Genomic DNA, 57671 nt, shown 5'->3' on the forward strand with positions numbered 1-57671 from the left:
TAGTTTGTGACTCTTATAGCTATTTGAGTTTTTTGCGTGACTTATGCTTGAGCAAGTTTGTATTGAGCGACGATATGGATCAACGAATGGCGCTCATGTGCCATTATGACTTTTGGCAAAAAAGTGGTATTGAGTTGGGTTTTTCTTCGCTGCAAGCGAGTCTGAAAGCGCTTGATAATGTGCATTTACGAGCTGAGCTTGTTGATGTATTAACGATTTTAATAAACCGTATTCAGCATCAAGAATTACCTATGTTAGATATGATATCTAATCCGCTAATGTCACATGCTCGCTACACTCGGGAGCAAATTTTGGTCGGCTTTGGCGCGTCAACATTTGAAAAACGTTCGCCTGCTCGTGAAGGTGTGTTAGAAATCAAAGAAGACAATGTAGAGATTTTATTTGTCACACTGAATAAAAGTGAAAAGCAATTTTCTCCTACTACCATGTATCACGACTACGCAATTAACGAGCACTTATTTCATTGGCAGTCGCAAAACAGTGCGCGACCAGATAAAGGAAAAGGACTTGGCTATGTCGAACAGAATGAAAATAGCAAGCGTGTTTTCTTATTTGTACGTGAACAAAGCAAAGATGAAAATGGCCGTACAATGAGTTTCGTGAATTTTGGCGAAGTGAATTATATTGCTCATACGGGTTCTCAACCAATGAGTATCACATGGCGATTACAGCAAGCCATACCAAACTTTATGTGGAAACAAGCGGCTAAACTGGCTGTGGGGTAGAAAGTGTTTTTGAAACGCAATGTAAGAGAGTGAAAAGCCATGATCACCAAATTAATCCGCAATAGCACGGCTGAGTTTTTGATTTTTACTGGTCAATCTGGTGAGCAGAGCATTGAGGCCCGTTATGAAGAAGACACTATTTGGCTTTCCCAAAAGCTGATTGCTGAGCTGTTCGATGTTGATGTCCGAACGGTCAGTGAGCATTTCAAAAATATTTTTCAATCAGCCGAACTCAATGAAGAAGCAGTTATCCGGAAATTCCGGATAACTGCTTCTGACGGTAAAAATTATAATACGCAGCATTACAATCTAGACGCCATTATCTCTGTCGGTTATCGCGTGAATTCTGTGCGAGCGACTCAGTTCCGTCAGTGGGCGACTCAGGTGTTGCGAGATTTTTCTATCAAGGGTTATGTGATCGATAAAGAGCGCATGGAGAACGGAAGCTTTCTGGGTGAAGATTACTTTGAGCGCTTGCTGGAAGAAATTCGTGAAATTCGCCTTTCTGAACGACGTTTTTATCAGAAGATCACCGATATTTACGCAACCAGTGTTGATTACAATAAAAATGCGCCAACCACTCAATCCTTTTTTGCGACAGTGCAAAACAAACTGCATTTTGCGATTCATGGACAGACTGCCGCCGAGTTGATCAAAGCGAGAGCCGATAGCAGTAAGCCAAATATGGGGCTGACTCATTGGGCGAAAGGGCCAGAAGGAAAGGTGTTAAAAACCGATGTGGGCGTAGCTAAAAACTATCTCAGTCAGGATGAGCTCCAGTCGTTAGGGCTGATCGTCAACACGTATCTTGATTTAGCGGAAAGTCGTGCAAGACGCAATATTCCCATGACGATGGAAGATTGGTCGAAGCGGTTGGATATGTTCTTAGAGTTTGACGATAGAGATATTTTGACTAATGCCGGATCAATCAGCGCAAAAATCGCCAAAGACTTTGCGGAATCAGAATTTGAGAAGTATCGAGTCGTACAGGATCGTTTATTTGAAAGTGACTTCGATAAGATGATCAAAAAAGTTGTGAGTGAAGGATCGGGGGATAAGTAAAACATGACGCCTAAGCCTAGATGTGAAAAAACCGGCTAAAGCCGGTTTTTTCACCTTAACGGCCAGCGTAACTTAATCGCTGCGTACAAGGCTGAGTCGTAAGACTTATAATAGTGATCATTTTGGTAACTTTGAATTCGATATAAGCTATTAATTTTATAAAATTTATAATCTTAGACTATATAAAGGCGAGTTATTCTATTTTTGCCAGAGTGCTAGAGAAAACGTGGTGTAGGCTTAAGCAAATTATCGGTCTATAAATGATTTATATATTAGTCTTATGGAGCTTTTTATGAATATTCAAACTGTGTCATACCTAAAAGCAAACGCGAATAATCTCTCTTTAGATGATCCTTTGCACGTCTCTCAGAACGGCAAAGAGGTGTATGTTGTGCAGGCCTCGCAGGCTTACTATGAGCCGCAAGAAACCATTGCTTTACTTAAGCTGATCAACCTTTCTGAGCGTAGTTTGAACCAAAAGGGCGAGCTGTCCTTGGACGAAGCATTTGACGCCTAAGCCTTTTCAAGTTGTCGTTACGCCAATGTTTAAAACGACAATGAAATCTTATTCGATGAAGAAGCGAACAAGGTTGTGCTGATTGCTGTGATGGACAGTCGACAAAGCATTGAGCAGCTGCTTTATGAAACCATGCTGGTGCTGTAGATGATGAAAAAGCCCGCTTCTACTATTATGCGTAGAAGCGGGCTTTTCAATTTGGGACTTTACTTAAAAGAACGACTTATTCAGTGGCGTCATGAATCGTTTCTTTTGTGCTTTCGTAGGCTTTTGAGGAATCTTCTTTCACACCTTCCCAAGTATTGGAGCAGCCAGCTAGTACCAGTGTTACCGCAATTGCTAATAATGGAAGCTTCATGTTTAAACCTCTCTTTAATATGAGTCATTACAGATTAGCAAAAAGTTTTGTAAAGAATGGTCCACTATTTTGATTTAACTTAGAACATATGTTTTTTTACAGACTGTTTTCTATTCCCTGCTTACTGTAAACCTTATAGGAAAAATTATTGACATCAAAATAGATTGATCTTATTGGGCTCTAGCATAGAATGACGTCAATTTAGCCCTATTTGGGGATGATTTAGTATTGAGGTAATAGATGCCCAGTTCAACAGCGGTTGTAACGAATTCCATGCGTCAGCGTTTAAAGACGTTTATTGAGAACTCGACAATACAACGTATTTTATTGGCGTTGATTTTAATCAATGCCGTTATTCTAGGATTAGAAACCTCGCCTGATGTGATGACAACAGCGGGCTCGTTTTTGATGGCATTGGATAAAGCCATATTGGCGGTGTTTGTTATTGAGCTCACTATTCGTTTGCTTGTGCACCGTTTTGCTTTTTTCAAAGACGGTTGGAATGTATTTGATTTTATTGTCGTGGGCATCGCATTAGTCCCAGCCAGCGGTCCTTTTGCTGTGTTGCGTGCGCTCAGAGTATTACGTGTATTACGCGTACTTACTTTCGTGCCATCAATGAGAAAAATTGTCGGTGCTTTAATCAAATCCCTGAATGGCATGTTGTCCATCGCTATGGTGTTGGGACTTGTGTATTACGTGGCTGCGGTGATGGTAACCAAGCTATTTGGTGAGGCTTTTCCAGAGTGGTTTGGCAGCTTAGGCGCTTCACTGTATACACTGTTCCAAGTCATGACCCTAGAAAGCTGGTCCATGGGCATCGCACGACCAGTGATGGAAGCCTTCCCTTACGCTTGGGCGTTCTTCATTCCTTTTATACTTATTGCCACTTTTACCATGCTCAACCTTTTCATCGCCGTCATCGTTAATGCCGTACAAACCATGCACGATGACGAACACAAAGACGAGCTAGATGCTGAAAAAGCGACACAGCAGCAGTTATTGGAGCAAATGCAACAACTCCAACTCGAATTAAAGGCATTACGTCGAGACATTAATAAACCGCAGGAATAAGAAGGCGAGCCAAATTAAACCTATAGGCTATTACTACTTATTGGATGTTTGATGTAAGGCCGCTTTTCTCAACGTGTTGGGGCTCTAAACTTTATATACTAGAGATTGATTTCGGCCGTTTTCTTTAGCTTGATAAAGGGCTTTGTCAGCTTGGTTTATGCTGTTTTTTAGAATGGGGTTTTCTAAATCTATAGCTGCAATACCCGCGCTAATGGTGAAGTTAACGGATTGAGTGTTATTTAGTATTACAGTTGCTTTTGCTAGTTCTTGTCGTATCTGTTCAACCAAGTTGAATGCTTCACCTATTGATGTATTGGTCATTAAGATAATAAATTCTTCGCCGCCATAACGCGCTAAGACATCCTGTCCCCGACATTCCGCCATTAAGGTATTGGCCACTTGAATAATGACCTTGTCACCAAAGCTGTGCCCATGTGTGTCATTGACTTTCTTAAAGTGGTCAATATCAAGCATCGCTATGGCTGCGGGTTGCTGGAGCTGTTTGGCTTGCTGCAATAGATATTCTGCTTCTGTATTGAAGTGACGTCGATTAAATAGTTGAGTGAGTGAATCTGTCGACGCTAATAATTTCAGCTCATCTTGCGCGGCCTTCATGGTTTCCAATGAACGAATGCGATACGCAATGATGAGAGATAATACCAGCGCCTCAAGCATGATACCGATGCCAACGCCGTGGCTATTGATATAAGTAAATTCGGCTTTGCCTTTGTAAAATAACACGGCCATGGTGCTAAATATGGCGAATAGTCCGTGACCCAGCAAAAAGAAAGGTGCGATAGGATGCTTTCGGATCAGCATAGAAATAGTCACAGAAATACTGACGACCATCATGATAGCTGCCAAAGTACTGGAATAGTTAAGGGCCGTTATCATATCAAACAGGCCATAAACAAAGTCACAGATTAGTAAGGTAAGAATTGAAAGCAGTGCCCAATGCTCTATGGGGTATTTCTTCTTAGTTTCAAAAATATTGATCATGAAAAGCAGTAAGAATATAGGCATAGCCACTAGCGATAAATGCCATTTTAAGGTGATCGAGCCATACACATTAAAAAGGTCAGCGAGTAATCCATAAGAGAGCGCAACCCAAAAACCACCAGCAACTAGATAGCAGGCGTAAAAGAAGTGCTCTCTTAAACGCGAAGAAAAAAATAGCAGGAAGTTGTAGATTATCAGTGCCAATAACATACCGGCAAGCAAGGCGATGTCTGTGTATAAACCCAATAAGGCTCTTTTTGACTGGTCTTCATCATATAGATTAAGAGTGAACCATTGATGCGAAAAAGACTGGCTTTTGACAAACAATATTTTGCGCTGGTTCGGCTCTAATGTGATATCAAATACAGCGCTACCACGATACATCCACTGTTGTGTTTCTTTGCGGTCCATATCAAGCACGCGTTCACGGGTTAGCGTGCCGTTTACTACTTCATAAAGTTCTACTTTGTGATTGTGATACGCATAAGGATGGTGAAGATACACTTTAATTGGCGTCGTATTTGCGTTCTCAATTTCGATTTTCGCCCACGTCATCCTTGATGTTGTGCCTAATGACACGCCATTTGGAGATAACTGGAACTCTTGTTTTTGTACATCCGAGAAAAGCATTTTCTCTGTTTTATCAACAAAGTATCCCATCTGAAATTGCTCTAATTTTACAGATGAACCTTGAATGACTTGCGTGGGAATATCAGCCAGAGCCACAGCAGAGACCAAAACGCACCACAGCATTATAAATAAACGAGTAAAAAGTAGTGGGCGATTAAACATCATGAATCATCTTCCGTAACGAGAGCTGTGTTTTGCATTTTTCGTTGAGGAATGCATTCTAACCGATTGATCAAAAAAAGATCGTGTGTGAATTGTTTGGATTTGTAGCGCTGTTATTAAGAAGGGTATGGGGAATATCTGCATTTCAGATGATATTCCCCATAGCATGATTATTCGATATTTTGTATCTGAATGCAGTAAAAATTACAAGTTACTGATTTAAATATATTAAATTTAAGGTTTAATAGTTTTGTCATCACTTATGTCACCGTTTTGATGTGATTGGATTGTACATAAAGTTTCCATTGCTATAAAGTAAGTGAGCCATTCCTATACAAAGGGTGTCTGTTGTAGCGAAGCTCGTACAGCTGCCTAAAACTATAGATCGTTGAATAAATTAACGTTAGGCCACTTTTTAAGCCATTCTTGGGCGAGCTTTATTCGCTTTCTTAATGTCGCAGTAGACATATCATCTAGAGAGTGCTGGACTAAGAGATCGAGAAAATCTTCTTGAGAAATTTTTTTAATCATTACGTTATGCCAGAGATAGCAAACTCCAATTAGTACGTTCTCGAGATACCTGCTTTCTAGTTTCTGATTATCCTTCAAAGTTTGTAATGTATACTGGCCTGTTACTAATAAGCTAGCTAGATAAAGTCGCTCTTCTAACTGTAAGTTCGAGGGGCCATAAAATTTACATGGATTACCAAGTTGAAGGGTGATGGATTTCTTAAACAGCTGAGAAGTATCAATTTTAAGGCTGCGTGGAATCATTAGTGCGACAATGTCTAATCTAGTGTTCCTATACCGTTGATTTAGTTCTGTAAGCTGTTCATTGCTTAGCTGGCTGCTGTTTACGTAGTGGCCCATTAATTCCAAAGGGTCGGGAAGCTCGCCACTTAACCACCACAAAGGATGCAGGCCTACAGGGTTTGATTGAAATAGCAGCTGTATATCTGTCAGCGGACAAGGACTTGAGGTGCTTATTCTTTGGAGGTTTATATGCTCATCCCATTTTTGTAGAAGATCGGTTGAATAGAGCTTTTGTAATGTCTCTATGCATCCACGAACCTTAATTGACCAAGATGGATGTTTGAGCATCGTTAGATAAAGCATTATCAAATGGCGCAAAATCATGTGCTTGATCAGCTTTGGGTCACCGTCATCAAAGGTGTTCTGCTGAATTTTGGGGTAAAAGCCAGAACTAGGTTTTAATAATTGCCATAATGCCTTTGATCGTTGTTGAAACTTTTTCAACTGATTTGCGATAAGGTTCGGCTCGCGGAGAGTATTGTGGTAGTTGCGTGGCACTATATCAAGATGCTTATTGCAAAAGATAGTAGGGGATATTCCTTCATAGTAGCAACATAGTGCGTGAAGCGTTGATGCCCACTTGCTGGGTTTATTACAGTTAAGCAGAGGAAATTTAACTTTATCTAATGGATTATTCCCAATCTCAAGCTCGCGAGCAACCTCAATAATATGACGGTGCTCATGACCAAATTGATCTAAATTCCTGTCATTTCTTGGGGCGTCAAACATACCATGGGAGTGTATAACAAATGCAGTTTCACCATTATCCAGCGGCCTTTCATCAATAGCTACTAAGCTTGAGGTAAGCTTCTTTTTTATAACTAGCTCGTAGAGAGTAAGTAGTGTTGGGTCCGTAATAGTAATTTCACTATTATGTTGTCGGCTCTTATCTAGTGCCTCCCTTACAGAATAATAAGCTTTTAAAATATTTTGAGGCTCTAAGAGAGATCGCTTAGGGTTGGTTAATAACTCAAACGGTAAATGAGGGAAGTTTTTTGCTACGCAATGTAAGTAACCAATAAGGCTCATGGGACAATTTAGCTCGGCTAGATGAGCCATGATGAATTCTAATTGCATTCGAGGTCTGAATGCTTTACTCAGCAGTGTATACACTTGTGGACGATGAAATAGATGTATGTGCTTGATAGCATCTTCAAAATTATTTAATTCTTTCTTGTCTCGCTCATCAAATGTCCCTAACAATAAGTTGTAAGAAATCCCTGCCTCAAAACACTTCCTTAAGAGGTCGTTAGCGCTGGCAGTCTTTAATGTTAATTTTCCCATAACATCCTACAAGAAAAAATACAATAACAAGGTTGAAAAAAAGTTTTCTATGAAAACAGACGACACGACAAGTAATTCTCTTTAAATTCCCTGTGTGGGTGAACACATGTGCACTCAATTCATGTAGAAAGCGTATAGAGCGTTCTACATAACCTGTTTCAATATTTATAATAGTGAGGGCATAGTATGCTTGACGATATTTTTGCAAACAACGAAAAACGCTTAAGAGCTCTACGTAAGGAGTATAGTGCAGACAGTGTCGCATCATTGGTCAATGACCGACTTAAAGAGAAAAGCGTAAATGATAGGGTGAGTGGTCCAGAAATAGATGCTTTTCTAAAAGTAACTGGTTTGGGTAAAAATAGAGCCTTAGTTTCCCATAAGGGATTTAAGGAAGCTATGGCTTTCGCTAAAGATTCTAGTTCTGATGGAGCTATGGTCTGTTAATTTATAGAAAACATTAATGAGAGAGCCATGTTTATCGCTGATCTGTAAAAATAGCTCTCTCTTAATACTCTCTTTTCTATTCCTAAGGAATGAATGATTAGGCTTATATTATTGATTTAAATGGGAAAATTTTTATGAATGCTTTTGACGGGGTGTTTTAATTGATCTATTTATTCTGAAGAAGGAGCTGCGCTCTAGTAATAGTGTGTTGTCGATTTCTCTAGTGAGCCCCTAAGCTTTTCAAGAACAAAGCTCAGGTTAGGTGAGGTAAGCTTACAACTACCTGACTTGGTTAGCTCTCCTTTTACTGTCATTCCTTCAAATTCAGCTTCAAACTTAATGCTATCGGTCAGGTAACGTTTATCAGAAACTAGTTCAGCAAAAGCCTCTCGGACATCAGTTTTACCTGAAACTACTATTTTTGCCGTCGAGTTTAAGGAAGCCCGTATACCATAAGCAGATATCTGGAGAATTTTTACCTTTTCAGCTTCCTCTTCAATAAGGCCCAGCCAGCGCTCGGGGGCAACATTTAACTCAGACAAAACCAATCCAAGTCCAGTCAGGCTATGAAGCTTATTAGAAAACTTCCTTAGCGAGCGTGGAGGCTCAGAAATATACATAAAGCTTGATTCAGAGTTCCAGTTGAACTGACATGTATAGTAGTTAATTGATTCTACCTCGAAAATTTCACCAAAGGGATCTTCTACTACGTTTTTTAGGATTACTTTCTCAATGTATTTGCCAACAAGCTTTGTGGGTGTTGAAGTCGAAAGCAAAAAGCCAGAGCCAGAGTTCTCTGAGTATTGATGCTTTTTCATTAATTGTGAAAGCTCACCAAGAGAAATTGGGAGCTTTGAATATAACCACTTTGCTTTCATCATTCGTTATTCGCCGTATGTCTGGAGTGCTTTCTGTAATGCCTTTTCTGATGCGTCCCTAAGTTTTAGATTATATCTGTCGTTATCAAATGATGACGCACCCTTCCTAGTAACATTGTGCTCAGAGATATTGCTGTTGTACGGGTATAAACCTCTAATCGTATACATGAAATCAGTACATGATTTTGGCTGCCCAAATTGAGCTTCAAATTCTACTTTAGGCCCTTCAAATGATTTATCTATAGCCGTCCAAATTATTCTATATATGTAAAACCCACTAGTGTGCAGCTGATTAAACTCAGTGGACTCAAGAACTCCCTCCCCAGCTAAAGCCGCTTTGTTTATGTATGATGCGAGCCTTGCTTCAGTTCCTTCATCCTCAAGCTCGTCTCGCAATTCTTGCTCAAAATGATAAACGTCTACACTAGATACATTGTCGAATTCGAAGCCATCAACATTTCTAATCAAGTAATCAAAAAACTGGCTCCTTACTTTAGCATCTGGCAGAGTTTCAAGAGAAATAGAAAACTCTTCGATCTCCTTACCACTCTCTTGAGTTACTTGTGCTTTTAGGATTGTTTTGAGCCGCTCAGAAACTTCTTTTGCCTTTTTTGTTGATGGTAGTTTCATAACAACTCCATCTGCACTACTTTCAATCTGTATCTCACAGGTTTTAATCGTGCGTTGCCTGAGCTCCGTTTTGGTGAAGTCTTGATCAAGGTAGGTCACAGTTAAGGTCGTCTTATTTCCCGACTTGGTCACTTTTACAGAATCCTCGCTATCAACAGAAAAATTCGCCTTTAATGTAGAGCAAGCCGTCATTATCTGCCTTGTTTCAATATCCCCTTTTAGATTGGTATGAGTTGTTTTGTCTTTTCTGTTAGGGTTTTCTAAAAGCCTTCCAATCCACTTGAAGTCAGCATAGCTAAATGTCAAAGAGCAAATTTTCTCAATAAGCTCTTGTTTTGGCGCATGTAAAGAAACGAGTTTCCCTCTCTTACGGAGGAAAGTTACAAGCTCACTTTGGGTGACTTTCTTATGTTTAAGAGCATCATAAATGTTCTTGTCAGTTGGAATATAAATCGACGGGCCAGCATTAACTTTAGACATTTTCTCGCATTCCTATTTCCATTGGATTGAAGCTTTTAGTGAAGTTAGTTATACGCTGCACTTCCAAGTGATCCATTTGCTTCTTCCTGCCATCATCGTTCCCCCACATTTTCAAATACTCGTACTTGGCTTTTTCAAAGTTTGTATTTGCATTAGAGGATGCAGCAGTGAATCGAATTCGTATGGAATAGTCACTGCTAAACATCTGGTAATGAGACATTGCATCTATCAGATAGATGAATTCATCAATTGTTTCACCGCTTTCATGGTAGTAGATGATGAAACCACCGTTGAATTGGCTGCTACCACGATGTTTAATAATTAACCAAGGGGATGTGAGAGCTTCAATTGTGGCAGGTTTGCCCCATTCATCTCCGCACCGCCGAGCACGAATGAGGTCAGGATAAAAGAACGTGTACTCGTCATGGCTAGGGAATAAGTCATCGGCTTTCAACATTTTTATGTCATTAACAACATCACATAGCCTTCGAATCAGATCAGGCCCTACAACTATTAACTCATTCTCATCTGCAACAGGAATATCTTTGAATTCGACTTTTTCAAGTTCATCTTGAAAGTTCTTATCGTAATCACCGTCATGATTGTAGATAAAAAGTATCCCCGATACTTCACCAAAGCCAACATCATTCAAGAGAAATTTGTTTTGCCAACTATCGCTGATGTTGGCACATTCAACAGACATTGCGAGTGTCTTTAATGCTCGAGTGATGCTACTTTTGCTAATGCTTCCTGCTGCGTAGCTTTTCAAATCTGTATTGAGGTACTGAGTTTGTCCTGTGTAAGGGTCTTCATAGTAAAACACTACATCTGATGGGTGAGTGCTTTTGCCATGATGATCTGATTCACAACTCCAGTCTTCGTCTTTGGGCGCGCAAGTTTCCCATTTAAACCACTTGAAGATATCTTTAGATACCAATTTTGCTAGAGTTTCTATGTTTCCCGTTTCTGGCATTATTCTTCCTTAATTGAGATGGGGTATGAGCTAATATTACAAATACATTTTTTTAATATTAAGTCAAGTATATGAAAGAGGTGAAACTGTGTTCAATTTATTTAGCGATCCTGTTTTCCTCTGATTAGTGCTGCCTAGGTGCATGCCTTATCTCTACTTTCATAAATTCAATGATTAAGGGCTACATAATTATTTTAATTTATTTCTGTGATGACTGATCTTGCCACTTTTCCTACTAGTCTAATCGACTTATTAAAGTCTTCCCGCTTCAATGTCTCATCATCAAATTTGTCTGAATCACAGCATACTTTTATCTCTGTCCCTGCCAGATTTGGCTTTAGCCTTTTTATAGTGATGCCCATATTTGTTTCAATAACGAACACGCCAGTAGATATAGCTGTCTTGTTAGCCACTCTGGAAACTAGAACTACTTCGCCTACGTTTATTGTAGGTTGCATTGTGTTGTCTGGTGCTTCTAAAGCGAAAAGGTTGCTAAGCTCTTGCTCAGATAAGGATTTAGGCAAATAACGCTTAGGTAGCATCATGTGAGTTTCTGGCTTGGCTTTGCTCCAAGTCTTAGCTTTTGCTGAGTAGATTTGAATAGTAACCATATCTGAATCGTTATTTTCAGCTTGTCTTGGCTTCTTAACACCTTCTAAACCAAGCGCTTCTTGTGTTTCTTGGGGTAGGCTGCTCGCGTGATATTCAAAATTCACGCCTCGTAATCCCGTGATTTGCCTATATTCCCAATTTTGACTTTTAGCCTTGCGCGTCACGTTTGTAGCATGTGCGGGCATGCCTTTTTGTCCTGCCAGTTCGGCAGCAGTAAACCATTCTTTTTTCATTATTACACCATGTTTATAGGGGTAAAAAATGATTTTGAATAATTTGTAAAATCTTTTTGTGGGATCTTTATTGATCTGAAAGGATTTCACATATATGATTTCACAACACTGACCAAGTGCAATTCAAAATCTCACTCTTTTAACTCTATAAGGTAACTAGAATGTTCTCTTTGCATAACCCTGCTAAGGTAGGCTGGGGCGGATTTTTGCGCCTAAAATTTAACAAAAATAGCAAAACTACTCATTTAATCGATTTTAAGCGATGGTTTCAGGTAGTTTTGGTTACTTTTTCTTTATCCCATTTAAGTATAGTTCATGCTGATAGTGGTCTTGTCCGTGCTGGTGACAATCTACAAATTGGGATTCCACTGGCGTCTGGAGTGATCTCATTAATGAAGGGGGATTTCGCTGGTACGGGGGAGTGGGCAGAGGGCGCTTTATGGACATCTGTTGCAACACACACATTGAAATTTGCAGTAAACGAAGAGCGCCCAAATGGAAATGATAATAACTCCTTTCCTTCTGGGCATACTTCTGCGGCCTTCCAGGGCGCAGCCTTCCTACAAATGCGCTACGGTTGGGAATACGGTTTACCTGCTTATGCTGCGGCGTCATTCGTTGGTTATTCACGTGTGAAAGGAAAATATCATTATTGGCATGATGTCGCGGCAGGGGCTGCGCTGGCAATAGGTGTGCAATATGCTATTACGGGGATGGGGATTAGTGCTAGCAATCTGGTTGTAGCACCCATTGTTTCAGATAAACAGTATGGATTGTATGCGTCTATGAGTTACTAACATTAAGCCCCCTAAAAAAATTCATCGCTTGCTATGAACCTTTTTAGGGGGGAATATTTATATTTCCAATTCTGCTACATGGAGCTGTTGCGATTCTCTCTCTTGTTGCGCTTCTTTCTTGGTTAGATGTTCAATTGCTAGCGAATGATAATTGTCTCGTCTAGTAAGTTCGGCTAGCTGCGCTTCTCTCATTTCTTGAGTCGGTTCAACGCTTATATCTTTTGTTCTACATCTCTCATTCATTTCAGCGCTGTTTATGTACAGATGTGACTCGTCTTTGTGTCTACTGAGCGCTACGTAAGTATTTGCTCTGTTCATACTGCCGTTGTAGAGTGTGAAAGTGTTGCCGTTTATTGTTGTGCCTTGAGAGCTAAAAATTGTGAGAGCGTACGCATGACAAAGGTGAGCGCCTAGTTCATCACTGTATGACGATGCTAGAAACGAAATGGTTCTTTTGTCATCTACTTCTATAGTGAATTGAACATCATTTTCTAATTGTTGAATGCCTTTTATCGTGCCCAGAGTGCCGTTTGAAACCCTTAATGATCGATATTCATTTCTACAGAATTTGACTCTATCACCAACTGAATATTTATATTCAAATGACTTTTCTGCAACGCTGCATTTTAGAGGAATATGCTCTGCTCCCACTCGGCCTTCTGCAATATGAATGTTTCTAATGGCTTCACTGAGTGCTTTCACATCTTTCCATTGCTGAGCAAGCACGAGAGATTTTTTATTAGGGTTCTCATATTGGTAGCGGTGCCAGTCTTGGATTAGCGCTTCTTTCGCCTTGTCGTTGCTCTCAGACCAGTGAAGACAATTATTTTCTTTTAACGAGTGTAAGGCTCTTGCTGAATGTCCATCTCGTAGATCTGTTACGACTTGCTTTGCCCAGTCTTGCCTTTGACGTCGAATGGTTTCAATACGCTGTGCGCCTAGGATTTCTGGGCGAGATAGATAGCGTAGAACTCCGCCCCTATTGATTGCATCTAATTGTTTATCTTCACCCGTCAGTATGATTTTACAGTTTGATACTTTTGCTTCGAAAAGTAATATCTGCAAATCGGTACTAGGGAGTAATCCCGCCTCATCAACTACAAGGATATCTACGTTTTTTAAGGGATGTTTGTTGTCATTGATGGCATGAACTAGAGATGCAACCGTATGAGATTGAATTCCAGTTTCTTGCATTAAATTATCAGCGGCTTTTTTGGCAATACAAGCACCTTGTATTCTTCGTCCTTGCTGTTCACATGCAATCTTAGCAGCAAGCATGAGGGTCGTTTTACCTGCGCCAGCGCTGCCTTGTGTAATAGATAGGTCGCCAGAGCATAATGTGTATTGAATTGCGGCTTTTTGTTCTTCATCGAAAGAGAAGTGAAGTTGCTTTTCAGCTAGTGAAATTGCTTCATTCACTTGTTGTTTGTTCATCGTTTTTGTGTGGCTTTGAGCCAGAAATTGCGCGTCTTGTACCATTAAACGCTCACTTGTAATAACGTCTTCAGTTGTAAATTGCTGCACAAAACCATTCTCAGAATTCAGAGAAATGACCTCTTCATTCTCTAGCGTCAGAAGCGCAAACTCTTCAGCTTGTATAGCGCTCATTCCGCAATGTGAAGCTCTAATTGCAGTCTCTTTGAATAAGTCTTGCTTAGTGAAAATAGCTTTTCTCTCTGTTAGTTCACTCAATATTACAGATTGGTCTAGTTCTTGAGGTTGAGTGATTTTTTCAGATAAAGTTAGAGAGTCGATAAAGGATTCAGTTAAACCATACTTTTCTAATTCAATTTTCCACTTTTGAAAAAGAGTGTCCTTATCTACTGTTTTTTTAGCCTTTCTAGTTATTGTTTTAATACGAGCTCCTTCCTTACTTGAGCTGCTTTTTATGCCCGCTTTTTTTAGTTCCTTATTAATTTCTTTTGCTCGGCTTGAATAAGCATCGCACGCCTTTTTTGATACTCCTTTAAGGTGAAAAGAATCACCATCGAGTTCAATTTCGAAGCCCAATTTTTGCATTTGAAATGCAAGTTCAGCGCGATAAATTGCCCCCGTAGCCATTTTCCAGCGGTAGATAGAGTTTGACTCTACTGCGCCCCACGTTCCGTCTTCACGAAATAAACTGTTAATTATCAATAGGTGATCGTGAAGCTGGGGTTCGGGAAGGTTCTCATTTCTATTTGTGCAATGGGAGAAGGCTGCAATTACAAAACCAGATGCTTTCTCATGTTTTAAAGAGTTTTTGCCGCGTCGTGTTGTAGCAACTTGACGCTCCATGAATCTGATAGTTTTGTGAACCGCTTGGCTCTTCGCGGCCTCAATTTTCTTTTTTAATTGAGGGGAGGCGCTAGCCCACACGATACTGACGCTTTTAGGGGCGCTGAGGGTACAGTCCCACGCTGCTCGTCTGTTATCTTTTCCTGCATTTTGAACGAGAGGTTCCCCTGATGGAGAAAACCCCGCCATTAGCTGTTGATAGTCTTTGTCGTCAATGGTTTTACCGTGTAGCCCCAGAATTCTAGCTCCAATGCCAAACCAGCTACCTTTAGGCTCTCCATGACCTGAGTAGTAATCTTCTTTTGCTAGGTTCATATAGTAAGCAACATTATTAACAGGGCTAATTGACATCATTGTTTATTCTCTTTTTGTTTAATCTGTTTGCTGGTTGCTTAACTTTTGGCTGTGTATTGCGTTGCGATACTGAATTAGTTAGCCATTGCGCAGGTATTACCTTTTCGGCATTGCCTGTCGGTTTAAATAGTGGCCATCTCAACTTATAAGCAGAGTGCCAACTAGGAATTTGCATATACCCTTCAACACCCTTTCTCGTTGGTTGGCTAAGATGAACAAGGTCTGACGTTTTTACTAATGGCTCAGAAGATCTTTTTCCAGAATTATCAGGATTCTCGTAGTTAGGTTCTTCAGCGTCATACAGCCCATATATTTTTGCAGTGTCTTCTGCGTCACTTCCTGCTGCCCCCATCCGAAATGTAATAACGTTAGATAGCAGGCTTAACATTGAATGAGTTTCTTTTTCTCCATATATATTATGGATTTGTGAAATAGATTGAGTACACAGCACTGACCTTGCGCCTCGAGCTCGTCCGAGCGCTAACCATTTCAATATGCTTGGGTTACGGGGGAGGTTTGCGAACTCATCAATAAACAACCATGTTTTTCGCTTAGTTGAGTTATTGGGATCTAAAAAATGTTTAGTCATAAATGATATGACCGCATTACATAGAGGTTCACCTATGCTCTCGAATTGGCTATTTGCTTGAATTATGACAACGTGTTTTTCGTTATCTTCTGTGATCCACTTTTTTAGACTAAATGTTTTGTTATTTTGTTGGTTGGGCCACGCTTTTGCTAAATCTTGAACCCAGCTTAATTTTGTCATGATGTGAACATAGAAACTTGTTGTAGTTTTTGAGTTTGGCGTCAGTAATGAATCTGCCAAAGGGTGGTGCTTAACGAATATTGAGCGCGCCTGATCAGGAGAGAACGTTAGTTGTTTATAGATATCCTCCCAACCCCACGCTTTTTTCTTTGTATTAATTAACGTCATTATCATACTGATAAGAATAATTCGGGCACCGCTATCCCATAAAGGATCCGGACTTTTTGAATCCGGTATGAGGCATTTTGCCAAAAGCTCCGCATCTTCCTTTGTTTCAATATCGTCAGAAATATCCCAATACGCAGCTCTCTTATCCCATGGCGCTAGCAATATAGAAGTGTCAGCGTTATAGAAGGCCTCGGTTAATGCGCCAGCCTCGTCATAAATCACAGCATAGTCACCACGTTCAATAGCCTGCTGAACGAGTGGCTTAAACGCCGTAGATTTACCTGCTCCTGTTGTTCCGAGAATAAGAAAATTATTTTCTTCTCTCAGATTGGTGATTTGTATTTTTGGATGTATTTTTATTCCAGATGAGGTTAAGTTGTTATCTATTAAGTCTTTTTTATGCATACTTTGAGCATGCCTGATCGCAGCTTTACCTTTGTATAACTTTGGGCCACTAATGTGTATTAACTCTTTTGGTTTCTCCCTAGATTTAAAGCAGATTGTGACAAAAGCCATAGAGGGTAAAAATGTTATGAAAATAATAATTGGAATGATTTTGTTCTGTATTAATTGATTTATAAAAACTTCAAAGCCAAAGTTTTTAAATATATAGAAGTAGTTTGAAAGCGTTTTTATTATATTTAACTCATTATTGTTATATAAAATATTAAAATATAAGCTAATCAATACAAGAGATACTGGGATTGACAGCAGTATGCTGGCCAAAATAAAAGCTATAGATTTAAATGCTTTATTCAATGAAAACATTATTTATTTCCTTTTTTGATTTTTGATAAATATGTGTGTTTAGCTTTTAAGTATTCCTGTTCGTTTAGCTCCGCTACTGCTGAAACAATTTCAAATATTCGCCTTTCTAATCGTTTTTCTAGTCGATTTATTTCTATCATTAGCGATTTCCTTTCATTGTATGATTCCCACAGATAACGATAAAATTCAGAATTATTCATTTTTAATTCTTCCGCTTCATTTATTATTTGTGTATATTGATTACGTGAAACTCGTACTGTAATCGAAGCTATAGATGTCTTTTTTGAATTTGTATTAAGATTTTTCTTCAGCATGGTTTTTCTCTCTTAATGTATTCAATGTAAACACTATGAATTCATTATATTTTTTTGTAGAAAATCTAATGCTTGTATTCATAGTAAAATACACGCTAAATCTTTGTTTTAAATGGATTTAGCGTGTGGTTGTGAATTTAACTGATGCTTAGCTAGAAGCGTTCAGGTCTGAGTCAGTAAAGAAAAGCAGCAGCGTACAGATACTCATCCACTTAATAGTTTCAATTGTCAAAGGAACTGGTTGTTCTGGTTTACCACTAGCTAATATTCGAGCATATCGAGGGTGTTTGCCTTCGACCCGTTTGGCGTATTTGTTGGGTTTTTTTGATTCATCTATCAGTTGCAATACACTATCTGAATCAAAACTCTGTATGAAATTAACAGGAGACTCACCTGTACATTTTCCAATAATTAAAAAAGCCCTATAAATATTTTCTTTTATATCTTTTTCAATTTCAGTATCTTGAAAAATATATTCAATGTTTTCAAGAAGCTCTTTACGGATTCTAATTAAATTTTTCATGTTTATTTCCTTAAATATTATTTAACCAATTATGTATATCACTTGCTCGCCATCCGACAACTCTAGGTCCTAGAGATAATGGCTCTGGTAGTAATCCAGCTTTTCTCCATCGATAAATTGTCGAAGGGCTAATTCCTAAAGCTCCTGATAGCTCGTTAGCCCTTATAAAGAGCTTTGTTCCTGTTTGTATTGGAGTCTGAAACATGTTTTGTTCTCCTTTTATGTCCTAAAAGTTATTGATAGGCTTATTTTTTATTACCGACGGCTTTCAAAAAAGTGGGAAAATAATTAAAATATTTCAATCCATTTTTCATCGTGAGGCTAAGACATTTCTCGTCCTCACTAACCGTTACCGATGGTTTTTAAAAAAGTGGGAAAGATAATTAAAATATTTCAATCCATTTTTCATCGTGAGGCTAAGACATTTCTCGTCCTCACTAACCGTTACCGATGGTTTTTCAAAAAGTGGGAAAGATAATTAAAATATTTCAATCCATTTATCATCGTGAGGCTGAGTCATTTCTCGCCCTCACTAACCGTTACCGATGGTTTTTCAAAAAATGGGATAGAGAATGAAAATTCTCTAATGTACTTTTTCATCGAGGGCCGAGTCATTTCTCCGTCCCCACTAACCGTTACCGTTGGGTTTTCAAAAAGTGGGGTAAGCCGTGAAGTTTTCTAAGTGCGGCTTTTCATTACCGTAAGCAGCTGCTGCCTCTGGTCTTAGGTTGCTAAAGCTACATACATAACTTTGTGGAGTGGATGAAAAAATCTGGTGTGAAAACTGATAGGATGTTATTTATATATTTTATGTAACTATATGAATCGTAAGGATAAGGTTGTTTTGATGTATACGAAGAACTCAACAGATAAAGAGCTAATAGAAGGCGCTATAAAGAAATCTTCTGTGGCATACACTATTCTTACTAGTCGTTATAAGCCTAAGGTTAGCTTTATTTTTAATAAAAGCTTTAAGCCCATCGAAAAATCATTATCTTACTCTGTAGAGCAGTTGTTTGAAGATTTTGAATCGAATGTTTGGATTGATTTGCTTGTTAAACCTTTGGAAAGTTTAAATTTTGATGAGAATGATTCTATCGGCGGTTTAATTGACACTATCGCTAAGGAACGAGCCCATAGTATGTATACGCGTACTGAAAATCATCGCTCAAAAGACAGTACTGAAATGAGAAAACAGAAGCTTCTAGAACCTGAGGAAAAAAAGAAGAAGGCTCTAGAAAAAAAGAAGACTTTAGAAAATGAGCGAGATCAGAAAGAGAAAAATGGCTTCAATACTGAAGTAATAGCTCTCAATGTTGAAATAGAAGGTATCAACACCGAAATAAAAGATCTCAATTTTGAAATAGAAAGCTTGAAGAAGTTCGATTTTGGATTTTTTGAGTTTGAAGAAAGTGAAATAGATGGTGTAAATGCCAGTGACCCAGAAAGAAGTTTTATAGCCAATGATCTCAAGTTGAAGTTTTTCAACAGGCTGTCTCCCGAGCAGCAAATTCTTGTGGAACTCCGTGCTAAAGGGGAGACACAGAAAGAAATCGTTAAAAAAACAGGTTTGACATTAGATCAGGTAAGGGAACGACTTAAGAAAATTGATATGATTGCTAATGAAATAAAAAATAGTTAATGCAAATATTAGCTCTATTTAGTTAATATGAGCCCTTTGTATAGGGCTCAATATATCTGGTCGTTAAAGCCGAAAGTAGGAGTGTGTATTGGGTATAGATATTAGCAGGGAACGCGAAGTCAGTTTAAATACAGATCATGAACTTCGTTTGGTAACGAGCATAGTAAGAAATCCAGTTATATCGAATAAAGAAGAGCTTACTGTAAAGTGCACATATCGTCGTACGAAAGATGGCGATCATGATCGGGATGGTAACCCCTTCATTTATGCATTAAAAAGGAAGAATTCGTATTCAATTACTATGAAAGAGCTTTTCTTATTTAGTTCTAGCTTTAAAGTAATTCTTAAAAAAATGAGTGCTGGGATGGATGTAGATTTCGTAGTCGGAATGCCTTCCTCTCATAGCGTGGTGTCTCACTTTGGCCGAAGAGTTGCTCGTGAATTTGGTGCTCTATATGTAGGTGATTATTTTTCAAAGAAAACAGTAGGGAGTGTATTAGCCGATTTTCAATTGGATGATATACCCGAAAAGCATAAGGTTAAAGTGAAAAAAGTCTTATCTACCTACAGAAAACTATCCCCTACCGAGGAGGTTTCATTAAAAAAAGTTGAAAATAAAATAAGAAAATATTTTGAACCAGTAATCGCTAACCCTAATTATGCAGGTAGTGCATTAACTGGTAATATCTTGTTAGTTGATGACCTTTTATCCACAGGCACTACTTTGCTATCAGCAAGAAAAGCAATTTTGAGTCAGGAAGTGACTCTTGGCGGAGCTTTCTGTCTTTTAAGTGATTTGTAGCCAGCTTCAAAATATCTTGAATGCTGGTTCGTAATAGTATAATATTAAAAATACAGACCAAGCATACGTCCCTTGGTCTTTAAATATGAGGCATGCTTTTAGCGTGTGGACCCGCGCAGCACTTGTTACAGTCAGCTCGTAGGGAGCAAATGGTAACATAAGATGGCAGCGGCTTCTTCAACTTGCAGTTGTAAAATGCTTTGTGGGGACCTTTTAGGTCCCCTTCTTATATGTATTGTCTAAAAATATTTTCTTTGAATTAGTAGATTTTCTTTGTTTAAAAGAGTAAATATTGACTTTGCAATTGAGCTTAAAGCATCTCTGCGCTCTTCTAAGTAATCATATCGATCATAAATCCCTTCAACACCCTTCACTTTATGATTGAGGCAACGTTCCGCTACATGGCTAGGAACGCCATTTTGCGCTAGTAAGCTACGGCAGGTTCTCCGTAAATCGTGTACAACGAAATGTTCAATTCCATGTTCACCTAGGATGTTTGGCAGTGGCTGTTTTTTCGAATCTACCTTTTGTCCAAACATTTTTGCTAGGGCATGGTTTAGCGTGTCATCACTAATGTATTTACGGCGTTTGCTAGCTCTTCGAGAGGGGAATACATGCTCTGATCCGTTTGCTCTTACCATTAGCTCCTGAAAAATAGGTTTTAGAGTATCAGGTAAGGGAATGTTAATTTTCGCCCCTGTTTTGGTTCTTTCTTCAGGAAGAGCCCAGATCATTTCTTGAAAGTTGAATTCACTCCATTTGGCAGCAATGAGTTCTCCTTTTCGCACTCCTAAAACAAGAAGGAGGACGAGAGCTAAGTAGTTTTCTCTTGTCATGATGTCTGTATGACTTTCAAAAACTTCAAATACTGTTTTTATTTCATCTAAAGATAATGCTCTATCTCTCGATTTCTCAGTGCCGCCCGCGTCCTTTTCGGTAAATGGTGCTGCGGGGTTATTCGCTAAAAGATCTAGCTTTAGAGCATGGTTAAACAGCTGTTTACAGTAGTTTAGAGCATCATTTGCAATCGAAGGGCGGCCACTTTTGTTGATCGCGCGAATGATTTGTAAGATATCTCTTGAATTAACCTTATCTACTGCCAGCTCGCCAATATAAGGCGATATATCTTTGCGATATACACGGGCTGGGATTTGAGGATTTTTCAAATGGCGTTCACATTCAGAGAGCCAATCTTTAGCAACATCATTGACGGTGTTAAAGTGAGGGAGTTTATTTCTTTTTTTCTCTGCAATAGGATCAACGCCTTCTTTGATAGAGGCTCTTGTCTGTATTGCTTTTAGCTTGGCTTCACTGAGAGGCAGCCCTTCTGGAGGCTTTCCATAGCGTCCTAAAGTGATTTCTCTACGTTTACCGTTAATTGTGTACCTAAGTATCCAAAAGGCACTTTGTTGTTCTGTGACTCGAAAGTAGAGTCCAGTATCTACTTTGAACTTTCCGACCTTGCCAGCTTTCAGTGTAGCTTTTAGTTGAGCATCATTCATAGTTATAAAATAATTGGTGACAGGAAAGCAGATCCTAGATCATCGGCTTTTATTTGTCACCAATTATGTCACCGTTGTAATGCAATCTTATGGATTGATATGAATGCTTGTGAAAATTAATTTTCTTTTAAAGTGTTGCTTTATAAGGAATTTAACTCCATATGGTATCTTATGGAAATCTATTCTATATTCTGTATCTGTTCTCTCATTTGTTCGATTAGAACTTTCAGTTCCACTGCGCTTTGGGTTGTTTCCACGACGATGGATTTCGACGAAAGCGTGTTGGCTTCACGGTTGAGTTCTTGCATTAAGAAATCGAGGCGGCGGCCAATTGGGCCGTTTTGTTGTAGCTGACGGCGTACTTCTTTGGTGTGTGTCGCTAGGCGATCCAGTTCTTCGGCCACGTCGGCTTTTTGGGCCAGTAGGACGATTTCCGCTTCGACGCGCATTGGGTCTAGGTCGACTTTGGCGGCTTCAAGTTTATCCAGTAAGTTTTGCTTTTGCGCAGCGATGATCTCTGGCAGTTTGGCCTGTACTTCTATGATGATAGCATCGATGGCGTCTAAGCGTTGTTCGATAATTTCTTTCAGCTGCGCACCTTCGCGTAGACGAACTTGGATCATTTCGTCGACAGATTTATTAAAGAGCTCTACGACGGCTTTTTTCATCATTTCAAAGTCGCTGCCTTCGTCACTCAGAATGCCTGGCCATTTGAGAATGTCGAGTGGATTGGCAGGATCTAGATCTTTAAACCAAGTGCTTAGTGTTTCGATGGCGTTTGCCAAGGCTTGGGCATTGCTTGGATTAATGGTTAAGTTGGTAGCCGCTTTGTCTACGCCTTGAAAACGCAGTTGGCATTCCAGTTTGCCGCGGTTTATTTTTTTGCGCAGCACGTCACGAAAAGCAAACTCAAGCTCGCGGAAGTTTTCTGGTAGACGAAAGCTAGGTTCTAGGTAGCGCTGATTCACCGAGCGAACTTCCCAGCTGATGGTTCCCCAATCGTATACGGCTTCTTGGCGAGAGAAGGCTGTCATGCTTGCTGTCATCTTGAGTACCTAAGTAAAAAATAAATAGAGAGAGAAAAACAAAGGCGATATTGTAGCCTAATGAGGCTGTGTTCGACAGGTTTGCTAAATGTCATGTTTTCCCATCGCTGGGGGCGCAATTTTGTGTGGGTTCGTTATAATTGCGCCTTTATGATGGTTTATCGACAGAGAGAGCAAGTATGCGTCCAAGCGGAAGAGAAGCAGATCAATTACGTCCACTTAAAATCACACGTAATTTTACCAAACATGCCGAAGGCTCGGTGCTGATCGAATGTGGCGACACGAAAGTTATTTGTACTGCGACTGTGGTTTCTGGTGTGCCGCGTTTTTTGAAAGGCAAGGGCCAAGGTTGGATCACAGCGGAATACGGTATGTTGCCTCGTTCTACACACAGCCGTATGGATCGTGAAGCGGCTCGCGGTAAGCAAGGTGGCCGTACGGTTGAGATTCAGCGTTTGATTGGTCGTTCTTTGCGTGCGGCGGTGGATCTTAAGAAATTGGGTGAAAACACGATCACGATTGACTGTGACGTGATTCAAGCCGACGGCGGTACACGTACAGCGTCTATCACTGGTGGCTTTGTTGCTTTGGCTGATGCTATGCGTGTATTGGTTGAGAACAAAAAAGTAAAAGAGAATCCAATCGTGTCACAAATTGCTGCGATATCTGTGGGTGTCTACAAAGGCGTTCCAGTATTGGATTTGGATTACCCAGAAGATTCTAATGCCGAAACGGACATGAACGTCATCATGAACGACAAAGGTGGCTTCATTGAGATCCAAGGTACAGCAGAAGGCGAAGCATTCAGCGACGAGCATATGATGGGCATGTTGGCAGTGGCTCGTAAAGGCATTGCGGAAATCATGGAAGCACAGCGCGCGGCATTGTTTGATAAATAATTTTCTAAGTTAGAGATGGTTAATGGAAACCAGATGTCACAATGAGGCGTCTGGTTTTTTTATGACTAAATTTGGCTGTAATCATTTGTATTTACTTGAGGTGCTGTGGTTTTTACATCATATTTAATATGAGTAAATGCTGAGACTGAATATTTTTTAAATCAGTAAGGTTTATTTTATTTACCTGGGTTCCATCGGAGGGGTTATGAGTCGCTATTGCTGCATTGCTTTATGGATTATTGGGACTCTTTTCTGTCGGATGCTTAAAGCTGAGGAGGTGGTTCTTTATACAGTACATTTCCCACCTTATACGATTGACTCTAAAGAAGTACCTTCACCAACACCACTTGAGAATGACGATGGACTGTATGGATTAGATGTGGATTTAATTCGTGCAGCTTATAAAACTCAGGGGATTTCTGTTCAATATAAGATAATGCCTTGGTCTCGTGTTATGCGAGATATTGAGGCAGGCCTGATTTTAGGTGGTATTTCATGTCACCCCATTCCAGAGAGAGAATCTTTCGCCATATTTTCTGATCCAGTTAGTCTTTCCTCCTTAGCTTTAGTTACTCGTCGGGACTTTCTATCTGAAGGAAGCCATTCATTGCAAGAATTAAAGAACTACAAAACCTTAGTGGTGAACGGTTGGGCGCCCATGAATATTTTGGATGCGAATGGAGTGGGTTACAGTCTTGTTAATGAAGATAGACAAGGTTTGACGTTACTTTTACGCCGTAATCACGATGTTTTTATGACGGGTAAAGAAAGTATCGCTTATGATGCGAATTTATTAGGTGTATCTGATCAGTTGAGTTTATACGACATCAAGGATTTGGAATATTCATACTATACAGTGTGCTTTAGTCAGTTTTACAAAAAGGCAAGAATGTGGCGAGATAAACTGAATGTCGGGTTAGAAAGCATTAAAAAATCAGGTGTTTCTAAAGCCATCTACGCTAGTTATGGCATTCCTTATCCTGAAGAAGGATTAGTAAAATAGCATGCTAGTATTACGCAAACGACTTTATTATAAGCAAGCAAAATGGGCTCTTGTGCTTTTATTACTTCTAAGTTTTTTGATGAGTATTTTTCAGATTTTATCGGATTGGAAAGAAGAAAAAGAAACAATCAAAAACCAAGTAATGTCGATCTTGCATATTGTTGAAGACGCTGCGACAGAAGCCGCTTATACGCTTGATAAAGATTTGGCAAAGAAAGTGTTGACGGGTTTAATGCTCTCCAATAGTTTTTATAAAGCGAAAATTGAAGATGATTTGGGTAATGAGTTAGCCAGCAAATATATGCCATTGTCTAAGTTATCATTACGTTGGTTATCTGATGACTTATTTAGCGATCTACAACATACATTTACTTTGCCGTTAATAAGTAACGATACTTACAAAGCTGGCTTGTTAACGGTTTCTATTGACAGTGTTGCCTTGACGAACGGCTTTCTACGCCGAAATATTCGATTAATTACCACATCACTCATATCAGCATTTTTACTCGGTGCTGCCATGCTGATCCTGTTTTATGTACAAATATCTCGCCCACTTTATCGATTAATTGATCAATTAAGTTGGTTAGAAAAAGATGACAACGACCCAATACAGTTGAAATTTAAGCAAACAGCTAGAGAAGACGAATTAGGGATTTTAGCGCGTACTATTACCGCACTCTGGCATAAGCGTAAAAAAGTTGAAGCAGAACTCGCGAAAAGTGAAGCGTATTTTAAAGCGGTTTTGCATCAGTCCAGTGAGTGTATGCTGCTGACGAACTTGAAAGGCCAGATATTAGATTGTAACAGCGAGACGTGCCGTTTATTAGCTTACGATAAGCCCACTTTATTAACGCTAACCATTCAAGATATTGATCCTGAGCAAACACCTAGTTTACTTAGAGAGTGGACGAATAATTCACAGGGCGACCCTAAAATATTCGAAGCGCAGTATCGTCGCAGTAGTGGTGTAAGTTTTCCGGTTGAGGTGTGTGGGAACATCATTACTTTGGACCATGAAGCGCATTTTTTGGCGTCTTTTCGGGATATTACGCAACGTAAATTAGACCAAGAGCAAGTTAAGTTTTTGGCCTATTATGATGCTTTGACCAATTTGCCTAATCGACGATTTTTAAATCAGAACATCGAAAAAGTCATCACCACCGCACAGAATAATGGCCATATTGGTGGTTTGTTGTTTATCGATTTAGATCGCTTTAAAAACATCAATGATTCCATGGGACATCACGTTGGTGATGCGCTTTTGGTGGAAGCCTCAAAACGTATTCTAGCCTGTTTGTCGGAAGCTGATATTGCGGTCCGCATGGGCGGTGATGAATTTGTGTTATTGATTCCTGTATTGGGAGGTAACGCCGAAGAAGCCCAAAGCAGAGTCACTTTACTGGCAGAAACCTTGCTGTCACAGTTGTCTCAGGTGTTTTGCTTGGAGCAAACGGATTTATTTATATCAGCGAGTATTGGTATAAGCTTGTTTCCTTTTGATGGTGCGAACGATGCGCAGGTTTTACGTCAAGCCGATACAGCTATGTATGAAGCAAAAGAAAGCGGCCGTAATGCATACCGTTTTTATCGACAAGAAATGCAGCAGCAAGTTACCGAGCGAGCCACGTTAGAAAAAGCCCTACACAGTGCAATTAGCAACGATGAGTTTTATTTGGTTTACCAGCCTCAAGTGAATGAGCATGGCCAATTGATAGGTTTTGAAGCGCTCATTCGTTGGTTTAATGAGGAGCTTGGTTTGGTATCGCCGAATCGTTTTATTCCCGTGACGGAGGAGATTGGTTTAATTTACGACGTCGGGAATTGGGTTCTAGAAAATGTCTGTCAGCAATTAAAGGCGTGGCAAGATATTGGCCTTCCGCCGACTTTTAAAGGCGTGGCGATAAACATCAGTCCGTATCAGTTTGCTAAGGAGAGCTTTGTTGAAAGCGTCTGCGAGGTGATCGGCCGGACTCAAGTTGATTCAAGCTTGCTCGATTTAGAAATCACCGAAGGTATGTTGGTCGAAAATATTGCTTCTGTTGCTGAGAAAATGTGGCGACTCAAAGAGCATAATATACGTTTTTCTATCGATGACTTTGGAACAGGCTATTCGTCGCTGCGTTATTTACAGCATTTCCCTATCACGCAACTAAAAGTCGACCAGTCGTTTGTTCGAGATCTGACTAGTGATCCACAGAGTCATGTCATCATTAATACGATAGTGTCTATGGCGACGCATATGAACTTGTCAGTACTCGCTGAAGGCGTAGAGCATCAGGTAGAAAAAGACATTCTGGAAAATATGGGCTGCGCTAAATATCAGGGTTATTTCTTCTCTAAACCTGTAAAAGCCGACACAGCAACTCAATATCTCTCAGGCGATATCACTTTTCCATTGCAGTACCAAAACGCTTAACAGCAAGAATGGCGTTAAATGTCAGTCATTGTGCGCGTTTTTGCGCCTTACAATATTGTGCTTCTTTGCCATTATCTATTCACAATAAAAATAAGGAGAAGCAAGGTGAAGAAGCTGATTGGTGTTGGAATCGTTGCCGCTATGGTGTTTAGTTCCGGTGCGCAAGCATCAGGCGATGTTTTAGCAGGTAAGTGGATGTTGCAAGATGCAGATAGCACTCAGGCCAAGTTAGACGTGGCGGTTGAAAACGTGGCGCAAGAGATGAACTTTTTTATTCGTGCTTTGGCGCGACCTGTGTTGAAAAAGCAAACGCAAATTTGTCAGCAATGGTTGTTGGATTGGCAAGCCACACAGTTCCAGTTCCAGTGTGACGATGCTAAAGCCGATACGATACCGCTTACTGCTAATGGCGAAGTGATCAAGAAAGACGAAGAAGGCGTTGAGATCTCTGGCACGTATCAGCAAACTAGCGATGCTGTGGTTGTAGTGCTTGAATCTGAGCGAGGCAAGCGCACTAATACTTGGAAACAGGTTGGCGAGAACGAGTTGCTGTTCACCGTTAAATTAGAATCTGAAAAGCTACCGACGCCTTTGACCTGGTCTTTGACTTATAAAAGATAAGCATTACTGAGAAGTAATATTCACTGCGAATTTTATTCATGAAAAAGCCCCAATAGGTTGATGTCTATTGAGGCTTTTTAGTAGTAGCCAATTACTTGGTTACTTTAGTGAAAAATCAATGGTATTAACGCTTAACGGCACCTGTTGGAGCAAATTTAGCGCCATCAAGTGGTGAGTTCTTCTGAATGTATTCCACTAGAACGTCTGCATCTACATAACCTGAGTTAACGTAGTTTGGATGATCAACGATTTTAGGGTAACCATCACCACCTGAAGCAGAGTAGTTGTTCATCGCGATGCGGTAAGTTTTGCTAACGTCCAGCGCTTTACCGTTGACCATGATGTTAGTCGCTTTGCCATCTTTAAGTGTCAAAGATACACCGCTGAATTGAGCAAATGCACCGGTTCCCGCTTGTTTCGCTGCTGCTGCAGAAAGGTAATCTGTTAGCTCATTGGCAGTGAAATCAACATACGACACCATGTTGCCGAAAGGCTGAACTTTCAAAACGCTTTTATAAGTAACGACACCTTTTTCTAAGTTGTCACGGATACCACCAGAGTTCATAACGCCGATGTCAGCATTCACTTTTTGCTTCATTGCTAGAGCAATCAAGTTACCTAAGTTGGTTTCTTGGGTGCGAACGACATCGCGGTCACCAACGAAGTCTGTGTCAGAGAAGCCAATCTCGATATTAAGCTCTTTCTGACCTTTTTCTTGGAACGGCGTTAACATATCAAGCATGGTTGGATCTTGGGCGATTTCGTCTTCAATGAAAACACGTTCAGACTTGCCATCTGCATTAGTGACTTTTTTCTTCAAGTTAACCGGAATAAGTTTGTATTGAGACCAAACAATCGCGCCATTTTTGTAGACAAAGTCTAGGCGACCAACGTATTTACCCCATTCATGCGCTTGCAGAATAAGCGTACCGTTTTGCTCATCAGGTTGGAAAAGTGGGTTTTGAGAATGGCCACCCACAATTACATCAATCCCAGGAACTGTGCGTGCTAGCGTTACATCGCCAGGTGCATTGCCACCGTAGTTACCATCTTGGTAGTGGCCCATGTGAGTAACCGCAACGACTAAGTCAGCTTTTTTACGCAGTTCAGGGATCAATTTTTTAGCAACAGTAATAGGTGATTCGATCTTGATCCCATCTAGGAACTCAGGGTTGCCCAGTTTCGCTGTATCGTCCGTAGTGAAACCAACGACAGCGATTTTAAGATCATTTACTTGGAAGATTTTATAGGCTTCAAACAAAGGTTTGCCAGTTTTTGCATCTAAAATGTTCGCAGAAAGGAAAGGGAAGCCCGCCCATTCTTGTTGCTTCTTCAGTACAGAAAGCGGATTGTCGAATTCGTGGTTACCCAGCGCCATCGCATCGTACTTCAGCATATTCATACCGCGGAAATCTGGCTCCGCGTCTTGTAGATCTGATTCTGGTACACCTGTGTTGATATCACCACCGGATAGCAATAGGGAATTACCATCGTCTAGCGCTACTTCTTCACGAATGTTGTCGATCAAGGTTTTACGAGCTGCCATGCCGTATTCGCCATTGCCGTTTTGCCAGAAACGACCGTGATGGTCATTAGTGTGCAAAATAGTGACTCGATATTCTTTGTCTTCTTGCCAATCTGGTTTTTGCGGTCCCATCATAGAACACGCAGTCACAGATAATGCGACACCAGTAATGGCCAGTTGCGTGATAAAACGCTTGGTAAAATTCATGGTTTGATTCCTTTACATGATATTAGTCGGCAGTTCTTCGATTCGAGATAACCAAATGCCACTATGGAGTTGCTTTTTTGATTACGGTTCTAAAATGTATCTCAAATTTGTGACAAGTTCGAGGGACTGTGCAGTAATTTTGACCATTTGTGCAAAAACCTGACGTTTTTCCCAAAAAAAAGCCTGCGACAGAGAGATAGACTCTGTGCAGGCTGCTTAAACGGTTACACAATTAGCAATATAAATAATTAGAGATCTAGACGTCGTCCCGTTTCTTTATCAAAAGCAACTGCTTTGGAGGTATCAAACATCATTTTTATGATGGAACCTGCGTCAGCTGGGTACATTGGGTTAGAACGACAGTTGATCTCGGCATCGTTAACACGAGTCAGAATCATTGTGTCGGCACCCATTGGTTCAGTTACTTCGACTTCGACATCTGTCGTTGTCACAAAAGGCTGCCCTTCTTTGTGCGGCTGAGGTTCAGTGATCATTTCAGGACGCAAGCCAAGTAGGATGGTTTTACCTACGTAGTCTTTCAGCGCTTCTGGCTTCGGGAATGGCAATGCAACAGTGGTGCTGGTGGCCAGTTCCAACATAGGCACGCCATCTTGTTCGACGACCTTAGTTGGAATGAAGTTCATTGCTGGTGAACCCATGAAACCTGCAACGAACAAATTTGCTGGGTTGTCGTAGATTTCTTGTGGTGTACCAAGCTGTTGAACTTGTCCATCTTTCATTACGGCGATGCGATCTGCCAAGGTCATGGCTTCTATCTGATCGTGCGTTACATAAACGATGGTTGTGCCCAGCTTTTTATGCAGCTTCTTGATCTCTGTACGCATCTCTACGCGCAATTTGGCGTCAAGGTTAGACAACGGCTCATCAAACAAGTAAAGCTGAGGGCGACGCGCTAAGGCACGCCCCATGGCAACACGTTGACGCTGACCACCAGACAATTGCGCTGGTTTACGGTCAAGTAGATGACTAATTTGTAATAGTTCCGCTACGCGCTGTACTTCAACGTCGCGCTCAGCTTTTGGTACTTTGCGCATTTCCAAACCGAAAGAGATGTTTTGTTCTACGGTCATATTTGGATACAAGGCGTAAGACTGGAACACCATCGCGATATCACGATCTTTTGGACTCGTGTAAGTTACATCTTTGTCAGCGATGAGAATGCGACCTTCGGTTACGTCTTCAAGACCCGCAATCGAGTTCATCAGAGTGGATTTACCACAACCAGATGGTCCAACCAAAATCAGGAATTCACCTGCTTTGATGGAAATATTAATGCCTTTTAAAATTTCAGTCTCGCCGTAGCGTTTTTTAACATTATCAATGACTAGGTTTGCCATGTTATTACTCCGAATTTTTTAGTTCACTCGTGCTGTGTTAGGTAAAAAGGCACGAGTGCATTTTGTCTTTATCGATGTTCGCTAGGTTGCTTAGCAGCGTTGTTAGCCTTTTACAGCGCCAGCTGTTAAGCCACGGACGAAGTATTTTCCTGCAAACACGTAAACCGCCAGTGTTGGTAAAGCTGCGATAATGGCAGCGGCCATATCGACGTTGTATTCCTTACCGCCGAAACTGGTGTTTACCAAGTTGTTCAAGGCAACCGTTACTGGCTGAGTATCAAAACCAGAGAACGCCACACCAAATAAGAAGTCATTCCAAATTTGCGTAAACTGCCAAATCACCGTTACCACGATAATAGGCGTAGAAACGGGCAAAATGATGCGGTAGAAAATCGTAAAGAAGCCAGCGCCATCTAGGCGAGCCGCTTTTACCAATTCGCCAGGAATAGACTGGTAGAAGTTACGGAAGAACAAAGTCGTAAATGCCACACCGTAAACCACGTGCACGAAGACTAAACCTGAAGTGGTATTGGCAATACCTAACCAGCCTAGTGTTTGTGCCATTGGCAACAAGATAACTTGGAACGGAATGAAACAACCTACAAGCATCGCCGCAAAGAAAAAGTCACTGCCACGGAATTTCCATAGGGAAATAACGTAACCGTTAATGGCGCCCACTAAAGTAGAAATCGCCACAGCAGGTAACACGATTTGAAACGAGTTCATGAAATAAGGCGAAATACCACCACAACTACTACCCGTACATGCGCTTGACCAAGCTTTTGACCAAGAGTCGAAATGCAAGGACGCAGGCAAAGAAAGTAGGGTACCAGTACGAATTTCTTCAACGTCTTTTAGCGATGTAATCAACATGACGATAAACGGCATCAGATAAAACGCCGCAACGACGATTAATACCGTGTACAAGGCAACGCGTAATACTTTGTCTAGGCCAGACGTTTTACGGCCAACAGCTGTTTTACTTGTAGAATTAAGGTTACTCATGGCGTTTACCTCGCAATTCAGAGTACAAATAAGGAACCAAAATCGCCAACACACAGCCTAGCATCACCATAGCAGACGCCGAACCTAAGCCGATTTGGCTACGAGTAAAGGTGTAGGTATACATGAAGTTAGCTGGCAAATCAGACGCATAACCCGGTCCGCCATTGGTCAAAGCCGCGACCAAGTCGAAACTCTTAATCGCAATGTGCGAAAGAACAACCAAGGCGCTAAAGAATACTGGCTTCAAAGAAGGCAGAATAATACGACGGTAAGTGGTAAACGTGCTTGCGCCATCAAGGTGTGCCGCTTTGATAAGGTCGCCATCAACGCCACGCAGGCCTGCTAAGAACAGCGCCATAACGAACCCAGATGCTTGCCAAACAGCCGCGATAACCAAACAGTAAATAACCATGTCTGGGTTAATCAACCAGTCGAATTTGAAGTTTACAAAACCAAAGTCGATCATCATCTTTTCTAGACCGTTGGTTGGGTTAAGTAACCATTTCCAAGCGGTACCGGTAACGATGAAGGAGATCGCCATTGGGTAAAGATAAATAGTACGGATCGCGCCTTCAGCACGAATTTTTTGATCCAAGAAAATGGCCAAGGTAACGCCAAGGAACAAACAGATACCAATAAATAAGCCGCCGAAAATACCAAGGTTGGTTAGAGCTACCATCCAGCGGTCGTTATTGAATAGGCGCTCGTATTGTTCGAAGCCGACAAAATTGTACGACGGCAACATGCGAGAACCCGTGAAAGAGAGTACGGCAGTCCATATCATATAGCCGTAGATGCACACCAAGGTAACCAGTACCGTTGGGGCCATGACGATTTTAGGCATCCAATCGGCCAAGCTTAGGCGCGCAGGACGTCCTGACTGAGTCTGTCCTGACCCAGAATTGGCGGCTTTAGTATTCATAGTTGATGCTTCACTATTCGGAGGTATTAAGGCGAGGCTGGCTAGGTGGCCAGCCTCTTATGTTTACTGCAAATTAGGACTTTGCAGATTTAGATCTTACATACTTGCTTTAACAGCACGAGCTAGCTTGTCTACCGCTTCTTTAGACGTCATAGACTCGTCATTGAAGAAGTTAGTCACGACGTCAAAGATAGCGCCTTGAACCATAGAGTTCACAGCCATGCCGTGAGCCATACTTGGTACTAGGTTGCCAGTCGTTGAGCTTGCTAGGAACGCATCCATTGAAGAATGTGCACAAGTATCAAATTTCTCGCGAGGCATATTCAAGCGAACTGGAATAGAGCCTTTATTCAAGTTGAATGTTTCTTGGAATTTAGGTTCAAGAATCAAACGAGCAAGGTCTTTTTGAGCCGCTTGTTTGTCTTTGCCATCCACTTTAAACATTGCTAGAGAATCGATGTTGAAAGTGAAAGAGCCGCTTGTGCCTGGCGCTGGGTAACAAACGTAATCGATGCCTGCTTTTTTGCCTGCAGCTGTAAACTCGCCTTTCGCCCAGTCACCCATGATTTGCATAGCTGCATCACCATTGATAACCATAGACGTTGCGATGTTCCAATCGCGACCAGAGAAACCTGGATCAACGAATTCGCGCATTTGTTTGAAAGTATCAAATACGTCGATCATGTCTTGGCTACGTAGTGTTTTGTCAGACAAGCCGATGAACGCGCTGTTGTAGAATTTAGCGCCTTTAGCCAAAGCGATTGCTTCGAATAGGGTAGCGTCTTGCCAGTTTTGACCACCATGAGCGAGTGGTGTGAAACCAGCTGCTTTGATCTTTTTCGCTTCAACAATGAATTGTTCCCAAGTAGTCGGGATAGACGCGCCTGATTTACGGAATACTTCAGGGTTAGCCCACATCCAGTTTACACGGTGAACGTTTACTGGAGCCGCTACGTAGTGGCCGTCGTACTTCATCACGTTACTAACAACTTGAGGAAGGATAACGTCCCATTCGCCCGCTTTAGCAACATCATCAAGATTTGTTAGGAAGCCAAGGTCACCCCATTCTTGAATGGTTGGGCCTTTGATTTGAGCAGCAGATGGTGGGTTGCCAGAAATGGCACGAGATTTTAGAACGGTCATAGCAGATTCACCACCGCCACCAGCGACTGCGAAGTCTTTCCAGGTGTGGCCAGCGTCTACCATTTCTTCTTTAAGTACATTGATCGCAGCGGCTTCGCCACCTGATGTCCACCAATGTAGAACTTCTACTTCACCAGCGTGAGCCGTAGCCGCGGCTAGAGAAAGTGCAACTGTGGTTAAACCGAAAGCAATTTTTTTCATGATAGGAACCTTTGTTATTGTTATATCATCCAATCAAAGACATTTTATAGACTTTGATGTTGCGTTATTTTTGTATCGACTTCGCTATCTGAAGATCAGCTTAAGCGAACGTTCGAGTTACAGAATTTAGCAAAGGATCTGACAAGGGAGGGTAAAGTAGAGCAACCTATTGTAACGAAGTCTTGCAAAAGGTGTTTTAAAATGACCTTTGTTTGCTTTTTAAGTGACGATTTATTTCATTTTTCAGTGGATAAAAAAAGAGTCTTTTAACCCGCTAAAAATTAATGTCTTGGTAGCCAGAGTTTGGCTTCTAAGCCTTGTTGTATATGGTTGCTCAAGGTGACTTCACCACCATGAGCACGGGCAATATTGCGCGCGATACTCAAGCCTAATCCCATGCCACCAGGATGGCCGGAATGGTCGGGTGTAAGACGAGTGTAAGGCTGAAAAACTTTATCCATTTTATCTATTGGAATACCTGGGCCTTGGTCACAAACACGAATACAGACTTCGTCTTCATCGTCTTCGATGTACACAATAGCAGTTTTTCCATAATACAACGCGTTATCGACAAGGTTGCCAAGGCAGCGTTTTATGGCGAATGGTTTACCAATAAACGGATGTTGTAATTCGCCGACAACAGTCAGTTTCACACCATGTAAGTTGGCCGTAGATTGCATGTCTCTGAGCATTCTTGAAATGTTCACTTCGACACGGTTTTCATGAATATCGGTTTCTTTTACGCTTTGTAGAGCGCCTTTTAGCAACATATCTAGATCTTCTAGATCGCGAATCATGGCGTCACGGATGTCATCTTCGTCTAGCATCTCAGCGCGTAATCGTAAGCGCGTGATAGGCGTTTTTAAATCGTGAGAGATGGAAGCAAAAAGCCTCTCTCGGTCGTTGAGATAACGCTGAATTCGGCGCTGCATATCATTAAAGGCTTTGGCCGTATTACGCACTTCGACACTACCGACTTCTTTTATCGGCTGCCAATCGCCCTGACCAAAACGTTCCGCCGCGCGAGCCAAGGTTGCTAGTGGACGAGTTACGCGTCTCAATATGAGGATGCTCAGCAGTAACACGGTAATCACCGACATTGCCATGGAAAACAAGCGATCGCCGCTGAGCGCCGTGTTGCCATCCAAAAAATACGGATCGGGCATTAAGCTCGCAAGGTAAAGCCAGTCTTTGTCATTGATAGGGATTTGAATCACGATAATCGGTGGTGTAAGAGGTTTCACCAATAAGCTGTGATGTCCCCAGCGCTCGGGCAAATCCACAAGGCGAGTATGGTTGTTGATCACGTGCAAATCGCTTGGGCTGGAAAATGCAATCTTGGCGTTGTGAATGCCTAGCTGTTTGATCAGCGTCGACTGAACCTCGTTTTTGACAATGTCTTTGAGCGGCGAGTCGGGAATATTGTTGATGAGAATTTCTTCTTTATTGAGCGTCACAAAGAAGCGTGTTCCGCCCATGTCTTGTAATTGATCAATGACGATATGGCGATAATTGGTTGGCAAAGAAGTGAAGTAGCTAACTGTGGCGGCAATACGAAACGCCATGTGTTTAGACACTTCACGTACGTTTTCTTCGGTATCGGATTCGAGTTGACGCAACCAAATTGATGAACTGATGAACTGAGCGCTGGCCACGCCCAGTGCCATAATGATCAGAATTTGTCCTGTCAGAGACTGGGACCAGCGTTTGATTCGTGAGCGTTTACTGATCGGTGTATTAACGGGCATCACTAATGGCTTCGACGCTAGCGGTTAATATATAACCTTGACCACGAATGGTTTTGATCAACTGTGGCTGGCGGGCATCTTCGCGCAAACGCTGGCGTAAGCGGCTAACGTGCACATCAATAAAACGATCCAGCGGAGCGCTATCGCGTCCACGCGTATTTTCGGCGATAAGTTCGCGAGTGAGCACAGCGCCAGGATGAGTTAAGAACAACATTAAAAGATTGTAATCTGCGCCGGATAACGACTCTTTTTCGTCTTTAAAGTGCAATTCACGCGACAGCGTATCCAGAGTAAATTGCGCAAAACGATAGAAGCGATGGGCAACCGGTGCAATTTCTATGACTTCTGTGTGTTCCATACGGCGCAAAATAGCTTTGATTCTCGCCAGTAACTCTCGCGGGTTAAAGGGCTTCGCAAGATAATCATCAGCGCCAATTTCCAAACCGATGATACGATCCATTTCGTCAGAGTTGGCCGTTAGCATAATCACCGGAACTTGTGATTGCGTTCGTAGGGAACGACAAACTGCAAAGCCATCTTGTCCCGGAAGCATGATGTCTAAAATCACCAGATCAACTTCTTGCTCTGCTCGGAAATTTGCTAAAAACGCTTCACCTGAATCAGCGGTTAACACTGTGAATTGGTGCTTTTCTAGGTAAGTTTTGAGCAGGGTGCGAATCTCGTCGTCATCGTCTACAACATAGATACATTTTGCGTTGGTCATTATCTTGCTCAGTGGAAGGTTGAGGTCTGTTAGTTATTATAAAAAGTTATTATAAAATTGTTATGTAGGTTTCGAGTCTAGCAAGAAACTTACAGTGAACCAATTGCTCATATAGGCTTGATACGAACAGTCTTTAAATAAATTAAATTGATTTAATGCTTTCTCCCCTGCATAATTTTTCATCTACCCTTATTTAGATCTGCGCAGATTATGTCTGCAAACCAAAAAGAGAACACAATAATGACAACAAAAGTAATGGCGTTCGGCGAAGCCTTGATCGATTTCCTTTCTAATGGAGCAACCAAAGCAGGAGAGCTTGAATCTTTTACTAAGTTCCCTGGCGGTGCGCCAGCAAACGTTGCTGTGGCTGTGGCCCGCTTAGGAGGCAATAGTCATTTTGTCGGCCAAGTAGGTGACGATGCGTTTGGTCATTTTTTGAAAGAGTCTCTTGATGGTTACGGCGTGAATACGAGCAATATGCTGATGACCAAGGAAGCCAAAACAGCCTTGGCGTTTGTAAGCTTGGATCAAACTGGCGAGCGTAGCTTTGAATTTTACCGTAGCCCTTCTGCGGATATTTTGTTCCGCGAAAGTGATTTTGATGCAACCTGGTTTGCTGATAGCCAAGGTGTGTTCCATACCTGTTCAAATACATTGACCGATGCGGATATTACCAAAGCCACCTTGGCCGGTGTGAGCATGGCTCGTAAGGCTAATTGGATCGTTAGTATTGATGTGAACTTGCGTATGAACCTTTGGCCGAATGGGCAAGTGGATACAAAGCGCGTTATTGATTGGATGCAAAGTGGTGATGTAGTGAAAGCCAGTCTAGAAGAATTGGCTGTGTTAGCAGAAGATCCATTTGCTCTTATCGAACAGTCTCTTACTGCGGGCGTGACCTTGTTTGTATTAACTGATGGTGGCAACCCGATTCGTTTTTATACGGCGACTCATGGCGTAAGTGAAGTGATTACACCAAAAGTTGAGGTAAAAGACACTACAGCAGCAGGCGATGCGTTTGTTGGCGGCTTGCTTTATAAATTGGCAGAACAAGGTGGCGATCGCGCAGCGTTAGCGGCTTTATCTCAACAACAGCTAGTGGATATTGTGCGCTTTGCTGCGGCTTGCGGCGCAGATTCTGTGACAAAGTTGGGTGCCTATCCTTCTTTGCCTTCGTTGAGCGAAGCTGAGGCGCAGTTAAGCCAGTTTTAGGCTCTAAGAATATGATTTTACTTTTAGAATATACTTTTGTTAAACGGTTAAGAAAGTATTAAGCCTGTTTGTTAGAATGAAAAGCGTGCTAGATCACGCTTTTTTTATGCCTAAAAAAAGCGGTCTAAATGAGTAAAAATAGAGAACAAAATGAACAATTAATGATTGAAAATTGTTCATTAACTTGCTGAATTTACGATAAAAACCCTATATTGTTGGTTTTTTATACAGATGCGGTGGAATAAATAAGATTCGCATTTTTAGAAGGATCTACTAAATTTAAAAAATAATTAAGTCAATATTAAGGGAGCGAGGTGCTTGAAGCGCGGGTTTTGTTTGTTAATAATCGGATTCCTTCTTAATCCTTATAGAAGACATGTTTACCTTGTTTCGACCTACGATAATAAAAACAAAGGCGTGCTAGGGGTTTCCCAAGCGGGCCTGTAAGGAGCAATGATGAAAAAATCTCTTTTGTCTATGGCAGTCGCCCTGACACTTTCCGCAAATGCTGTTCATGCAGCAGACCTCTTGTTTAAGCCTGGTGAAGATTCTCGTTTTAGTTGGAGCAGCTATGAGGCTCTGAAATCGAATAAGCTATCTGGTGAAACCATCTCTATTTTTGGTCCTTGGACTGGTGATGAAAAAACCAACTTCGAACGAGTTGCTGCTTACTTTGAACAAGCCACTGGCGCTAAAGTGAAATACGCGGGTTCTGATTCTTTTGAACAGCAAATCGTTATTGATACTCAAGCTGGCAGCGCGCCAAATATTTCTGTTTTCCCTCAACCTGGTTTGGCAGCAGATTTAGCCGCTAAGGGCTTTTTAACACCGCTTAGCGATACTGTAAAAGATGGCGTGAAAAAGGATTACGCAGCAGGTCAGTCTTGGGTTGATCTAGCTACGTTTAAAGATCAAAAAGGTCAGAAAGAATTCTACGGTGTTTTTTACCGTGCAGATTTGAAGTCACTAGTTTGGTACTCACCAGAGAACTTTGAAGACGCAGGCTATGAAGTTCCTGAAACTATGGAAGATCTAAAAGCCTTAACCAAGCAAATCGTTGCTGATGGTGGTACGCCTTGGTGTATCGGTTTAGGTTCCGGTGCGGCTACAGGTTGGCCAGCAACTGATTGGGTTGAAGATTTACTACTTCGTACACAGCCAGCAGCGGTTTACGATAAATGGGTAACTAACGAAATTAAGTTTGATGATCCACGCATTGTTGGTGCCATCGAAGAGTTTGGCTGGTTTGCTCGTAATGACAAGTTCGTTGATGGCGGCGCAGGTGCTGTAGCGTCTACCGATTTCCGTGACAGCCCAAAAGGCTTGTTCCAGTCTCCACCTAAATGTTACTTACATCGTCAAGCTTCGTTTATTCCTGCTTTCTTCCCTGAAGGAACGAAGTTGGGTCTAGACGCTGATTTCTTCTACTTCCCATCTTATGCATCTAAAGATTTAGGTAACCCAGTATTGGGTGCTGGAACCTTGATGAGTGTGACGAATGACTCTAAAGGTGCTCGTGCGTTTATTGATTTCATTCGCTCGCCAATCGCTCATGAGTTGTGGATGGCGCAAACTGGCTTTATCTCTGCTCACTTGAAAGCAAACCCTGAAGTTTACTCAAGTGAAGCAGCGAAAAAACAAGGCGAGATCTTACGCTACGCGACAACCTTCCGCTTTGACGGATCTGACTTGATGCCTGGTAAAATCGGCGCCGGTTCTTTCTGGACAGGAATGGTTGACTACACTGGCGGTAAAGATGCCAAAGAAGTTGCTCACGACATCCAAAAAACATGGGATGCCTTGAAGTAATTCTTTGTAAAGCCCTAGAGTGACTGTTCACTCTGGGGCTTTTTGTATTTGTTTTATAAGTAAAGCGGTTGCCGTTTTAATTGTCACTGCATTGATATATTTTGGAGATTCTATGGGACAGCTTGCCTCGGCGTTAGTTACCATGATTCTAGGTGTTATGGGGTGTGCCGCGTATTTCTACGGCTCAAATTTCCTTTTAGATAAAATTTTTCCAACTAAAAGTGGCGCAGCTGCTGAAGTTGCTCGTAATTTACGTGTGGCGAACAATATTCGCCCTTGGCTGTTTTTGGGGCCAGCAGTTTTATTACTGACATTTTATCTTTTCTATCCTGTTATTGATTCCATCCGCTTGTCTTTTTATGGCCGCAGCGGTGAAGACTTTGTTGGTCTTGCGAACTACAAATGGCTATTTAGCAGTGATGAGTTCTATGAATCTTTCCGCAATAACATGCTGTGGTTAATTGTTGTACCAACAGCGGCAACATTTTTTGGTTTGATTATCGCGACTATGACCGATCGTATTTGGTGGGGCAATATCGCAAAAAGTTTAATCTTCATGCCGATGGCGATTTCCTTTGTAGGTGCGTCGGTTATTTGGAAATTCATTTACGATTTTCGTACCGGCGGTGAAGACCAAATCGGCTTGCTGAATGCCTTGGTTGTCTTCTTCGGTGGTGAACCTCAGACATGGCTGACGATTCCAATTTGGAACAATTTCTTCTTGATGGTTATCCTGATTTGGATTCAAACCGGTTTTGCTATGGTCATTTTGTCTGCTGCGCTACGTGGTATTCCAGATGAAACCATTGAAGCAGCAGTGTTAGATGGTGCCAATGGCTTTCAAATCTTCTACAAAATTATGGTGCCACAAATTTGGGGAACCATTGCGGTGGTTTGGACCACGATTACCATCTTGGTATTGAAAGTATTCGATATCGTATTGGCAATGACGAATGCCCAATGGGGCACACAAGTGTTGGCCAATCAGATGTTTAGTTGGATGTTTAATGGCGGTGGCGACTTTGGTCGTGGCGCGGTGATTGCGTTGGTTATTATGGTTCTGGTTATCCCAATTATGGTGTGGAATATTCGCCGCGCTAATGCCGAAATGGAGGGGCGTTAATATGATTACGTCATCTAAACGTACTCCGTTAACTTATTTGGTACATGCGACTGTCTTGTTTCTCGTGATCATTTGGACGATCCCTACAGCGGGTTTGTTTATCTCTTCTATTCGAGATAAAAATCAGCTTTCTACGTCTGGCTGGTGGACAGCATTAGCGACCTCAGAGCAGCGTCTCGTGGCGCGAGCCCATGAACCGAAAAAACAAGTTCAAGAGGGTAATCGCTTTGTTATTCGCGGTAACCTATTCGAAGGTTCAGCGGGGGAAATTACCAAGTTTGGTTCTAGTTCATTAAGACCCGATGAATTCGAAGTAGGCACAGTGGCCGAACTTAATAAAGGCGAGACCTTGCAAGTCATGGAAAACGGCGATTATGCGTTTTCTTCTCCTGTGGAATGGAAGGGCTCCCGTGGCGACCGTATTTTCTATACAGCCGAGATTCCACCACGCTTCACCTTAGAAAACTATCGTGAAGTATTGAGTGCGGAAGGTTTGGGTAAGTCTTTTATTAACTCTTTAACCGTGACCATACCTGCGACCATTATTCCTATTCTAGTGGCCGCGTTTGCCGCTTATGCTCTGGCTTGGATGCGTTTTCCTGGGCGTGCATTGCTGGTCGCTGCTGTGGTTGGTTTGTTGGTCGTTCCGTTACAAATGTCACTGATTCCGTTGCTAAAAAGCTACAACATGATTGGTGAGTTTTTTGGTGTCGGATCGAAAACTTATGTGGGGATTTGGTTAGCGCATACTGGGTTTGGTTTGCCGTTGGCTATTTATTTGCTGCGCAACTATATTGTTGGATTGCCTAGAGAAATCATCGAATCCGCCCGTGTGGATGGCGCTTCAGATTTTGATATTTTCCGTAAAATTGTATTGCCTTTGTCTTTCCCTGCATTAGCGTCATTTGCCATCTTCCAGTTCCTTTGGGTATGGAATGATTTGCTGATTGCCATGGTATTCCTAGGTAATGATGCTGATCACATGGTGCTAACAGGTCAGCTTCGTGAATTGCTTGGCTCTCGCGGTGGTAACTGGGAAATTCTGACGGCATCGGCGTTTATTACCATCATTATTCCTTTATGTGTCTTCTTTGGCCTACAGCGCTATTTAGTGCGCGGTTTGCTAGCAGGCTCGGTGAAATAACAAAACCTAGGCAGGTGAGTTGAGCGTTTGCTCCTCACCTAAGGTATGAATTTAGATTGAGGCAGTAAAATCATGGCTGATGTAAAACTCACCAATGTTAAGAAAATTTATTCGAATAATGTTGAAGTATTGAAAGACATTAATCTAGATATCAAGCAGGGCGAATTCATTGTTTTCGTCGGTCCATCCGGTTGTGGTAAGTCCACGTTATTGCGCATGATTTCTGGTTTAGAGGAAATCTCCGCTGGTACGTTAGAGATCGATGGTGTTGTGGTAAATGACGTGCCGCCTGCATTGCGTGGTATTGCTATGGTGTTCCAAAGCTACGCTTTGTACCCGCACATGACGGTGTATGACAACATGGCGTTCAGCTTACAAATCGCTAAGGTGAGCAAAGCAGATATTGATCAACAAGTTCGTAAAGCCGCGGATATGCTGCAACTAACACCGTATTTAGATCGTTTGCCAAAGGCGCTTTCTGGCGGTCAACGTCAACGTGTGGCGATTGGTCGTGCGATTGTACGTCGTCCTAAAGTATTCTTGTTTGATGAACCTTTGTCTAACTTGGATGCGGCACTTCGTGTTGCGACACGCATGGAAATTGCCAACCTGAAAGACAGCATGCCTGATTCTACGATGATTTATGTGACCCATGATCAGGTGGAAGCCATGACGTTGGCTGATCGCATTGTGTTGTTATCTGGTGGTGATATTGAGCAAGTGGGTTCACCATTGGATCTTTATGAGCATCCTGCGAACGTATTTGTGGCGAAATTTATTGGTTCGCCAGCGATGAATATTGTGCCTTGCCGCATTGAGCAAACTGGCACACAAACCTTGGTGTCTTTGTCGGCTTCTGCGTCCATTCAAACGCCTATCGTGACGGAATCAAGTGAACAAGCGAAACCTGCTTTCTTTGGCATTCGTCCAGAAGACTTGGTGGTTGTGTCTGCGGAACAAGAAAGCCTTTTCTCTGGTGAAGTATCCTTCGTGGAATCTCTCGGCGAAGCGACTTTACTGTATGTGAAAATCCCTGGCGCAGACGAGATGGTGATTGCGAAGCAAGCTGGCACATTGAACATTAAGCGTGGGGATAAAGTGTATTTGTCCGCACCGGCTGAAAAAATGCATTTGTTTGATGAACACGAGCAGTCTTACTTACGCAAAGGCTAACTGGCTAGTATGTTATTGAGCAGTTAGTAACCTTGTTATTTAAATGGGGCAATGCTTTGGCGTTGCTCCACGTTTTATCTTTTTTGGAGAGTCTGATGACAACCAATCTGAATTGGTGGAAAGGTGGGATTATTTATCAAATTTACCCACGTAGTTTTATGGATGCAAATGGCGATGGCGTTGGCGATTTAGCTGGTATTACAAGTAAGTTAGATTACGTTGCATCGCTTGGTGTAGATGCTATTTGGCTCTCGCCTATCTTTACTTCCCCAATGAAAGATTTTGGCTACGATGTGTCCGATTATTGTGACATTGATCCAATGTTCGGTTCGTTAGCGGATTTTAAAGTCTTGGTTGACCGCTCCCATGAACTGGGACTGAAAGTCATGATCGATCAGGTGATTAGTCACTCGGCTGATGTCCATCCTTGGTTTGAAGAAAGTCGTCAAGATAAAACTAATCCTAAAGCAGATTGGTATGTTTGGTCTGATCCAAAGCCGGATGGTTCACCGCCAAATAATTGGCTGTCTATCTTTGGAGGCAGTGCTTGGAAATGGGATAGCCGTCGTTTGCAGTATTATTTGCATAACTTCTTAGAGTCTCAGCCAGATTTTAACTTCCATAATCCAGAAGTTCGTCAGGCACATTTGGATAATATGCGCTTTTGGCTAGAGCTTGGTGTGGATGGTTTCCGTTTGGATACGGTGAACTTCTATTTCCACAGCGAAGGCTTGGAAGACAACCCACCTGTACCAGCTGGCGAGCCAAAAACCATGGGTGCGCCACACGATAACCCTTATACTTATCAGCGTCATGTGTACGATCTTAGCCGTCCAGAAAACTTGGATTTCTTAAAAGATTTACGCGTTATGATGAATGAGTTTCCAGGCAGCACCATGGTTGGTGAAATTGGTGACGATTTTCCTCTGAAACGCATGGCGGAATATACGTCTGGTGGCGATAAGTTGCATATGGCTTACACCTTCGACTTTTTGAACACGCCTCATTCTCCAGAATACATTCGTAAAACCTTGGCGGACATGAATAACATCGTGGGTGATGGTTGGCCTTGCTGGGCATTATCGAATCATGATGTGGTGCGTTCTCGCACTCGTTGGGGCGCAGACGAAGATGGCAAAGCTTACCCTCTAATCGCGTTAGCATTGATCTTGTCTCTACGTGGCAGTGTTTGTTTGTATCAAGGTGAAGAACTTGGCTTACCTGAAGCTGAGGTGCCGTTTGAGCGTATTCAAGACCCTTATGGCATTCCGCTATGGCCAGTTTTTAAAGGCCGTGACGGCTGTCGTACGCCGATGGTGTGGGATAATTCGACATTGGGCGGATTCTCAACAATCGAACCTTGGTTGCCAGTCGATAAAAATCACTTACCGCTAAGTGTTGCTGAGCAAGAAGCGAATCCAGATGCCTTGTTGCATAAGGTTCGTCAGCTGATTCATTGGCGTCAGCAACAACCTGTTTTGGTGAATGGCGAATTGTCTCAGCTTAATTTGGATAATGAGCAATTGATTGCTTTGGTTCGTGAATACGATGGTGAGCGTTTGTTAGTTGTATTAAACATGACAAGTGAAGAGCAGCAAGCGACGCTAAATGCGAATGTTGCAGAAGTATTGCAAGGTCATGGTTTTGAATCGACTTTGGATGGTGAGGTGTTGACCTTACCTGCTTATCAAGCGCTCTACGCTAAGTTGTCTTAAGTCGTATTACGCAGTTAATTGAGTTTTTAATTGAGCTTTTGTCATTTCAAGCCGATTTGCGTTTTGCGTGAATCGGCTTGTTTGTCGAAGTTCTTTTGGTTTGCGAGTAGTTAGTATGACAAAAAACATAAAAAAACTGACTTTAAAAGACGTTGCTGAGCGATTAGAAGTCTCCACGGCAACCATCTCAAACGCCTTTAATCGCCCCGATCAATTGTCGGCGACATTGCGTGAAAATATTCTGAGCGAATGCGAAAAAATGGGTTATTTTGGCCCTAATGCAGCTGCTCGTAGTTTACGCACTGGTCGCACGGGAATCGTTGGCATTGTGTTGTCTGATGACCTCAGTTATAGCTTAACTGATCCTGTAGCTAATCAGTTTCTAAAAGGCATGGCGGAAGTCTTTGAAGCCAACGAATACAACATGCTGCTGTTGTCTTCCGATCAAGTTGAGCAAGATGCACAAAGCCGTATGCAATCTTCCATGGTAGATGGTTTTATCGTTTATGGTCATAAACCACAGCAATGTATTAATGCGCCTTGGTTGATGCCGAATAAGAACATCATCACAGTGGATAGCTTCATTCCTGGTACCACATCGGTCAACATCGAAAACCACAGTGGCGCATATCGAATTGCCAGCCACGCTTTAAAGCATAAGCCTGACGCCGTGGCTATTTTAGGTTTGAGTCTATTGGCGACAGATCGAGTGTGTCGTATACGCGAAGACGAATTGTTTGATCGTGCGGCGTCTATTTCGATCCAACGTTTGTATGGTTACTTTCAAGCATTGGAAGAACATCAGTTGTCGGTCGCTTCCGAGCATATTTGGAATATCCCTGAGAACAACCATAAACTGGCTTATCAGGCTGCTCGTGAAGCTCTAACTATGGCTAAGCGTCCGCAATTATTATTGTGCATGAGTGATTGTATAGCGATTGCGGCGGTGCAAGCGGCCTTGCATTTAGGCTTGCGTGTGCCGGAAGATTTGCAAGTGGTTGGTTTTGATGGCATCCCTGAAAGTGCCAATATTCACCCTTCGATCACCACCATACATCAACATACAGTGGAAAAAGGCCGTGTTGCTGCAGAAGTGTTTTTAGGGCTTCGAGAAGCCAAAGACGTGGTGTTAGAAACCGAATTGGTTATTCGCGAAAGTTGCCCTTCAGTTTCTGAGCATGCTGAACCAGCTCTTGCCGAGTCTGCACTTGCTTAAGAGTTAGCAGCAAAAAAGACAGAAGCAGGCCGCAAAGCATCACACCCAATAGTTTGATATATCTGCGTTTGGGTCCATATGATAGGAAATTTGCGCTTGCAATAATTCGGCCGATGACAACGCGTCGGTGAGTGCATGGTGTGCTTTATAGCGCGGTAGTTTATAGCGTTGACGGCAAGCGTCTAAGCGTAAAGAAGGCTGTCTGCCAAAGCGTTTCCACCAAGGTTTAAAGGTCGCTTGGCGCTCAATATCCATGGTGTCGAGCACGGGAAAATACAGTGGGAAACCATATATTTTCATCGACGCTTCGAGTAAAAACTGACGCTCGATGGCAACACAATGCACAACGATGACTTGATGTGTGAGTGCCAGTAAAATCTCATCCAAAATGGCATGAAGTCGCGGTGCTTCAGCCAATTCCGAATGGGTGATTTCATGGATAGTGACAGATTCTGCATTCAGCGACCGTTCTGGTTTTGCCATCCAATATTGCGCACCTTGGCAACGAATGGTTTTGTGGCTGAGGGGGATTAAACCGAGGCTGATTATTTCATCTTGGCTTGAGTCAAGTCCTGTGGTTTCTAGATCCAAGGCCAGCAACGGCGTATCTTTCAATGCTGTTTGCGGTGCAATCATTCCCGCTTGATAATAGCGTTTCAGAGGACCTTCTGGCGCTTCTTCTGCCCATTCTGAAAACATGGCTTGCCAATCTTGAATGCCTTCTTTGGATTTATTTTTCAATAATAACTTTGCCATTTAGCTGCGTTTCCCTGCGTAACGGAATTTAATGAACTCCTGTTGGCGAGTAACGATATGAAAAGCATCTCGTAGATGGCGTTTTTCAAAGGACGACAAGTGCTCAGGGTTAACGTGGTTATTCGGTTCTTCGCCTGCTTCGATCTGGTCTTTCTGATGTTTGATCCGCACCATACCTATCATTTCCAATGCCAGCGCAAGATCTTTAGCTCGGCCTTCCGGTAATAATCCTGCCGCTTCAATGTCTTCGATGCGCTCAAGAGTGTTGAGTTTGTCACTGCCACAGGCAAGGGCGTGGACACGAACGATATCGATAATCGGAGCGATTCCTCGCTCTTTGAGATTGAAAGTGCGTGACTGTTCACCTTCGCCATCTAAAACAAATTGTCGAAAAAATCCCAATGGCGGTTTACGCTGATTGGCATTTCTCGCCATAAAGGTTAGAAAGCCTGAGTGCTGCAGAGCTTCTTGGCGTATGTGTTGGTTTAGTTGTTTGGCGAGTGTTTTATCGCCGTAGATACCGCGTAAATCAAAGAAGATAGACAGTCGTAGCAGAGCTTCGGCTTTGGGTTTTTGTATCCACTCACTGAAGTTTTCTTTCCAAACTCTTAGCGGCTGACGCCAGCGTGGATTGGATGCCATGATGTCGCCAGTACAAAGTGTGTAGCCGCAGTCATCCAGATGACGGCAAACCCAATCTGTCAGCGCTTCGAAATATTCGCCGTGAAGTTTTTTATCGTACTTGTCACTCAAGACAAGTGCATTATCTTGATCGGTTTTAATGGTTTGCTCTTCTCTTGCCTGTGAACCAAGCGCGATAAAACAATATGGCACAGGTGGTGGCCCGAACTTCTCTTCACCAAGTTGCAGCAGTCGTTTCACAAAGGCAGTACCTATGTGGGACATGGCGTTACCAATCATTTGTGTATTAGCATCTGCAACCACAAGCTGAGTAAACGTATGTGTCATCTTGCGGCTGATACTTTTCAAGCCTTCGATGCTGGTTTGCTTATAAATATCGCTTATCAGATAGACGCTGCCGTGGCTTTCTTTTTGAATAATATCTCCGGTGCTCACCACGCCGATAGGGCGACCATTTTTGACAATGGGAATATGGTGAACGTTACGCTCCATCATTTTTAAAACGGCTTCAGATGCATAATCACCGCTGTCCATAACAATGGGATCGCGGGTCATTATATCTGCGATAGAGGTGCTGTAGGCAAGACCTTTGGCAACCGCACGAGTACGTAAATCTCGGTCTGTGACAATGCCAATCAATTCGTCATTTTCAGTAATAAGCAAGCTTGAAACACGATGCTCCGCCATGATTTGCGCAGAAGTCAGAATGTCTGAGCTGATGTCTGCGCTAATCGGTGGTCGTCTCAACAAGCTGACAACAGGACAAGTCATTAACGATACATCTGAGTTTTGTGAATCCATCGCAACGCGCAAACGCACTTCGCGAGCGAGTTCAAAGAAGTCAGAAAAATTGTCGTTTTCTTCGTAGAGCTTTAGAAACCAGCGCGCCGGAATGCGATACAGCAAGCTGTCTTCGATGGTTCGCATGGATTGTGAAGACTTGCCACCTCGCAATAGAGAAAAGTAGCCAAATAGCTCGCCTTCATTCATACGTCGAATTAACTTTTCCTCTTTGCTAAGCACTTCAATCGCACCACTGCGAATAAAGAACAAGGTATTGTTCAGTGCGCTTGGAGCGATAACCCACTCGCCAGCACGAACATACTGAATCTCTATTTCTTTGGTCATATCATTGAGTTGCGGATCGTCGGCAATCTCATTGAATGGCGCGTGCTGACAAAGTGCTTCGAGTATTTCGGTTAATTCGACATCCATTGTTCTGTTCCTGTTTATTAAAAAGCAGTTTTTCGAACCGGTTGGTTAACCGCCTCTTTATTTAAGCAGCGGCGCCGCTATTGTCACGATTCCCATAATGAGGAAAAGCAAACAAGCAAGCTGACGTGTGCGGTCGGCATTGATTCTGTCCATTATCCAGTTACCTGCAAACACAACAGGTACGTTCGCCAGCATCATACCGATAGTTGAGCCTAGCAAGACCATCCAGACACTGCCATAGTGAGCGCCTAATAAGACGGTTGCGATTTGAGTTTTGTCACCAATTTCGGCAAGGAAAAACAAAATAAACGTCGCACCAAACGCACCATACTTCAGCATACTATTGTCTTCACTGTCGTCTTTATCTGGGATCAATAACCATAAACCTACGGCGATAAAGCTTAGACCAACAATCCAACTGATTGCACTTTCTGGAATCCATTGTGCGATTTCTACGCCAAGCCATGCTGATAGCGCATGATTGAGCAATGTCGCAGCAAGAATACCAAGCACAATAGAGGATTTAGACGCGAAACGAGTAGCAAGGAATAAGGCTAAAAGTTGGGTTTTATCGCCCATTTCAGCAAGAGCAACAGTAGAGATAGAAGTGAGTAGTGCTTCCATTTGACAGGTCCTAGGTGGGCAATAAACGAAAGACAACAAACCTGAGCCCACCTGAGCCAAGTCATTGTCTTAAGTCTCATCAACCCTGTCGATACTGTATCGGATCAGGACTTCTTTGCCACGAGCTTGAGGCTCAATTATGTTGACAAAGAATCTTTGCGGTACATATGTGTAGTGCAAAGAAGATTACTCCCCTAAGAGGACGCCGATAATAGAGTATTTACAAAAAGAAAACAACGCGAACGTCCAGTTACGGCCATTCGCGTTGTTTTTTAGTAGCAATGAATCTCTATAAAGTCGCTATAACGCTATGCTTTTTTATAAAGATGCATATCGCTATGCAAACCTTTCCACAAGCTCACACACATGATCAACATGAGCAATGTGAATGGTAAGCCAATAGTGATTGCAGCCGCTTGAATTGCACCAAGTGCTTCAGAACCACCACCAACAAGTAAAGCAATCGCGATGATACCTTCTAGAACCGCCCAGAAAACACGTTGAATCATTGGTGCATCAGTTTTACCGCCAGCGGTAATACCATCGATAACCAAAGAGCCTGAGTCAGAAGACGTTACAAAGAATACCAATACAAGAATGATACCAATGAAGGAAATCAAAGACGTCAACGGTAAGCTCGCAAACATTTGGAACATAGCCAATGAAGAATCAGTAATACCGTTTGCCAATGCACCAACGCCATTCGCAGACTGATCTAAAGCTGATCCGCCAAAGATAGACATCCATACAAGAGAAACAACCGTTGGTACTAATAGAACTGCTACTAGGAATTCACGAACAGTACGACCACGAGAAACGCGAGCGATAAACATACCTACAAATGGTGACCAAGAAATCCACCAAGCCCAGTAGAACACAGTCCAACCGTGGTAGAAGGTAGTATCGTCACGACCAATCCAGTTACTTAATGGAATGATGTTTTCAACGTAGTTCAACAAGTAAGAACCCATTGCAGCAAAGATAGCGCCAGTGTTACCAACGACTACGATGAAGATTGCCAATACAGCCGCGATGATCATGTTGACGTTAGACAGCAGTTTCACACCACCTTCTAGGCCACGTGCTACCGATATGATGGCAACGGCTGTTACACCACAGATCACAAAGATTTGTGTGGTTAGCGTATTTGGAATATCAAACAGGAAGTTAAGACCACTTGTTGCTTGCAGTGCGCCAAAGCCAAGCGATGTTGCCAAACCAAAGATAGTCGCAATAACTGAAATAACGTCAATTACGTGACCAATTCCGCCCCAGACTTTCTCACCAAATAATGGGTAAAAAGCAGAACGAATAGTAAGAGGCAAGCCTTTGTTATATGCAAAGAATGCCAAAGATAGACCAACAACCGCGTAAATCGCCCAAGGATGAAGTCCCCAATGGAACATGGTTGCGCCCATCGCTAGATCGCGAGCTTCAGGCGTGTTTTTGACTACATCAAATGGCGTGCCATACCAACCTGTGTAATAACCAACAGGTTCAGCAACACTCCAGAACATTAAACCAATACCCATGCCCGCTGCGAAGAGCATTGAAAACCAAGTAATAGTGGAGTGTTCTGCTCTTGCTTCGGTACCACCAAGGCGGATTCTGCCTAGAGGAAGGAGAATCAGTAGCAAACAAAAGAGTACGAAAATATTACCAGCAACCATAAAGAACCAATCAAAATTATTGATCGACCAGTTCTTTGCACCTGATAAAATGGAACTCGCATCAGCAGGGAATAAGATACTGCCAATGATGAATGCAAAAATAATAAGCGCGCTTGTACTAAACACTGGGTTTAATACGTCAAGGCCAAGAAACTGAATGTTATCTTGTCCTACTTTGTATGACGTGTTGTATTCTGCCCGACCACTGTCAGGTACTTTATTACTCATAAACATTCTCCTGAATTAGTGAAAACTTCCCCAAGACCTTTGTTGGATAACTGAACTTATAAAGGTCTGTGCAAATCTTTTTAAACGAAAATCAACATGAGCTTTTTTTTACACAATTCCGCTACTTCACCCTAAAAGAATTCTCATTATTAGATTGTTCTTAATACGACGTATTTTGTTCTGTTTTCACAATTTATGCTTAATCTCGTGTTGGCAGTTATGCTGACGAGATAAAAGTCTTCTAGCATCTCAGTAACAAAGAGAGCGAGAGGATAGAGCGCCGTAAATTGTTGAAATAGAACGAAACGATGGGCTATTTCTTTCGTTTAAAAAGATAGTTTTTGTTAAAAAAGCCACTAGTTTGTATGTTGCTAATAGAACAAAAAAGGCCATCAAAGATGGCCTTTTTTGTTCTTAACCTAATAAGAGTTACATCTAAATGCTTAGATGTCAAATTATAGTAAATAAAATGGCGTGCTACGGGAGGAATAATTCAAGCAATTCGTTGAGGAATAATTTTCCTTTTTCGGTGGTTTTGACGCGCTGATTCTTCCATTCATCGGTATCTAATAGACCCTGTTTTAGTGCTATTTCACAGGCTTTGACCAGAGAACTTGGCACGCTTTGATAAGTGAAGCGCTCGTAATCCTTTAAATCAAAGGTTTCGAACAAGCGTAGACGGTTCATCATGAATTCAAGCGGTAGGTCTTCTTGCTCGATGGCCTCTTTGATGACCAAGGCTTCAGGTAGGTTGTTTAAGTAATGATTTGGATGGCGAGTCTTTCGTGTACGAAATATTTGACCATTAACCAATGTGATCTTGCCATGAGCGCCAGCGCCAATTCCTATGTAATCGCCGAAACGCCAATAATTAAGGTTGTGTGCCGCGCGACGGTTCTCTTTTGAATTAGCCGAAACTTCGTACTGAGCATAACCATGTTTGGTCAACAGCTCTTGTCCTGCGTCTTGAATTCCCCACAAGGTGTTGTCTTCGGGTAGCGTTGGTGGACGACGATAAAACTCAGTATTTGGCTCGATAGTCAGTTGATACCAAGACAAGTGCTCAGGGTTCAGTTCGATGGCAAGAGACAAGTCTTCTAGCGCCATTTCTAGGCTCTGATCTGGTAAGCCATGCATTAAATCGAGGTTGATATTGTCAAAGCCAGCGGCTCTAGACTTATCCACAGCGTGTATCGCTTCCTCACGGTTGTGGATTCTTCCTAGGGTTTTCAACAGGTTTGGCTGGAAACTTTGGATACCGATGGACAAACGATTAATGCCAGCCTGACGAAAGTGGCGAAACTTTTCTTGTTCAAACGTTCCTGGATTGGCTTCCATGGTGATTTCGGCATTGTCTGCCCACGTTAGCTTTTCGCGCAGGGCATCCATTAAACGATAATAGAAGTTTTCGCTCATCAAGCTTGGCGTACCACCGCCAATAAAAGCGGTTTGGATTTCTCGTCCAGCGACATAAGGTAAATCGGCGTCTAGATCAGCCAGAAGCTGTGCCAAATAGGCGTCTTCTGGCAGTTTGCCATTGGCTTCAAAACGGTCTGCTTGATGAGAATTGAAGTCGCAATAAGGACACTTACGCACGCACCAAGGTAAATGAATATACAAACTTAGCGGTGGTAACTGAGTGCTCAAAATGGCTTACCTAGTTGTGAAAAAGAGGATTGTTGAAAGGATGCGAATAGCTGTTTCAAAGCTTTGGCGCGATGGCTAATTTGGTTCTTCACTTCTTTTGGTAGGCTAGCCGCACTGCAAGCGCATTCCGGTACATAAAATACGGGATCATAACCAAAGCCTTCTTGGCCTTCCGTAGATGTCAAAATACGACCTTCCCATACGCCATGAAACACTTGTGGTGTTGGATCGTCCTTGTGGCGCATATAAGCCAATACACAATGGAAGCGAGCGGTACGTTCTAGTTCAGGTACGCCGTCTAGTTTTTCCAGCAGCAGTTTGTTGTTCGCTTCATTGTTGCCGTGATCGCCGGCAAAGCGAGCAGAGTAAATACCCGGCGCACCGTCGAGATAATCCACTTCAATACCAGAATCATCGGCCAATGCAGGCAAGCCGGTATGAGCACAAGCATTGCGCGCTTTTAGAATGGCGTTTTCAATAAAGCTCAAGCCCGTTTCTTCGGCTTCTTCGACGTTAAACTCGCTTTGCGGTTTAACATCAATGCCCATGTCACTCAGTAAGGCATTGAATTCTTTGATTTTTCCAGCATTGTTACTGGCTAATACGATGGTTTTGGTCATCGGTTGTCCTCTTTTAAACTTTTAAAACAAAGGCGGCTGATTCGCCGCCTTGTTGATGGTTCTATTTATGCTACTGACCGTGGTTTAACGGCTGATGTGGAAAATCGCCGTTTCACTGAATAAGTTCGGCATAGAGCGAATCCACCAATGGTCTTTTAGTTGGCCGTCTACGGCAGCCCAACGTAGGATTTTAATGTCTTTTTCACGACATAAACGCTCAAAATCTTGAAAGGTGAAAAAGTGAATGTTCGGTGTGTCGTACCAATTGTATGGTAAGAAATCGGATACCGGCATTCTGCCTTTTAACGCCAAATGCAAACGGCTTCGCCAATGTCCGAAGTTCGGGAAAGTGATAATGCATTCTTTGCCGATGCGCAGCATTTCATCGATCAACAAATCTGGGCGACGAAATTGTTGCAAAGCATGGGTCATCAAGACTAAGTCAAAACTTTGGTCATCGAAGTTTTGCAAACCTTCGTCGATGTTTTGCTCTAAAACTGGAATGCCTTTTTCGATACAGGTATTTAAATCGTCAGGGCCGATTTCCAAACCATAGCCTTTCACCTGTTTGTTTTGAATGAGATGGTGAAGCAACTCACCGGGACCACAGGCCAAATCGAGCACTCGAATATTGGGCTGAACCCATTCATCGATCATTTCTAAATCAGAGCGCATTATTTGACCTCCGTTGTAAGGCTATTGGCAACCCGGGTTAAAAAGGTGTTTAACACAGCCATGTAGCGAGGGATTGGGAACAAAAAGGCGTCATGGCCTTCTGCGGCTTCGATCTTGGCATAAGAAACCTGCTTGCCAGCTTTGACGAGCGCGTTGACGATTTCTTCGCTGCGCTCTGGAGAGAAACGCCAGTCGGTAGTAAAGGAAACCAATAAAAACTCGCATTGTGCGCGGCTTAGAACGGCAGAAAGATCACCATTGGTTTGTGACGCGGGATCAAAATAATCCAGCGCCTTTGTCATCAGCATGTAGGTGTTGGCGTCAAAACGTTTGGTGAAGGCTTCGCCTTGATAACGTAAATAACTTTCTACTTCGAACTCAATGCCGTAATTGTATTGGTAGCTATCATGGCGCATCTGGCGACCAAATTTAGCACCCATTGCATCGTCTGAAAGATAGGTAATGTGACCCAGCATGCGCGCCAAACCAAGGCCGTTAGTTGGCACAGAGTTGTTGTCTATGTAGTTGCCATCAAAAAAGTCTGGATCACGACGAATAGACTGACGTGCGACTTCGTTGAAGGCGATGTTCTGGGTGGATAGTTTTGGAGCTGACGCGACAATCACCGCAGATTTCAAGCGAGTAGGGAAGCGAATGCTCCATTCAAGTACTTGCATGCCGCCAAGGCTGCCACCGACGATGGCTGCAAAGGTTTGGATACCCAATAAATCGGCTAAACGCGCTTGGCTTTCGACCCAATCTTCTACTGTGACAATTGGGAAACTAGCTTCCCAGCGCTGTCCTGTTTCTGGATTAATACTGGTCGGTCCTGTTGAACCACAGCAACCGCCTAAGTTATTGAGTGCAATAACAAAAAACTTATCTGTATCGATGGCTTTGCCAGGTCCTATTGCCGTATCCCACCAGCCCGTTTTGGTATCCGACATGGCATGATAACCTGCAGCGTGGTGATCTCCGCTCAGCGCGTGGCAAATTAAAATAGCGTTGGAAGCGCTTTGATTCAGGGTTCCATAAGTCTCGTAAATAAGTTGGTACGATGACAAGGTCTGTCCGCAGGAAAGCGCCAACGGGGTGTCGAATTGCGCAATCTGTGGCGTAACAATACCAACAGAGTCGGCTGGAATGACGTCCGGCATAGGTTTGTTTTTATCCTAAAGTAAAGTCCTAAAGAAAGTGCTCGAATTCCCGTGAAGAAATGTGGGAAAGTTCATCGATGAAAGATGTTACACAGTCTAGCGTTTGTGCCCAGTGTCATCAAGAGGCGGATGCCGCCATCGATCTGTGTATGGAGTTAGAAGTTGAAAGTAAGACGCTTCTGCCATCAGCTGATGGCAGAAGCGTCTTACTTATTAGTGACACCCGAAGAGCGGTAAGTTGTTAAACGAGAGTAAATACCTGAGTTTTAACGGCAAGTTGCTCGGAAATTTTCTGAATCTGCTTAGTTTTATCCGCCAAAATATCGATAGAGCGAGTATCTTGGTTTAACTGTTGAGCAATTTCTTCCATCTCGGTGCTCATTTGAATGGCGGTACTAGCAACATCTTGAATGGCGCTTGCCATTGAGTCGGTGGATTTCGATCCTGTCATGGCGTTGCTTTCTATGTCGCGCATGGCTTCTTCGGCCTTGCTGCCATTTTCGCTGATGATTTTTAGGTTGTCTTGTCCGCTTTCCATGGTGCTAATTGCGGTTTGAGTCGACTGCTGAATGGTATTAACTATGTCCGTGATTTTCGAAGTGGCATCAACGGTTTTTTCTGCTAATGCTCTTACTTCATCTGCGACCACAGAGAATCCGCGTCCCGCTTCGCCAGCGCGAGCAGCTTCTATCGCGGCGTTCAGCGCGAGTAAGTTGGTTTGGCTAGCAAGGTCATTAATCATGGCAATGACACTATCGATGTTTTTGGATAAACGGCCTAGTTCATCAAGTTGCTGACTGGTCATGTTCACAATATTCACTGTGTCGGTGATGCTGCTTAACACCAATTTAATCGTATCCGCGCCAGATTTAGCGGATTGGTAGGTTTCATTGGAGTGCGCTTGAAGCGTATTTGTGGTGCTAGACAATTCGGTTAAACGGCTAGAAATATCGTCCGTTGCAGAAGCCAATGAATGTGTACGCTGGTTGACTAAGTGGTTACTGCTGGCAATGCTGCTGATGGTGTTGTTTAAATCAGTGGACATAGTGCTGACATTGTCAGTTGTCGAAACAACATCTTTTAATACGTCACCCAAGCCGCTAGTCATTTCATTGAGGGATTGGCTCAATTGATCGAATTCATCATTGCGTTTGGTGTTAACAGACGCTTTTGAAGACATGTCGCCTTTTTTGACTTTATTAAGGTCAGTGATGATGTTTTGTAATGTGCTGTTGACGCTGCGGCCAATGGCAAGCATAAGAAGGGCAGCGACTAGAATCACGGCGATACTGACGGCCAATAGGGTGGCGTTGGCTTGAGTTGAGCTCTCTTCTGCACTGGTTTCTGCTTGTTGGATCTTATCTTCAATCAGTTGACTTGCTTTAAGCTGACTTTCTGTGAATTGGTTTTTTTGCGTAGTAAAGGTGCTTTCGATCTCACTAAGCGATGTGTATTCCTTACCGTATTGCAGAATGGCATCGCGGTAAGCGTTGGCTTTTACACCGTGAGTGTCTTGAAAACCAAAGTTTTCAATTCGGTTATCGAAGCGGTCGAAGCTGGAGGTGAACTCTTCTAGATTGCTTTCGGTTGGATCTGATAAATAGCCAGCCTCAGCTTTACGCACATTGGTGAACTCTCGTTTTAATAAGCTAAGCTTTTGGATGTCTTCGCTTATTTCTGTCCCCATTTGATCTACGCTACCGCGTAAACCTGAAGAGGAATCGAAACCAATAATATAGCGTTTTTCGATCAGCGTGATGAGTGCTTGGCTATAGTCGTTGAGTTCTACTAGGTTTTCTTCGAGAGTTTGCTTCAAGTTTTGGCTATGAGCTTTTTCAATATTTGTAGCGATGATGTTGGCGTTCTGTGCAATTTGTTCTTTCGCGCTTGCAATGTAGTCTTGGTAATTTTCTACAGAAATGGAGCGCAGGCTATCAGCTATCTCAAGCATGTGAATGCTCAGCTGATCATTTGATGCTTGAATCTTTGAGAGGTTTCTCAGCTCATTGTTGGCGCTTTGTTGGGATGAGAGCCCTGTCATGGCCACAGCAGTGACGATAATTAACCCCGTAATCGCAGTGATTAGAAGTATGAACAGTTTGGTCTTAAAGGATAGGTTTGACAGCATAGGTACCTTCCATCGCGAGGCAATGTTTAAGTGAAGTGCTCATTAATGGCACATATTCTATTAGGTTATGCAAGTATCGTGCTCAAATCAAAATGGCTGATATAGCTTGTTTTGATTAAGACATTATAGGAGGGGAAATATTGTTTTGCTTATTTTTGGTGCGATGTTTGTACCGGTGGATCAGAAAGCCCTATTTTGGATAGGGCTTGGATACTAAATTATTTAGACACTTCAAATAATCGATAAACCAATTGGCCAGCGACTTTTTCTTTTAACAAAGACCAG

At 42.3% G+C, this 57671-nt stretch carries 51 protein-coding genes and 1 riboswitch (2 of these 52 running past the window's edge); of the genes, 20 read left to right on the plus strand and 31 right to left on the minus strand.

Translation table 11 applies throughout. The features are described from left to right. The 3 genes from BUA59_RS09135 to BUA59_RS09145 form a co-directional block, all read left to right on the plus strand. Positions 1-746: the final stretch of a DEAD/DEAH box helicase gene (locus BUA59_RS09135; RefSeq protein ID WP_072839401.1), read on the plus strand. It extends 2398 nt beyond the left edge of the window; only the last 746 of its 3144 coding nucleotides appear in the window; its start codon lies beyond the left edge, outside the window; its stop codon occupies positions 744-746. Between the two features lie 39 nt (positions 747-785). Continuing rightward, positions 786-1808, plus strand: a complete 1023-nt coding sequence (locus BUA59_RS09140) for a virulence RhuM family protein (protein WP_072839402.1) — start codon at positions 786-788, stop codon at positions 1806-1808. Between the two features lie 292 nt (positions 1809-2100). Beyond that, complete coding sequence (locus BUA59_RS09145; protein ID WP_072839403.1) at positions 2101-2325, plus strand: prevent-host-death protein; 225 nt, start codon at positions 2101-2103, stop codon at positions 2323-2325. A gap of 223 nt (positions 2326-2548) precedes the next feature. On the opposite strand, the gene BUA59_RS24265 is transcribed toward BUA59_RS09145, so the two are convergent. Then, on the minus strand, positions 2549-2683 hold the full coding sequence (locus BUA59_RS24265) for a hypothetical protein (RefSeq protein ID WP_048814164.1): 135 nt from the start codon (positions 2681-2683) through the stop codon (positions 2549-2551). A 240-nt stretch (positions 2684-2923) separates the two neighbouring features. On the opposite strand from BUA59_RS24265, the gene BUA59_RS09155 reads away from it, so the two are divergent. Then, a complete protein-coding gene (locus BUA59_RS09155; RefSeq protein ID WP_072839404.1) occupies positions 2924-3757 on the plus strand; it encodes an ion transporter in 834 nt (277 codons plus the stop codon). Between the two features lie 84 nt (positions 3758-3841). Here BUA59_RS09155 and BUA59_RS09160 read toward each other — a convergent pair whose 3' ends face one another. Then, positions 3842-5551 (minus strand): diguanylate cyclase, encoded by a 1710-nt coding sequence (locus BUA59_RS09160; RefSeq protein ID WP_072839405.1) that lies wholly within the window; start codon positions 5549-5551, stop codon positions 3842-3844. A 375-nt stretch (positions 5552-5926) separates the two neighbouring features. Continuing rightward, on the minus strand, positions 5927-7645 hold the full coding sequence (locus tag BUA59_RS09165) for a hypothetical protein (protein ID WP_072839406.1): 1719 nt from the start codon (positions 7643-7645) through the stop codon (positions 5927-5929). A gap of 186 nt (positions 7646-7831) precedes the next feature. Between BUA59_RS09165 and BUA59_RS09170 the strand changes: the two genes are divergently transcribed. Beyond that, positions 7832-8092 (plus strand): hypothetical protein, encoded by a 261-nt coding sequence (locus BUA59_RS09170; protein WP_072839407.1) that lies wholly within the window; start codon positions 7832-7834, stop codon positions 8090-8092. Positions 8093-8286: 194 nt separating this feature from the next. Here BUA59_RS09170 and BUA59_RS09175 read toward each other — a convergent pair whose 3' ends face one another. From BUA59_RS09175 to BUA59_RS09190, 4 genes are all read right to left on the minus strand, one after another. Further along, positions 8287-8973 carry a hypothetical protein gene (locus BUA59_RS09175; protein WP_072839408.1) on the minus strand — a complete coding sequence of 229 codons (687 nt, stop codon included), beginning with the start codon at positions 8971-8973 and terminating at the stop codon, positions 8287-8289. 3 nt (positions 8974-8976) lie between these two features. Then, positions 8977-10080 carry a hypothetical protein gene (locus BUA59_RS09180; protein ID WP_072839409.1) on the minus strand — a complete coding sequence of 368 codons (1104 nt, stop codon included), beginning with the start codon at positions 10078-10080 and terminating at the stop codon, positions 8977-8979. After that, positions 10073-11053: a PD-(D/E)XK nuclease domain-containing protein gene (locus BUA59_RS09185; RefSeq protein ID WP_072839410.1), complete on the minus strand. Its 981-nt coding sequence runs from the start codon at positions 11051-11053 to the stop codon at positions 10073-10075. The genes BUA59_RS09180 and BUA59_RS09185 overlap by 8 nt, the downstream gene beginning before the upstream one ends. Positions 11054-11247: 194 nt before the next feature. After that, the gene (locus BUA59_RS09190; protein WP_072839411.1) at positions 11248-11898 is read right to left on the minus strand and encodes a helix-turn-helix domain-containing protein; all 651 of its coding nucleotides are present in this window, start codon (positions 11896-11898) and stop codon (positions 11248-11250) included. Positions 11899-12059: 161 nt separating this feature from the next. Here BUA59_RS09190 and BUA59_RS09195 point away from each other — a divergent pair, with 161 nt between their 5' ends. Beyond that, positions 12060-12695, plus strand: coding sequence for a phosphatase PAP2 family protein (locus BUA59_RS09195; protein ID WP_084122317.1), 636 nt, complete (start codon positions 12060-12062; stop codon positions 12693-12695). A 57-nt stretch (positions 12696-12752) separates the two neighbouring features. On the opposite strand, the gene mobF is transcribed toward BUA59_RS09195, so the two are convergent. From mobF to BUA59_RS24340, 5 genes are all read right to left on the minus strand, one after another. Continuing rightward, positions 12753-15326, minus strand: a complete 2574-nt coding sequence (gene mobF / locus BUA59_RS09200) for a MobF family relaxase (protein WP_072839412.1) — start codon at positions 15324-15326, stop codon at positions 12753-12755. Continuing rightward, positions 15313-17031: a type IV secretion system DNA-binding domain-containing protein gene (locus tag BUA59_RS09205; RefSeq protein ID WP_072839413.1), complete on the minus strand. Its 1719-nt coding sequence runs from the start codon at positions 17029-17031 to the stop codon at positions 15313-15315. The genes mobF and BUA59_RS09205 overlap by 14 nt, the downstream gene beginning before the upstream one ends. Then, complete coding sequence (locus BUA59_RS09210) at positions 17031-17345, minus strand: hypothetical protein (RefSeq protein WP_072839414.1); 315 nt, start codon at positions 17343-17345, stop codon at positions 17031-17033. The genes BUA59_RS09205 and BUA59_RS09210 overlap by 1 nt, the downstream gene beginning before the upstream one ends. Before the next feature lie 148 nt (positions 17346-17493). After that, the gene (locus tag BUA59_RS09215) at positions 17494-17868 is read right to left on the minus strand and encodes a hypothetical protein (protein ID WP_072839415.1); all 375 of its coding nucleotides are present in this window, start codon (positions 17866-17868) and stop codon (positions 17494-17496) included. A 10-nt stretch (positions 17869-17878) separates the two neighbouring features. Continuing rightward, on the minus strand, positions 17879-18073 hold the full coding sequence (locus BUA59_RS24340; RefSeq protein WP_072839416.1) for a helix-turn-helix transcriptional regulator: 195 nt from the start codon (positions 18071-18073) through the stop codon (positions 17879-17881). Between the two features lie 615 nt (positions 18074-18688). On the opposite strand from BUA59_RS24340, the gene BUA59_RS09225 reads away from it, so the two are divergent. Together BUA59_RS09225 and BUA59_RS09230 are read left to right on the plus strand one after the other, a co-directional pair. After that, positions 18689-19510 carry a sigma-70 RNA polymerase sigma factor region 4 domain-containing protein gene (locus tag BUA59_RS09225; RefSeq protein ID WP_139248851.1) on the plus strand — a complete coding sequence of 274 codons (822 nt, stop codon included), beginning with the start codon at positions 18689-18691 and terminating at the stop codon, positions 19508-19510. A gap of 88 nt (positions 19511-19598) precedes the next feature. Further along, positions 19599-20312, plus strand: a complete 714-nt coding sequence (locus BUA59_RS09230) for a phosphoribosyltransferase (RefSeq protein ID WP_072839417.1) — start codon at positions 19599-19601, stop codon at positions 20310-20312. Between the two features lie 239 nt (positions 20313-20551). On the opposite strand, the gene BUA59_RS09235 is transcribed toward BUA59_RS09230, so the two are convergent. Further along, positions 20552-21814 (minus strand): tyrosine-type recombinase/integrase, encoded by a 1263-nt coding sequence (locus tag BUA59_RS09235; protein ID WP_072839418.1) that lies wholly within the window; start codon positions 21812-21814, stop codon positions 20552-20554. Between the two features lie 179 nt (positions 21815-21993). Then, entirely contained in the window at positions 21994-22860 is an 867-nt protein-coding gene (locus BUA59_RS09240; protein WP_072839419.1) for a YicC/YloC family endoribonuclease, read from the minus strand. A gap of 179 nt (positions 22861-23039) precedes the next feature. Here BUA59_RS09240 and rph point away from each other — a divergent pair, with 179 nt between their 5' ends. From rph to BUA59_RS09260, 4 genes are all read left to right on the plus strand, one after another. Further along, positions 23040-23759: a ribonuclease PH gene (gene rph / locus BUA59_RS09245; RefSeq protein WP_012072021.1), complete on the plus strand. Its 720-nt coding sequence runs from the start codon at positions 23040-23042 to the stop codon at positions 23757-23759. Between the two features lie 205 nt (positions 23760-23964). Continuing rightward, positions 23965-24762, plus strand: coding sequence for a substrate-binding periplasmic protein (locus tag BUA59_RS09250; RefSeq protein WP_084122319.1), 798 nt, complete (start codon positions 23965-23967; stop codon positions 24760-24762). 79 nt (positions 24763-24841) lie between these two features. Beyond that, positions 24842-27178 carry a putative bifunctional diguanylate cyclase/phosphodiesterase gene (locus BUA59_RS09255; protein WP_175550756.1) on the plus strand — a complete coding sequence of 779 codons (2337 nt, stop codon included), beginning with the start codon at positions 24842-24844 and terminating at the stop codon, positions 27176-27178. A gap of 105 nt (positions 27179-27283) precedes the next feature. Beyond that, positions 27284-27799, plus strand: a complete 516-nt coding sequence (locus BUA59_RS09260) for a hypothetical protein (RefSeq protein ID WP_072839422.1) — start codon at positions 27284-27286, stop codon at positions 27797-27799. Between the two features lie 124 nt (positions 27800-27923). On the opposite strand, the gene ushA is transcribed toward BUA59_RS09260, so the two are convergent. The 7 genes from ushA to BUA59_RS09295 all read right to left on the minus strand — a co-directional run bounded on the left by ushA (position 27924) and on the right by BUA59_RS09295 (position 36632). Next, a complete protein-coding gene (gene ushA / locus BUA59_RS09265; RefSeq protein WP_072839423.1) occupies positions 27924-29531 on the minus strand; it encodes a bifunctional UDP-sugar hydrolase/5'-nucleotidase UshA in 1608 nt (535 codons plus the stop codon). Between the two features lie 248 nt (positions 29532-29779). Continuing rightward, positions 29780-30889 carry an ABC transporter ATP-binding protein gene (locus BUA59_RS09270; protein ID WP_072839424.1) on the minus strand — a complete coding sequence of 370 codons (1110 nt, stop codon included), beginning with the start codon at positions 30887-30889 and terminating at the stop codon, positions 29780-29782. A gap of 102 nt (positions 30890-30991) precedes the next feature. After that, on the minus strand, positions 30992-31894 hold the full coding sequence (locus BUA59_RS09275) for a carbohydrate ABC transporter permease (protein WP_072839425.1): 903 nt from the start codon (positions 31892-31894) through the stop codon (positions 30992-30994). Next, the gene (locus tag BUA59_RS09280; RefSeq protein WP_072839426.1) at positions 31887-32816 is read right to left on the minus strand and encodes a carbohydrate ABC transporter permease; all 930 of its coding nucleotides are present in this window, start codon (positions 32814-32816) and stop codon (positions 31887-31889) included. Before BUA59_RS09280 ends, BUA59_RS09275 begins: the two co-directional genes overlap by 8 nt. Positions 32817-32912: 96 nt before the next feature. Continuing rightward, a complete protein-coding gene (locus tag BUA59_RS09285) occupies positions 32913-34160 on the minus strand; it encodes an ABC transporter substrate-binding protein (protein ID WP_072839427.1) in 1248 nt (415 codons plus the stop codon). 281 nt (positions 34161-34441) lie between these two features. Then, a complete protein-coding gene (locus BUA59_RS09290; RefSeq protein ID WP_072839428.1) occupies positions 34442-35908 on the minus strand; it encodes an ATP-binding protein in 1467 nt (488 codons plus the stop codon). After that, entirely contained in the window at positions 35898-36632 is a 735-nt protein-coding gene (locus BUA59_RS09295) for a response regulator (RefSeq protein WP_072839429.1), read from the minus strand. Before BUA59_RS09295 ends, BUA59_RS09290 begins: the two co-directional genes overlap by 11 nt. A 240-nt stretch (positions 36633-36872) precedes the next feature. Here BUA59_RS09295 and BUA59_RS09300 point away from each other — a divergent pair, with 240 nt between their 5' ends. The 7 genes from BUA59_RS09300 (at position 36873) to BUA59_RS09330 (ending at position 46024) form a co-directional block, all read left to right on the plus strand. Continuing rightward, positions 36873-37844 (plus strand): carbohydrate kinase family protein, encoded by a 972-nt coding sequence (locus BUA59_RS09300; RefSeq protein WP_072839430.1) that lies wholly within the window; start codon positions 36873-36875, stop codon positions 37842-37844. Positions 37845-38300: 456 nt separating this feature from the next. Then, a complete protein-coding gene (locus BUA59_RS09305; protein ID WP_072839431.1) occupies positions 38301-39653 on the plus strand; it encodes an ABC transporter substrate-binding protein in 1353 nt (450 codons plus the stop codon). Between the two features lie 112 nt (positions 39654-39765). Beyond that, positions 39766-40776: a carbohydrate ABC transporter permease gene (locus tag BUA59_RS09310; RefSeq protein WP_072839432.1), complete on the plus strand. Its 1011-nt coding sequence runs from the start codon at positions 39766-39768 to the stop codon at positions 40774-40776. A gap of 1 nt (position 40777) precedes the next feature. Beyond that, positions 40778-41920 carry a carbohydrate ABC transporter permease gene (locus BUA59_RS09315; RefSeq protein WP_072839433.1) on the plus strand — a complete coding sequence of 381 codons (1143 nt, stop codon included), beginning with the start codon at positions 40778-40780 and terminating at the stop codon, positions 41918-41920. 72 nt (positions 41921-41992) lie between these two features. Further along, positions 41993-43093 carry an ABC transporter ATP-binding protein gene (locus BUA59_RS09320; RefSeq protein ID WP_072839434.1) on the plus strand — a complete coding sequence of 367 codons (1101 nt, stop codon included), beginning with the start codon at positions 41993-41995 and terminating at the stop codon, positions 43091-43093. Positions 43094-43188: 95 nt separating this feature from the next. Then, positions 43189-44808, plus strand: coding sequence for an alpha-glucosidase family protein (locus BUA59_RS09325; protein ID WP_072839435.1), 1620 nt, complete (start codon positions 43189-43191; stop codon positions 44806-44808). 115 nt (positions 44809-44923) lie between these two features. Next, complete coding sequence (locus BUA59_RS09330) at positions 44924-46024, plus strand: LacI family DNA-binding transcriptional regulator (protein ID WP_072839436.1); 1101 nt, start codon at positions 44924-44926, stop codon at positions 46022-46024. Between the two features lie 39 nt (positions 46025-46063). On the opposite strand, the gene BUA59_RS09335 is transcribed toward BUA59_RS09330, so the two are convergent. The 8 genes from BUA59_RS09335 to metX form a co-directional block, all read right to left on the minus strand. After that, a complete protein-coding gene (locus BUA59_RS09335; RefSeq protein WP_072839437.1) occupies positions 46064-46780 on the minus strand; it encodes a 3'-5' exonuclease in 717 nt (238 codons plus the stop codon). Beyond that, on the minus strand, positions 46781-48637 hold the full coding sequence (locus tag BUA59_RS09340) for a putative nucleotidyltransferase substrate binding domain-containing protein (protein WP_072839438.1): 1857 nt from the start codon (positions 48635-48637) through the stop codon (positions 46781-46783). Positions 48638-48694: 57 nt separating this feature from the next. After that, entirely contained in the window at positions 48695-49261 is a 567-nt protein-coding gene (locus BUA59_RS09345; RefSeq protein ID WP_072839439.1) for a TMEM165/GDT1 family protein, read from the minus strand. Between the two features lie 6 nt (positions 49262-49267). Next, positions 49268-49463, minus strand: a riboswitch (yybP-ykoY riboswitch). Between the two features lie 106 nt (positions 49464-49569). Then, on the minus strand, positions 49570-51159 hold the full coding sequence (locus BUA59_RS09350; RefSeq protein WP_072839440.1) for a BCCT family transporter: 1590 nt from the start codon (positions 51157-51159) through the stop codon (positions 49570-49572). A gap of 477 nt (positions 51160-51636) precedes the next feature. Then, a complete protein-coding gene (hemW, locus tag BUA59_RS09355; RefSeq protein WP_072839441.1) occupies positions 51637-52806 on the minus strand; it encodes a radical SAM family heme chaperone HemW in 1170 nt (389 codons plus the stop codon). Further along, on the minus strand, positions 52803-53426 hold the full coding sequence (gene rdgB / locus BUA59_RS09360; protein WP_072839442.1) for an RdgB/HAM1 family non-canonical purine NTP pyrophosphatase: 624 nt from the start codon (positions 53424-53426) through the stop codon (positions 52803-52805). The genes hemW and rdgB overlap by 4 nt, the downstream gene beginning before the upstream one ends. 84 nt (positions 53427-53510) lie before the next feature. Further along, positions 53511-54101 carry a methionine biosynthesis protein MetW gene (metW, locus tag BUA59_RS09365; RefSeq protein WP_072839443.1) on the minus strand — a complete coding sequence of 197 codons (591 nt, stop codon included), beginning with the start codon at positions 54099-54101 and terminating at the stop codon, positions 53511-53513. Further along, positions 54101-55258, minus strand: a complete 1158-nt coding sequence (metX, locus tag BUA59_RS09370; protein WP_072839444.1) for a homoserine O-succinyltransferase MetX — start codon at positions 55256-55258, stop codon at positions 54101-54103. Before metX ends, metW begins: the two co-directional genes overlap by 1 nt. 77 nt (positions 55259-55335) lie before the next feature. Here metX and BUA59_RS23825 point away from each other — a divergent pair, with 77 nt between their 5' ends. Next, entirely contained in the window at positions 55336-55503 is a 168-nt protein-coding gene (locus BUA59_RS23825) for a hypothetical protein (protein WP_175550757.1), read from the plus strand. Here BUA59_RS23825 and BUA59_RS09375 read toward each other — a convergent pair. After that, complete coding sequence (locus tag BUA59_RS09375) at positions 55500-57386, minus strand: methyl-accepting chemotaxis protein (RefSeq protein ID WP_072839445.1); 1887 nt, start codon at positions 57384-57386, stop codon at positions 55500-55502. The genes BUA59_RS23825 and BUA59_RS09375 overlap by 4 nt on opposite strands. A gap of 218 nt (positions 57387-57604) precedes the next feature. Continuing rightward, positions 57605-57671 carry the 3' end of a 16S rRNA (guanine(966)-N(2))-methyltransferase RsmD gene (gene rsmD, locus BUA59_RS09380; protein ID WP_072839446.1) on the minus strand. 536 nt of this gene lie beyond the right edge of the window, so the window shows 67 of its 603 coding nt (coding positions 537-603); its start codon lies off the right edge, out of view — the gene reads right to left on this strand; the stop codon is at positions 57605-57607.

Origin of the sequence: Marinomonas polaris DSM 16579, from assembly GCF_900129155.1 — a bacterium.
GTDB lineage: Bacteria > Pseudomonadota > Gammaproteobacteria > Pseudomonadales > Marinomonadaceae > Marinomonas > Marinomonas polaris.

Bases quoted from the DNA above. Each gene is read 5' to 3' on its own strand.
- BUA59_RS09140 (WP_072839402.1), top strand. From the start codon at position 786: ATGATCACCAAATTAATCCGCAATAGCACGGCTGAGTTTTTGATTTTT.
- BUA59_RS09145 (WP_072839403.1), top strand. From the start codon at position 2,101: ATGAATATTCAAACTGTGTCATACCTAAAAGCAAACGCGAATAATCTC.
- BUA59_RS24265 (WP_048814164.1), bottom strand. From the start codon at position 2,683: ATGAAGCTTCCATTATTAGCAATTGCGGTAACACTGGTACTAGCTGGC.
- BUA59_RS09155 (WP_072839404.1), top strand. From the start codon at position 2,924: ATGCCCAGTTCAACAGCGGTTGTAACGAATTCCATGCGTCAGCGTTTA.
- BUA59_RS09160 (WP_072839405.1), bottom strand. From the start codon at position 5,551: ATGATGTTTAATCGCCCACTACTTTTTACTCGTTTATTTATAATGCTG.
- BUA59_RS09165 (WP_072839406.1), bottom strand. From the start codon at position 7,645: ATGGGAAAATTAACATTAAAGACTGCCAGCGCTAACGACCTCTTAAGG.
- BUA59_RS09170 (WP_072839407.1), top strand. From the start codon at position 7,832: ATGCTTGACGATATTTTTGCAAACAACGAAAAACGCTTAAGAGCTCTA.
- BUA59_RS09175 (WP_072839408.1), bottom strand. From the start codon at position 8,973: ATGATGAAAGCAAAGTGGTTATATTCAAAGCTCCCAATTTCTCTTGGT.
- BUA59_RS09180 (WP_072839409.1), bottom strand. From the start codon at position 10,080: ATGTCTAAAGTTAATGCTGGCCCGTCGATTTATATTCCAACTGACAAG.
- BUA59_RS09185 (WP_072839410.1), bottom strand. From the start codon at position 11,053: ATGCCAGAAACGGGAAACATAGAAACTCTAGCAAAATTGGTATCTAAA.
- BUA59_RS09190 (WP_072839411.1), bottom strand. From the start codon at position 11,898: ATGAAAAAAGAATGGTTTACTGCTGCCGAACTGGCAGGACAAAAAGGC.
- BUA59_RS09195 (WP_084122317.1), top strand. From the start codon at position 12,060: ATGTTCTCTTTGCATAACCCTGCTAAGGTAGGCTGGGGCGGATTTTTG.
- mobF (WP_072839412.1), bottom strand. From the start codon at position 15,326: ATGATGTCAATTAGCCCTGTTAATAATGTTGCTTACTATATGAACCTA.
- BUA59_RS09205 (WP_072839413.1), bottom strand. From the start codon at position 17,031: ATGTTTTCATTGAATAAAGCATTTAAATCTATAGCTTTTATTTTGGCC.
- BUA59_RS09210 (WP_072839414.1), bottom strand. From the start codon at position 17,345: ATGCTGAAGAAAAATCTTAATACAAATTCAAAAAAGACATCTATAGCT.
- BUA59_RS09215 (WP_072839415.1), bottom strand. From the start codon at position 17,868: ATGAAAAATTTAATTAGAATCCGTAAAGAGCTTCTTGAAAACATTGAA.
- BUA59_RS24340 (WP_072839416.1), bottom strand. From the start codon at position 18,073: ATGTTTCAGACTCCAATACAAACAGGAACAAAGCTCTTTATAAGGGCT.
- BUA59_RS09225 (WP_139248851.1), top strand. From the start codon at position 18,689: ATGAATCGTAAGGATAAGGTTGTTTTGATGTATACGAAGAACTCAACA.
- BUA59_RS09235 (WP_072839418.1), bottom strand. From the start codon at position 21,814: ATGAATGATGCTCAACTAAAAGCTACACTGAAAGCTGGCAAGGTCGGA.
- BUA59_RS09240 (WP_072839419.1), bottom strand. From the start codon at position 22,860: ATGACAGCAAGCATGACAGCCTTCTCTCGCCAAGAAGCCGTATACGAT.
- rph (WP_012072021.1), top strand. From the start codon at position 23,040: ATGCGTCCAAGCGGAAGAGAAGCAGATCAATTACGTCCACTTAAAATC.
- BUA59_RS09250 (WP_084122319.1), top strand. From the start codon at position 23,965: ATGAGTCGCTATTGCTGCATTGCTTTATGGATTATTGGGACTCTTTTC.
- BUA59_RS09255 (WP_175550756.1), top strand. From the start codon at position 24,842: ATGAGTATTTTTCAGATTTTATCGGATTGGAAAGAAGAAAAAGAAACA.
- ushA (WP_072839423.1), bottom strand. From the start codon at position 29,531: ATGAATTTTACCAAGCGTTTTATCACGCAACTGGCCATTACTGGTGTC.
- BUA59_RS09270 (WP_072839424.1), bottom strand. From the start codon at position 30,889: ATGGCAAACCTAGTCATTGATAATGTTAAAAAACGCTACGGCGAGACT.
- BUA59_RS09275 (WP_072839425.1), bottom strand. From the start codon at position 31,894: ATGAGTAACCTTAATTCTACAAGTAAAACAGCTGTTGGCCGTAAAACG.
- BUA59_RS09280 (WP_072839426.1), bottom strand. From the start codon at position 32,816: ATGAATACTAAAGCCGCCAATTCTGGGTCAGGACAGACTCAGTCAGGA.
- BUA59_RS09285 (WP_072839427.1), bottom strand. From the start codon at position 34,160: ATGAAAAAAATTGCTTTCGGTTTAACCACAGTTGCACTTTCTCTAGCC.
- BUA59_RS09290 (WP_072839428.1), bottom strand. From the start codon at position 35,908: ATGCCCGTTAATACACCGATCAGTAAACGCTCACGAATCAAACGCTGG.
- BUA59_RS09295 (WP_072839429.1), bottom strand. From the start codon at position 36,632: ATGACCAACGCAAAATGTATCTATGTTGTAGACGATGACGACGAGATT.
- BUA59_RS09300 (WP_072839430.1), top strand. From the start codon at position 36,873: ATGACAACAAAAGTAATGGCGTTCGGCGAAGCCTTGATCGATTTCCTT.
- BUA59_RS09305 (WP_072839431.1), top strand. From the start codon at position 38,301: ATGAAAAAATCTCTTTTGTCTATGGCAGTCGCCCTGACACTTTCCGCA.
- BUA59_RS09310 (WP_072839432.1), top strand. From the start codon at position 39,766: ATGGGACAGCTTGCCTCGGCGTTAGTTACCATGATTCTAGGTGTTATG.
- BUA59_RS09315 (WP_072839433.1), top strand. From the start codon at position 40,778: ATGATTACGTCATCTAAACGTACTCCGTTAACTTATTTGGTACATGCG.
- BUA59_RS09320 (WP_072839434.1), top strand. From the start codon at position 41,993: ATGGCTGATGTAAAACTCACCAATGTTAAGAAAATTTATTCGAATAAT.
- BUA59_RS09325 (WP_072839435.1), top strand. From the start codon at position 43,189: ATGACAACCAATCTGAATTGGTGGAAAGGTGGGATTATTTATCAAATT.
- BUA59_RS09330 (WP_072839436.1), top strand. From the start codon at position 44,924: ATGACAAAAAACATAAAAAAACTGACTTTAAAAGACGTTGCTGAGCGA.
- BUA59_RS09335 (WP_072839437.1), bottom strand. From the start codon at position 46,780: ATGGCAAAGTTATTATTGAAAAATAAATCCAAAGAAGGCATTCAAGAT.
- BUA59_RS09340 (WP_072839438.1), bottom strand. From the start codon at position 48,637: ATGGATGTCGAATTAACCGAAATACTCGAAGCACTTTGTCAGCACGCG.
- BUA59_RS09345 (WP_072839439.1), bottom strand. From the start codon at position 49,261: ATGGAAGCACTACTCACTTCTATCTCTACTGTTGCTCTTGCTGAAATG.
- BUA59_RS09350 (WP_072839440.1), bottom strand. From the start codon at position 51,159: ATGAGTAATAAAGTACCTGACAGTGGTCGGGCAGAATACAACACGTCA.
- rdgB (WP_072839442.1), bottom strand. From the start codon at position 53,426: ATGACCAAAACCATCGTATTAGCCAGTAACAATGCTGGAAAAATCAAA.
- metW (WP_072839443.1), bottom strand. From the start codon at position 54,101: ATGCGCTCTGATTTAGAAATGATCGATGAATGGGTTCAGCCCAATATT.
- metX (WP_072839444.1), bottom strand. From the start codon at position 55,258: ATGCCGGACGTCATTCCAGCCGACTCTGTTGGTATTGTTACGCCACAG.
- BUA59_RS23825 (WP_175550757.1), top strand. From the start codon at position 55,336: ATGAAAGATGTTACACAGTCTAGCGTTTGTGCCCAGTGTCATCAAGAG.
- BUA59_RS09375 (WP_072839445.1), bottom strand. From the start codon at position 57,386: ATGCTGTCAAACCTATCCTTTAAGACCAAACTGTTCATACTTCTAATC.